The sequence below is a fragment of the Asticcacaulis sp. genome, from assembly GCF_051954415.1.
Taxonomy (GTDB): Bacteria; Pseudomonadota; Alphaproteobacteria; order Caulobacterales; family Caulobacteraceae; genus Asticcacaulis.
The window spans coordinates 1-57,671 of the sequence record NZ_JBQCHT010000002.1; the positions used below are offsets into that span (position 1 = coordinate 1).

A 57,671-nucleotide genomic window follows, 5' to 3' on the forward strand; every position below is an offset into this window, starting at 1 on the left:
CAGATCGTAAAACGCTCTAACTCTTTACTTAAACGCACTTTCCGAAAAGTGCGTTACGCTTTTCGGAAAGTGCTCTAAACCGCTGATCAAATAGCGCAGACGGCGCCGGTGCCCTTGAGGCCGCAATAGCCTTCCGGGTTCTTGGCGAGATAGCCCTGATGATAGCCCTCGGCGAAATAGAACGGCGCCTCCGGCTCAATCTCGGTGGTTATCAGGCCCTTTCCGAGCGCATTCAGTGACTTCTGAAACGCCGCCTTGCTGCTGACAGCGGTATCATACTGCGCCTCGGAGGTGGTGAAGATGGCCGAACGGTACTGGGTGCCGATATCATTGCCCTGACGATACCCTTGCGTCGGGTCATGGCTTTCCCAGAAGACCTTCAGCAATTGCTGGAAGGTGATCTTTTTCGGGTCGAAGACCACGAGCACGCCTTCGGTATGGCCCGTCTGGCCGGTGCAGACCTCCTTGTAGGTCGGGTTGGGCGTATAGCCGCCGATATAGCCGGCGGCGGTGACATAGACGCCTTCCTGCTGCCACAGCTTGCGCTCGACGCCCCAGAAACAGCCCATGGCGAAGACAACCGTTTCCATGCCGGCCGGATAAGGCCCCTTCAGCGGCGTATGCAGCACGAAATGGGTTTCTTCGGTCGGGATGGGCTCGCTGCGGCCCGGCAGGGCCTGGTTGGCGGAAATCATCTGGGATTTAAGGCCGAACATGGTGTTTTCCTTTATTATGGCTCAAGAGCCGCCGGGCTCGCCGCAAAGGCGGCGACGGGCGCTTGCCCTTGCCAAATCCCCTGACGAGGGGATTTGGAGACTTATATTACGCTTTGCCGCCAATATAGTTACAAAAAAAGCGGTGGTAAGAGGCAAACTAGGCTTGCTCATTCGCAAAGCATGGGTATAAAGGCCGCCTTCCGCGCACCACCGACCTGGTGCGACTTGATGGATGGACAGATGGCGGAGTGGTCGATCGCGCACGCTTGGAAAGCGTGTGTACGTGCAAGCGTACCGAGGGTTCGAATCCCTCTCTGTCCGCCACATCACTAACAATCAATTGAATTTATTAAGTTATTTTATGTGCGCAGAAATGCCCCATCAACGTACCCGCCATCCTCAAAGTTACGCTTGGAAACATATAGATACAAATAAGGCCGCGCCATTTATGACGGGGCTATGTGTCACTAGCGCAGCTAATATCCGGGCGATTGGGAAGCTCGCCTATAAAGCCGTCACCGCTGTCGTAAATATGATCCGGATCAAGGAAGTCGCGGAGTTGTGATTGCCAAATCTGTCGCGGCACCTCAAGATTTAGGTTGTGTCTCGGTTTACAATCGCCTTGAGGCTGTGTAGCATTTCTTGAAATATGGGGGAACAAATGCGTAAAACATGGATTGCGGGCAGCATCGCCGGTGCGGTCGTTATTCTATTCGGCGGGGCGTATTTTGGATCGCCTTACATGGCGGCCAAAAGCCTGGCGGACGCCGCAAAAGCCGGTGACAAGGACAAACTCGACGCAATGGTAGATTTCCCATCGGTACGAGATGGCCTGAAGTCTCAGTTCAATGCGGCTCTTACGGCGAATATGCAGAACGATCCAGACATGAAGGATAATCCGTTTGCTGGCCTGGGAATGATGATGATCCCGGCAATTACTGATCGCATGGTGGATTCGGTGGTGACACCGGACGGGATAGCAGCGATGGTTAAAGCGCGCAGGTCAGAAACAACCACCACCGCGCCCACGCCCGCCCCAACCTCTTCGTCAAAGGATGACGATACAGTTCGCACTTACAGCTATATCAACCTTGATCGCTTTCGAGCGTCGGCGGCGGCGAAATCAAATTCAAAGCAGCATGTTGACTTCGTGTTTGAACGCCGAAATCTTTTCACCTGGAAACTGGTGAAGATCGACATGTCGGAATTTCTAATAGGTGCAGATGCTGGTGCGTCTATCAACACGGATTAATGGAGGGGTAATTGGGCGAAGTACTACTGATTGCAGTTTTCATTGGCCTTATCCCGGCGGCGATAGCTAAGGGGAAGGGACACTCATTTCTCGCTTGGTGGATTTACGGCGCCGCCATTTGGATCATCGCTTTTCCACACTCACTATTCCTAAAGAAGGACATAAAGGCTCTTGATAACCGCGACTTGCAAGGTGGTGACATGAAGAAGTGCCCCGCCTGCGCGGAAATCATTCGAGCTGAAGCGATAAAGTGCCGTTACTGCGGAACCGAGTTTAAACCAGCAGAAAGTGCTGCTCCTCAAATAAGCCAGGAGGAGAAAGCGGCTTCCGAGGTGCCTGAGCAGTTTCGTGATTGATTGCCCGCGATGGCAAGCAACCCGCACCCGCCGGCATATGCACTTTCCGCCTAGCTTTTGCGCCGAGACAAGGAAGCGTCCCGCTTAGATAGCCACCGGAAGGGACACACAGCGTGGATCTCCGACAGACCCTTCGACGCGGCGGAAGATCTACGGTACCAGGCATTCAGGATAGAGGAGACCGGACGGTGAGCACTGAATGGACACACTATGATTTATCCTGCAAAGTTTGTGGAAACGCAGGTTCGGTGTCGATGTGGTCGGATGACTGGAATCGTTGGGGTGCGGACGTCACCGGTTTTCGAGGGTCGATTCGTATTACAGGGCCTCACTCCAGCATTTTGACTTGCAGGAAATGCGAAGCGACTAATCCGACAATCGTAATGCGACAAAGCGACTAAAAAGCAGCGCCGCCACCTGCGAGGGTGACGGCGCGTTAGATTTATCGCTTAGCTTCAGTCGCTTTGAGCCCGGCCGCCTCCAGAAGGTCATCCGTCACAACGCTCTAACCCTCAACCCAAATACCTGTTAAACCAGTTCGCCGCCTGATCCGCCGCGCTTTCCAGGCTTCCCGGTTCTTCAAACAGGTGCGTGGCGCCGGGCACGACCGACAGTTTCGACCGGGCATTCAGGCCGCGCAGGGCCTGCTCGTTCCACTCAAGCACCTGGGGATCATTACCACCGACGATCAGGAGCACCGGCGCCCTGACCTTATCGAGAAACGCCGCCGCCAGGTCAGGCCGGCCACCGCGTGAGACGACCGCACCGATCCGGTCAGGCAGGTGCGCGGCCGCAATCAATGCGGCGCCCCCGCCGGTGCTCGCCCCAAAATACCCCGGATGAAGCGCGGCAAGCGCCGGCTGCTCGCCCGCCCAGCGGGCAATGTCAACAAGCCGGTCGGCCAGCAGCGGTATATCAAACCGATACTGGCGGGTCTGCTGGTCGAACTCCTCCTCTTCGCTGGTCAGAAGATCGATCAGCAGGGTCGCCAGCCCCCGGTCGTTCAATGTTTTCGCCACGCGCCGGTTACGCACGCTCCTGCGGCTTGAGCCGCTGCCGTGGGAGAAGATGACCAGCCCCTTCGCGCCCTCCGGAACAGTCAGGTCTCCCGCGAGTTTCACATCGCCTGCTGGCACGACGACAGGGGTGGACAACGCTTCGGCCAAATGGCTATGCGACATCATGTGAACGTCCTCAAAACCGGCGGGCGGCGTCATGAGACATGGGACTGCCCTTTGATCTCCGCCGCCCGGGCCAGCAGGCGCATGACCTCGCTGTCCTGCGTCTGTCCGAAATCGGTGTAGAAGCGGCCAACACCATAAAAGGGCTCCGGCACGGCGACGCAAACCGCCTCGTCGGCCAGACGGCCCATCATGGCGAAGGCCGAATCGGACACCACGGGCGCGGCGGCGATAATCCAGGCCGCCCCTCGCCGGCGCGCCGCCCGAATAGCCGCTTCCATGGTGGCGCCGGTGGCACACCCATCATCGACCAGGATGACGGTCCGGTTATTCAGTTCCGACGCCGGCCGTCCCTGGCGGTAGACATGGCTGCGACGTTCAAGTTCGACCCGCTCGCGCGCCGCTACCGCGGCTATCGTATGATCACTGATGCTCAGGCTATGCACGATATCCTCATTAATGACCTCAACCCCGCCGTCGGCTATGGCGCCCATGGCCAGCTCCTCATGCCCCGGCACGCCCAGCTTGCGCACCAGCATGAGATCGAGCGGCAGGTGCAAAAGGCGCGCGACCTCAAACGCCACGGGCATGCCCCCCCGCGGCAAGGCCAGAACGAGCGCATCCGGCTTGTTTAATCTGGGTTTCAGCACGGCGGCCAACTGGCGCCCCGCCGCTTCACGATCGGGAAAACAAATCATGGTCCACACTCCTGGAACAGAGCTGTCAGAGTGTGCGGAAGAACGGACGGGGCGGCTTTGACCCCGATCAAATGAGACGGCAGACCTGTGGGGTAATGATAGGGCCTCTTCAGCGGCTGAAATGGGCACCTGTCATGACACGGAAGACGGAACACACAGCGCTTTCGACCACCTTCGACCGCCTTCTGCATCAGGAAATCAATCTCCTGATGGCCCCGGACGCCGAACCCGGTGAAACCTCGACCGTGCATACGGTAAGAGCAGGCACCAAGAAGATCCGCGCCTGCCTGCGCCTGGTCAGGGGATCACTCGACCGCCTCACGTTCGACAAGGCCAATACCCTCTTCAGGGATAGTGCAAAAAGCCTGCGCGCCTACCGCGATAATGAAGTGATATCCGAAGTTATCACCTATCTGAATGAAACCGGGGCGACCGAATTCGATGCCGGTGAAATGGACGGGCTGCGCGAAATCCTGGCGGCTTCCCCGCTCCCCACCGGTTGTGACGATGCCCTGGCAACGGTGCGCAACAATATACAGGCGAGACGGACAGCGCTTCACCTGGCCTCGCTGAAAATCAAAAAGTCCGACCTCACCAAAGCCATGCGGCGGACCTACAGGCGCAACCGCAACGCCTTCGCCAATGTCGTGCGAGACCCGTCAGGCATCAATCTGCACGAATGGCGCAAGCAGATAAAGGTGCTGGAATATCAGCTACATGACCTGAACACGATCTGGCCGAAGCCGATGGACGGCACCGAGGAGGATGCCCGGCACCTGGCCCAGATACTGGGCCATATTCAGGATCTTACCCTCCTCAGGAAACGGCTGAAGCAGATCCGGCCGATCCCGGAGGCCAGTCCGGCGGACCGCCTGCTCACTACGGCCAGGCGTCAGCGCCGCAAGCTGCGCAATGAGGCCATCCGGCTGGGACACGCGCTTTATGCCCGGTCGTCGGATGACTTCGCCGCTGACGTGAACCGCCACTGGAAAGCCTGGCGCCAGATGCCGCCTGAGCAACCGCTTATCCCGGCAGGCCGGGGCCGCACACGCAAGGCCCCGGCGCCTCATCTGCACTGATCCGCGCTCTTTGTTTGATGAAGTGTCCAGATACCGCATGAAATAATCAATATCCGCACAAATCATTCGCTATATATGCCGACAGTATAAATATTTCCCGGCAGAAACCGATTAATAAGCATTCTGTGTAATGATCATACGGACCTCCGGCGACAGGGAGGATATAAAAATATAAATAGTCGCCCAAAGTATGAGAGTGCAGTTTGCATAAGCGTTACAATAGTACATCAGGCGTTAAGCTTGCCAATGACACCGCCCCCACGCTTGTGGCGCATAATCTGCTGGAAGACGGCCCGCACGCTTCGGCCTCGGCCCGCCAGACACCCCGTCGTAGCTGGCTCCATTACAGCAATCTCAAGGTCGAGGCGGCGATATTCCTGCTGATTGCGTTGACCTTCGCCGCGGTCCTTGGCCAGAAGGCCATAACCAGCCGGCAGCTCGACCTTACATCGCGGGCTGGTCAGTATTATCCCTTTGTCTATGGCGACAAGGATGATGGCGGCAATTCCACCATCGAGCACGATACGACCAAACCGCTGACCTGGACCTGTGACCTGCGCGAGGGCGCGAAATTCGTCTATTGCGGCTACGGCCTGCAATTCGAAGCCCCCGGCAAGGGCAAGGGGATCGACTTTTCAAAGTACAAGAATGTCACGATCCGGCTGACCTACCACGGTGTCGGTGATCATCTGCGCCTGTTGCTGCAAAGCACGGCGCCGACGAGCCTTGGGAAGAAGGTCAAGCCTGGCGAGACCATGCCCTTCGTCGCCGAATTTCCCGTGACGCAAGGCGTAAACGAAATCCACCTGAACGCGGAGCAGTTCGCCGTCGAACAATGGTGGCTCACCAGTCACGGTGTCTCGGCGGACGAGGCCGGCACCAACATGGATGACATTGTGTCACTCGCCTTTTCGTCGGGAAGCCAGACACCGCACGGACGCTTTGACGTAAAGGTCTCCTCCCTGGAGTTTCACGGCGTCTCGCTGTCCACCGATCAGTGGTATCTCATCATTCTGGGGATCTGGCTGGTCCTGACCGGCGGCTTTCTCGTCTTCCGCTTCCTGGGGATGCGGCGGCTCTATGAAGCGCGCCAGCGCCAGCAGGCCGAGGAAAGCCGTGTACTGGCCGAGGCCCGCGCGGCTGCCGAGGCCGCCAGTTCGGCCAAGTCGCAGTTTCTCGCCAATATGAGCCATGAATTGCGCACGCCGCTCAATGCGATCCTGGGCTATGCCCAGTTGCTGAAGACCACGAAGGCAAGCGAGCGCGACCTGGCCGCCCTGCAGACGATCGAGCACAGCGGCGAGCATCTTTTGACGATGATCACCGACATTCTGGATATCGCCAAGGTGGAGGCCGGCCGGCTTGAACTGCTGCCGGGCGTCTTCGATATCCGTCAGTGCGTGCTCAGTGTGGCGCAGATGGTTCGCCTGCGGGCAGAAGAAAAGGGCCTGCTGTTCACGGTGAACATCGCCGACGACGTGCCCCGTCTGGTGGTGGCGGACCAGAAGCGCATCCGCCAGGTGCTGATCAATCTGTTGGGCAATGCCATCAAGTTCACCCCTTCGGGCGAAGTCCGCCTTGAGGTGTCCTGCGTCGCCTCCGCAACGGATGACACCGGGCTGCGCTTCTGCGTTACCGATACCGGTGTCGGCATCAGCCCGGACCAGCTCCAGCGGATTTTCCAGCCCTTCGAGCAGGCCGGCAATGCCATCGACAAAAGCGGCGGCACCGGGCTTGGGCTCAGCATCACCTATCATATCGTCCAGATGATGGGCGGCGATATCCGCGTGGAAAGCGGAATCGGCAGCGGCAGCCGCTTCATTGTCGAGGCCCCGTTTGGCCGCGCCGATGAGGAAATCGCCAGGCTTGAGGCCCCCGATACCGTGGCTGACATGCCAGATGACAACAAACCTCCGCAGGTGGAGACCGAAAACGCCACCCCACTGGTGGCGCCCTTCGGACCGCAACTGGACCACCTGCTTTTCCTGGCGCGCGCCGGAAACCTGCGCGCCATCCGCAAGGCCGTGCCGGAAATCATTGCGGCCGGAGCTGAGTATCGCGGCTTCGCTGAACGCCTCGATTCCCTGGCCGCCGCCTATCAATCCCCTGCCGTTTTGCGCCTGATCGAAGACGCCGCCAAAGAAAGAGATGCCGCATGACCCAGTTGTTACCGCAAGGTCAGGACGCATCCCCCGCCCTGCCCCAGATCCTGGTCGTGGATGATACTCCGGCCAATCTGGGCCTTCTGGTCGACCATCTGGAAGACCGCGGCTACGAGGTTCTGGTGGCCCTGGGCGGCGAGGAAGCGCTCGACCGGCTGCGCTATGCCCAGCCTGATCTTATCCTGCTTGATGTCATGATGCCGGGCATGGACGGTTTCGAGACCTGCCGCAGGCTCAAGGCCGATGCGCAGACCCGCGACATCCCGGTCATTTTCATGACCGCCCTGACCGATGTCGACAGCAAGGTATCGGCCTTTGCGGCCGGTGGCGTTGACTATGTCACCAAGCCGTTCCAGATCGAGGAACTGATCGCCCGCGTCCGGACGCACATCGCCCTTCGCAAGGCGCGCGTCGAGCTTCTGGAACAGAAGATGTCGCTTCAGGCGGAAGTTGAGGCGCGCCACCTTGTGGAAGCCTCCCTGCGCGACTCAGAACTGAGGCACCGCCGCCTCTTTGAAACCGCCGGCGACGGCATACTGGTCATCGATTGCGATGCCCGGACCGTCCATGATCTCAACGCGCAATGCGCCCACATCCTGGCCATGCCGCTTGACGAGGTGCGCGGCCGTTATCTCGATGACTTGCCCATTTTCGCGGCCGTCGGCGATGCCCGCACGATCGTCGATACGCTGCGGCAGAGCGGTGAAATGAAATGGGCCGAATGGACCTGGGAACGCCCGGACGGGACCACGGTCAGCGTCGAGGTGCTCTGCACCACCTATCGCGTCGGCCACAGGTTACTGGCTCAATGCACCCTGCGCGATGTCAAGGCGCGTAAAGAAGCCGAAGCACGTATACGCTACCTCGCCATGCATGACGCCCTGACGGGACTGCCCAACCGCACCCTGCTGATGGATCGGCTCAGCCAGGGCATTGCGCGGGCGCGCCGCGACCACTCGCAGGTCGGCTTGCTCCTGCTCGATCTCGACCATTTCAAACATATCAACGACAGCCTGGGGCATTTCGTCGGCGACGCCCTGCTCGAAGAGGTGTCAAAGCGGTTGCGCAGCGTCCTGCGCGACAGCGATACCCCGGCGCGGCTGGGCGGAGACGAATTCGTCGTCGCGGCCGGAGACCTGTCCGGCAGCGAGGATGCCGAGGTTCTGGCGCAGCGCATCCAGGCGGTGCTGGAGCCGGACTTCCAGGTCGGCAGCCACACGCTTCGTATCGGCACCAGTATCGGCATCAGCATGTACCCCGCCGACGGTGACAGCCCCTCCGCCCTCCTCCAGGCCGCGGATACCGCCATGTACCAGGCCAAGAAGAACGGCCGCGGCACCTACCGCCTGTTCACCAGCGACCTGACCATGGCGGCCGAACGCTGGCATACCCTGTCCAATGATCTCTATGGCGCCTGCGAACGCGGCGAATTCGCCCTTTATTACCAGCCGCAGGTATCGGTCAGCAATTCCACCATAACGGGCCTGGAGGCGCTTCTGCGCTGGCACCACCCGACCGAAGGGCTTATCCAGCCGGCCCTGTTCATCCCCTTGCTGGAAGAACACGGGCGCATGGTCGAGGTCGGCCGCTGGGTGCTGCGTACCGCCTGCCTGCAAAACGCCGCCTGGCAGGCCCAGGGCCTGCCCAGGGTCCGCGTTGCGGTCAACCTGTCCGCCCAGCAGTTCTATCGCGGGGATATCGTCCGGGCAGTCCGCGACGCCCTGGATGAATCGGGCCTGGCCCCGGAATGGCTTGAACTCGAACTGACCGAAAGCCTGACGCTTGATGATACCGAAGTGACCGTCAGGGTCATGGAAGAACTGAAGGCCATGGGCGTCAAGCTGTCACTGGATGATTTCGGCACCGGCTGGTCATCTCTGGGATATTTGCGGCGCTTTCCGCTCGACCGGATCAAGATCGACCGCTCTTTCGTGCGCGACATCGTGAATGATCACAGCACGGCCGCCATCGTCCACAGCATCCTGGGGCTGGCCCGCGACCTTAATCTCGATTGCGTGGCCGAGGGCGTGGAAACGACCGATCAGCTCGAACACCTGCGCCGTGCCCACTGCGCGGAAATCCAGGGCTATCTGTTCAGCCGTCCCGTTGAGGTTGCCCAGATAGAAGGCCTGTTGCGCCAGATGCAGGCGGATGGCGACGCCACCCTGCCACAGAAAAAATCAGGCACCCGCTGACGACGAACCCCATTTAACTGGTCCGGGATCGCCAATCGCCCGGCAGTGTCGGTCATCAAAATCTCTGCTTAAGGCAGGCTGCGTGCGCCAGCTTCGATCAGCCATGACTTAAATTGGTGTTATCCGCTATAAAGATGCCATTTGAAACAGCATCTTAGAGCCAAACAGCGCCATTCATTTTCACATTCGATAATGTTTTTATAGACAAATCCGCTCGATTTCTATTATTTGATATGACAACATGCAAATTGGTAAGCATTAATATGCACCGAAATGCCTGACGGATGCGCCTTTTTCGCCTCGCCCCACCTTGCCTGCCAGACACAAACCTGAGCCGAAACGTTCTAATATACTGTAATGACATATATATTTCGTCCGAATTATTATATTGGAATCGATGGTGGCGGAACGCGATGCCGGGCCAGGCTTCAGGACGACAACGGTCGCACCCTGGGCGAAGGCGAAAGCGGCCCGGCCAATATCCGCCTGGGCCTCAATATGGCCTGGGGAAACATCATGGCCGCCATTGACGCCGGTCTGACAGCGGCCGGCCTAACGCGCGATATTCTGCCCCGGACCTCCCTTGGTCTCGGACTGGCCGGCATAGTGACACCGGCAGATTGCGTGCGCACCACGGTGGCGGCGCCGGACACATTTGGCGATATCTGCGCCGCGGCGGACTGTCATGTGGCCTGCCTGGGTGCTTTTGGCGGCGAGGATGGGGCCATTCAGATCGCCGGAACAGGCAGTTCGGGTTATGCCATAGTCAATGGCCGGGGTTATCCGGTCGGGGGCTGGGGTTTTCTGTTGAGCGAAAAGGGATCAGCGGCGGCGCTTGGCCGTGACGCCCTTCGGGCTGCCCTCGAAGCGAACGACGGCCTGGCGCAGCGCACGCCCTTCACCGAGGCTCTGATCGCTCGTTTCGGCACATCGTCGGAGATCATAGACTGGTCGGAACACGCGCGCCCGGCTGATTATGGCGCGCTCTCGCCCTTCGTATTTGACTATGCGCGCCAGGGCGACGAGGTGGCCTTACGGCTGGTGCGCCAGTTGGCCGCCGATATCGACCATTATATCGCCCACCTCGTCAGTGTTGGCGCGCCGCGGATCTGTCTGGTGGGCGGGCTGGCGCCGCACATCTCGCCGTGGCTTTCCGACGCCACCCACGCGCGCCTCACCGCTCCAAGTATGGATGTGCTCGATGGCGCAATCCTGATGGCGCGGCAGAGCGATGGCGCCTCGATCCCCCTGCGCGCGGGCGGTGCCGCATGACCGGCCCGGTTCTGCTCGAAATATGCGTGGATACGGCCGATGGGCTGGACATCGCCGCGACCTGTGGCGCCGACCGCATCGAACTGTGCGCCAGCTTGGGGATTGGCGGCCTGACCCCGAGCCTCGGCATGATGCGGCTGGCCGCCGCAATCAAGTGTCCGACACGGGTCATGATCCGTCCGCGCCAGGGCGATTTCACCTACAGCCCGGCCGAACTGGCCATGATGCGTCACGATATCGATGCCGTGGCCGATATCGGTCTGGAAGGCGTGGTGCTGGGCGCCAATCTGGAAAACGGTGAACTGGACGCCGCCGCCCTGGCGGAACTGACGACCCATGCGAAAGCCGCCGGCCTCAAGGTTACACTGCACCGCAGCTTTGACCTGGTGCCCGACCCGCTGGCCGCCCTGGCGCTGGCGCGTTCGCTGGGCATCGATTCGATCCTGACCTCCGGCTGCGCCATGTCCGCCATCGAAGGCACGGATGTCATCGCCCAACTGGTCGAGGCCGTTCGCACTCAGCCCGGCAACCCTATCGAGATCATGGCCGGCGTCGGCGTCAGCTACCGGACGGTCGGTGAAATCCTGCGGCGGACCGGTGTGCCAGCGGTTCATGGCTCGTGCAGCCTCGTCGACACGCAGGCGACGGGGGATACCGTCCGCTTTGGCTTCGCCGTACCCGGCCATCGTCGCACGGATGTCACACTGGTCACGCAATTACGCCAGGCCCTGTCTCAGGACGCTGATAACGCGGTCGGGGCAAAGTAAGCCGGTTTCCGAGGAGCTGATAAGATGTCGTTTTTCTCTGTCATACCCGCGCTCACCGCGCATCACGGCCCGCTTTACATCCAGCTTGAACGCATCCTGCGCGACGCCATTATGGATGGCTCCCTCAGCCAGAGCGAGCCCCTGCCGACCGAGCGCGAACTGGCGGAGCGCTACGACATTTCCCGCATTACGGTGCGCAAGGCGCTCAATGATCTCCAGCGCGAGGGCCTGCTGATCCGCCGCCGCGGCGCCGGGACCTTCGTGGCGCCGCGCGAGGAACGCCATTTTTCCGGCCTGCCCGCCTTCAGCGAGGACATGCTGTCCGGTGGCCGCACCACCCGCAGCACCTGGATCGGGCGCGAAACCGATGTGGTCACGGCCGATGAATCCATGCAACTGGGCCTGGCGCCGGGGGCGCGTGTCCATCGCCTGAAACGCCTGCGCTATGCCGATGATATGCCGGTCGCCATCGAGATGTCTGCCATCCCGATCTATTGCCTGCTGGGCGATCTGACCGATGATGAAACCCTTTATACCGCGCTTCAAAAGGCCGGCAATCCGGTGGTGCGCGCCCTGCAGCGCCTGCGCGCCGTGGCGCTGGAGCCGGCGGAAGCCGAAAGCCTGGGGGTCGAGGCCGGCGCGCCGGGTCTTTATGTCGAGCGACGCGGCTTCCTGGGCGACGGCCGCACAGGCGAACTGACCCGCGCCTGGTATCGTGGCGATGTATCGGACCTGGTAGCGGAGGTGGTGGTCCCGCAGCTTTTACCTGCCTGAGTTTGCTTTGCGACGGTGACAACTCCCCGAACGCTCACGCCGTTATCGTGCGCGTCAGGATTGAATTGACGCGACAATACCAATACCATATATGAAAATGGCAATTACAAGCTTGTCATTACAAGTGCATGGACACGCGATATTCGGGGGAATGACGGACAGTATGGCTTCAGGAAACCAGGCCGCGGCGAAATCGGAAAGCCTTTATCTGCAACTGCAGAATGCTCTGAGAGAGTCGATCACCAGCCGCCGGCTGTCGCCCAACGACGCCATCCCGACCGAACGCGAACTGGCCGAGGAATTCAATGTGTCCCGCATCACCGTGCGCAAGGCGGTGGATGGCCTGGTCTACGAGGGTCTGTTGACCCGCCGCCAGGGCGCGGGCACCTTTGTGGCCACCCGTGTCGAAAAAAGCTACTCCAAGATGACCTCCTTCACGGAGGACATGATCTCGCGGGGACGCATCCCCAGCAGCAAATGGCTGTCCAAAACATCAGGCACCGTCAATCCGGAAGAAGCGCTTTCCCTGGGCCTGTCTCCCGGCACCCTGGTCTACCGCTTCAACCGGATGCGCTTCGCTGACGGCTCTTCCATGGGACTGGATTACGCCACCGTGCCGGCGGACTGCCTGCCCTCGCTAAATTCCGTCGAAGACTCCCTCTACTCGGCCCTCGAAGCCTACGGCACGCGTCCGGTTCGCGCCCTGCAACGCCTGCGCGCCGTGGCCTTCAATGCCGAGCAGGCCAAACTTCTGGACATCCCGACCGGCGCCCCCGGCCTGCTGATCGAACGGCGCGGTTTTCTGGCCGATGGCCGTCCCGCCGAATTTACCCAGTCCTATTATCGCGGCGACGCCTACGACCTGATGTCGGAACTCAGCCATAATCCCTGATATTGCCGATCCTGATATTTTTATCAGGAAAATAATTTTTACCATTGCCATTCAGACCTGCGGATATAGAGTTGTCATGACAAATATCTGACGAAGGCGGACGGTGGCCACCTTCTGACGGCATACAGAAGGAAGCGGCATGACTGCGATCGACCGGAGACAGCTTTTTATAGGTAGCGGCGCCACCCTGGCCTTCAGCCCCGTAGCTTTTAGTCCAGTGGCCGCCCATGCCATGCCAGGCCCCGCACCCTATGGCGCCACGCCCGCGCCGCGCCAGTTGGCCTGGCACAGGCGCCAGAGCTACGCCTTCGTCCACTTCACCATCAATACCTTTACCGACCGGGAATGGGGTTATGGCGACGAATCCGTTTCGCTGTTCAATCCCACCGATTTCAGCGCCGACCAGATCGTTGAAAGCGCCAGGGCCGGTGGGCTGAAGGCGATTATCCTGACCGCCAAGCACCATGACGGCTTCTGCCTGTGGCCAAGCCGCTATACCGAACATTCGGTCAAATACAGCCCCTATAAGGATGGCCATGGCGATATCGTCGGCGAAATGGCCGCGGCCGGCCGCCGTCATGGGTTGGAATTCGGCCTTTATCTCTCGCCCTGGGACCGCAATCACGCCGAATACGGCCGCCCGGCTTATGTCGAATATTACCATAACCAGCTTGAGGAGCTGACCACGCAATATGGCCCGCTGGTCGAGGTGTGGTTTGACGGCGCCAATGGCGGCGATGGCTATTACGGCGGGGCGCGCGAACGCCGCAAGATCGACGGCCACACCTATTATCAGTGGGACAAGGTCCGCGAAATCGTCCGCAAGAACCAGCCCAATGCCGTCATGTTTGCCGATTCCGACATGGATGTGCGCTGGGTCGGCAATGAGGAAGGCATAGCCGGCGATCCGTGCTGGCCGACCTGGGATTACACCACGCCCTACAGCCTGGCAAAGGCCAATGCCGGCGTGCGCGGCGGACCAATCTGGAACCCGGCCGAGGTCGATGTTTCGATCCGTCCCGGCTGGTTCTGGCACGCCGACGAGGCCCCCCGCACCCCGGCAAACCTGCTGAACCTGTGGTTCATGTCGGTCGGGCGTGGGGCCAACCTGCTCCTTAATTTGGCGCCGGACCGCCGCGGCCGCATTCCGGATGAGGATGTCGCTTCGCTGAAAGCTTGGAAAGCCATCCGCGACCGGGGTTTCGCCACCAACCTGGCCCATGGTGCGACGGTTACGGCGTCAAGTGACCGGGGCCGCGCTTATGCGCCGAAGAATGCCCTGTCGCAAACCGCCGCCTGGGCGGCCCGCTCCGGCGATCGTGCCGGGGCCTGGCTGCAACTCGATATGCCCGAGGCCACGACCTTCGACGTCATCCGCCTGGCGGAAGACATCACCAAAGGCGTGCGCGTCGATGACTTTGCCGTCGATATTCGCAATGCAGATGGCTGGACCGAGGTCGCCCGCCATACCGCCATCGGCTTCGAGCGCCTGATCCGCCTCGACCAGCCGGTGACGACAAAATCCGTGCGCCTGCGCATACTCAGCGCGACCGCCGCCCCCGTTATCCGCAATGTCGGCCTGTTCCGCCTGCCCGATATTCTGGAAGAACCCGGTATCCGGCGTGATGAAAAAGGCATGGTCACGCTCAGGAGTCCCGCCGAAGGTCTGGAGGTGCGCTACACGCTCGATGGCTCGGAACCGTCAGCCGCCTCCGCGCTTTATACAGCGCCATTTACCCTGTCAGACGGCGGCACGGTCAAGGCCCTGGCCCGCCGGGCCACGACCGGCGTTGTGAGTGCGGTCGTCACCCAGGCTTTCGATGTCTCTCCGGCGCGCTGGACGGTCGTTTCCACCAATGGCGAAAAGGCCGCCGACCTGCTCGCGGGGGGCAAATTCATCGGCCCCAGTAACCAGCCGCTGGAGATCGTGCTCGATCTGGCCCAGAGCTATAATCTGAACGGTTTCACACTCAAGCCGATCGGTCAGAACCTCAGCGTCGATGAGATCACCCGCATGGGGCCGCCCGCCGGCTACGAAGTCTGGCTGAGCGCCGACGGCCAGGACTGGGGCGAGCCCGTGGCCAGCGGGGAATTCTCCAATATCGCCGCCAGCCGTTGCGAACAGAAGATTCGTTTCGATACGCCTCATGCCGGGCGCTTCCTGCGCCTGCGCCTGCCGCGCGCCGTGCAGGATAAGCCCGTCATCGTCTTTGCCGGCCTCGGTATCATTACACGCTAATTTCAGAGTCAGATCATGTCCGCCTCCGCCTCCCGCCGTCAGTTCCTGACCCTGACCACCGCCGCTTCCGCCGCCGCCTTCATTCCGGCGGCATTGAGCTTTGCCGCGGACAATATCGCCCCGGCCTACCCGCTGACCGGCGGCGATGCCTGGGACGCCTTCAAGGCTTACGACCCGGCCACCCATCCAGACGCGCCCTTCTTCCGTTCGAGGGTGAAGCGCGCCGACCGCGTCAAGCCTTTTGCCGCCACTCAGGCGCATCCCGAACTCAAGCCGGAAGTGCCCGGCGGTACGCTGCTGGCGGCCTATCTGACGCTTTCCGGGCCGGATGAAGACCTCAACCGCACGCGTTATCAGATCGGCGCACGGAGCCGCGTCCATGTCGAGCGCGCCTGGCAGTACCAAGACGTTGTGGTGGCGTGGAACACGACCGGCCTTGTGCCCAATCCGGCGCTCAGCGATGCCGTCCACCGCAATGGCGCACGGATTCTTGGCACGATGTTCCAGCCCGACAAGCGCATGTTCGACGGCTCGGACCTGCCGCGCGAGGCCGTGGCGATCAAGCTGGTCGCTCTGGCCAAATATTTTGGCTTTGATGGCTATTTCGTCAATTTCGAAAGCTACACACCGGAAGATGCCCGCACCGTCCAGGACCTGATCGGGCTGATGCAGGTAGAGGCCGCCAAACAGGGCCTGAGCGATTTCCATATCCAGTATTATAACGGCTATACCGATGCCCGCGCCGTCTGGCCGGGCTCGCCGCATGTCGATGGCAGTCCGCGCGAGGCCGATGCGCCGCGCGCCAATTCGATGATGATCGATCAGGGCTGGAGCCATTACGGCCTGACGCGCGGCTGCTGTTCGGGCCTGCCGCTGGAGGCCCTGCCCCTGCCGGCCGATCTGGGCCAGTCTTACGATCCGATGCAGGTCTATTACGGCCTGCAACTCTATCCCGGCCCCGGCTATCTCGGCCTGATCGCCCCCACTGTCATTTCGCCCAACAGCGGCGAAAAGGCGCTCGGCGGCCTCCAGGTCTACAGCGCCGAGGATGGGTTGCGGAAAATGCGCCGCGCCCGTATCGATCAGCTTAAGGCCACCACCAGCCTGTCGGCTCAGGACCAGGCAGACCTGGCCGACCTGACCGATCCGAAGCGCACCCGCGCCTCGTGGTATCACCTCCATGACCGCTTCTGGTCTGGCCAGTCCGGCAATCCGGCGCGCAACAATTCGCCCACCGCTGAGCAGGCGGCCATCTATGGCCCGCCAGAGGTGAAGAAGGTCTATACGGACTACGAAGCCCCCGGCAAGCCGACCGACCAGTTGCGCCTGCCGATCACCTATGGCGTGGCCAACTTCATAACTGAGCGTTCGGTCATCGGCACCCTGCCCTTCGTCACCCGCTTCAATACCGGCGAAGGGGACCGCTTCTTCCGCGAGGGTGTCGAGGTATCGACGCAACCGTGGTTCAATCTCGGCATCCAGGACGTGCTGCCGACCTGGACCTGGTGGACGAAGCCGCTGCATGGCGCCTTCGACCGCGACCATGATGCCGCCGGCCTGCTGGCGGTGGATTACGATTTCGAAGACGCCTGGGATGGCGGCGCCTCGCTGACAGTTTCAGGCCCGCTCACGGCTGAGAATGCCACTGAGATACGCCTCTACAAAACCAAACTGCCTGTAACCGCTGACATGACGCTCGGCCTTGTCCTGAAAGGCGGCAAAGGTGGCCGGCTTTCGGTTGGTCTTGTGTTCGAGGATGCACCGGAGGCGACAGAATGGATAGCCGTCAAGGGTAGCTCTGCCGGCTGGCGACGCTGGAAGGCACCTTTGCGCGCCTATGCCGGCCGCACCCTGGCGGCCCTTTCACTCGGCATAGACGCTGACAAGGGCGCCAGTCCCTATGACCTGCATATCGGCGAATTGGCCCTGACCGGCCAGCCCGCGCCAGCCCCTGCCCAGCCTCAGGGCTTCCGGATCGAAAAAAGCCGGATTGCCGTGGACGGCCAATCCGTGGAACTGCGCCTGAACTGGACATTCGATCCGGCTGTCCGTCATTATGACCTGTTCGCCGAGACCGGCCGGACACCGACATGGCTGGGCCGGATCGCCGGCGATGCCTATTATGTGGAAAGCCTGACGCGCGACCGCGCCAGACGCACGCGCCTGAAACTCGTTCCCTGTGCCGGTGTCGGACGGCCTGGGAATGCCGCAACGCTCACCTATGACTGGGTGACCTGACAAACCTTATTCCGGGGAGAACCATATGGAAGGCGAAACGCCTGTAACCACCCGGCGGCGGCAGGTGGTGGTCGTCGGCGGCGGCACCGCCGGCTGGATGTCGGCCGCCCTGCTGGCGAAGATCACCCAAGGCAGGCTAGGCGATATCACCCTGGTGGAATCCGAGGAGATAGGCACCATCGGCGTGGGTGAAGCCACCATTCCGGCCATCAAGCGCTTCAATCGCCTGCTGGAAATCCATGAGCGCGACTTCGTTCGCCAGACCCAGGCCAGTTTCAAGCTGGGTATCGAATTCGTCAACTGGGGGCGGCTGGGCACGCGCTATTTTCACCCCTTCGGACAGATCGGCGATCCGATCGGGCGCACCGCCTTTCATCAGTTCCTCACCCGGCGGCGGCTCACCGGCGAGACCGAATCCTTCGAGGACTATTCACTGAACGCCGCCGCGGCGAAGCTGAACCATTTCGCCACGCCGCCGCGCGACGATTCCCTGCTCTCCACCCTGAGCTATGCCTATCATTTTGACGCCAGCCTCTATGCGGCTTTCCTGCGCCGTCATGCCGAGGCTAATGGCGTCAGGCGTGTCGAAGGCCGGATCAGGCATATTTCACAAAACGCTGAAACCGGCTTTGTCGAGACCCTGACCCTGGAAAGCGGCCAGACCGTCAGCGGCGACTTCTTTATCGACTGCTCGGGGCTTTCCGCCCTGCTGATCGAAAAGACGCTGAAGAGCGGTTTCGACGACTGGAGCGCCGTTCTGCCGTGCAACAGCGCCGCCTTCGTGCCCAGCGAAAAAAACGGTGACGTCACACCCTATACGCGCTCCACCGCCCATACGGCCGGCTGGCAGTGGCGTATTCCGCTCCAGCACCGCACCGGCAACGGTCATGTCTTCTGTTCGGATTTCACGACGAAAGAGGAAGCGGCGGAGACACTTCTGGCCCACCTCGACGGCAATGCCCTGGCCGATCCGAAGTTCCTGCGCTTCACCACCGGTCGCCGCAAACTGAGCTGGAACCGTAATGTCGTGGCCATCGGCCTCTCCAGCGGGTTTCTGGAGCCGCTGGAATCGACCAGCATCCACCTGATTCAGTCGGGCCTGGTGAAACTGCTCGATTTCTGGCCGGGAGAGACCTTCGACCCTCTGCTGGCCGAACAGTATAACCGCGCCATGGCCAACCAGTATGAATCGATCCGCGACTTCATTATCCTGCACTACAAGGCGACTGAGCGCAACGATTCCGAATTCTGGCGCTACTGCCGCGATATGCCGGTGCCGGAGAGCTTAAGCTACCGCATCGATCACTTCCGCTCGTCCTCGCGCATCGTCCTGACGCCGGGCGAGTTGTTCCAGCCGAATAGCTGGCTGGCGGTCATGCTGGGCCAGCATATCGAACCGCAGGGCTATGATCCATTGGCGGAGGTCATCGATGAGGACAGAATTGCCAGGCAGTTTTCACGGATGCGGACCGCTGTCGATCAGGCCGCGCATTCCATGCCGACACATCAGGCGTTCCTCGATATGCTGCGCTGATCAGCTAAAAACGCTTTTCGACGGAACGACCAGATCGGTCTTGTTGCCATCGCATTGCGCATAGACAAAACCCGGCTGGATGGCGCAGGCGCCAACCTCGCCTTTTGTATTCAGTGCCAGGAAGCCGACCTGAAGCGTCTTTGCCGCTTCCGGACGACGCTTGACGATCCGCATGACCGCCTCCTCGCACGCCTGTTGCGGCGAGCGGCCCTGACGCATCAGTTCGACCACCAGGAAACTGCCGGCATTGCGGATGACTTCTTCGCCAACGCCCGTAGAGGTAGCCCCGCCAACTTCGCCATCGACATAGAGCCCGGCGCCGATGATAGGGCTATCGCCCACCCGGCCACGCAGTTTCCACGCCATGCCGGAGGTGGTGCAGGCGCCGCAAAGCCGTCCCTGCGCATCCAGCGCCAACATACCGAGCGTATCGTGATTATGGACATCGCCCGGCACCTTGCTGCCCGGCGCATGGCCGTAGGTCGACATCTCGCTGTTGGCCACAGACTCATACTTCGCCGTCTTGAGCCAATCCTTCCAGGCGGCCTCGGATTCGGGCGTCAGCAGTTCCTGCGGTGTGAAGCCCTGTTCGATGGCGAATTGCAAAGCGCCGTCCCCTACCAGCAGGACGTGCGGCGTCTTTTCCATGACCAGACGCGCCACCGAGATCGGGTGATCGATATGTTCGAGCGCGGCCACAGCGCCGCAGCGCCATTGTTCGTCCATGATGCTGGCGTCGAGCGAGACGTGGCCATCGCGGTCCGGATAGCCGGCGCGGCCGACACTGTGGTTCTTCATGTCGGCTTCCGGCACGCGCGCCCCGGCCTCGACGGCATCGAGTGCATGGCCGCCGGTTTTCAGCACGTCCCATGCCGCTGAATTGGCAGCTACACCGAAATCCCAGGTCGAGACGACGATGGGCTTACCGGCTGAGGCTGCGCCCGCGCTCGTAGCGGCCAGTCCTGCCAGGGATGACAGGGCCAGGGTGGTTTTGAAGACATCACGACGATTTTGCATGGGAAACGCCTTAAACAAAGGAAGGGGGTCTGGCGGCCAGGGGCGCACCGAAGGCTTTATTGAGCTTTGAGCTCATTTCGAAGGTCAGCCGTCCGCCGCGGATAAGGTCAGCATGGCTGATCCAGCTTTTGTGCCATGGCTTGCCGTTCCAGCGCACGCTTTGGACGTAGATATTCTCGGCGCTGTTATCAGGCGCGTCAATGATCAGCTTGCGCCCCGGCCCGATGGCGATTTCGGCGCGCTTCACAAGCGGCGAGCCGAACACATAGACGGCGCTGACCGGATCAACCGCATATAGCCCCAGCGCGCTCATCAGATACCAGGCGCTCATGGCGCCGCAATCTTCATTGCCTTCCAAACCGTCGGGCTGGTCGCGGTACATCGACGTCATTAACTCGCGCACCCGCGCCTGCGTCTTCCATGGCGCGCCGGTATAGGCATAAAGGTAAGCGACGTGGTGGCTCGGCTCATTGCCGTGGGCATATTGTCCCACCAGGCCAGTAATATCGGCCAGGCTTTCCTGGGTCGGGTCCGGCGCCTCGCTGAACAGGGCATCGAGCTTCGCCTCGAAGGTTTTTTCGCCGCCAAACAGGGCGGCGTAGCTATAGATGTCGTGCTGGTTCAGGAAGGTGGCCTGCCAGCCGTTCGTCTCGGTATAGTCGCGCCATTTCGCCTGGTCATGACCTAGCGACTGTGGATTATAGGGCGTGACCCACTGGCCATTAGACTGTTTGCCGCGCACGAAGCCGATATAGGTATCGAAGACATTGCGATAATTCTGTGAGCGGCTTTTGAGGGTTTTTGCCGCGGCATTTTCGCCAATGACCGAAGCCAGTTTCGAGACGCACCAGTCGTCATAGGCAAATTCCAGCGTGCGCGAAACGGCCTCGTCGACCGTATCCGCCGGAATATAACCCATCTGGCGGTACAGCCCCAGGCCGTGGACATCATCGACAAAGGCGCGTTTGGCCAGCACCTCATAGCCCGCCTTGTAATCGATACCCTCGATGCCCTTGACCGCCGCTTCCGCAATGACGGCGGAGGCATGATAGCCGATCATGGTGTCGGTTTCGCGCCCCTGCAACGGCCAGATCGGGACGCCGTCCGGGCTTTGCTGACCCATGCGGATCAGCGAGCCGATCATACCGGGCACGCGTTCGCTCTGGCTCAGCGTAAAGAACGGATGGACCGAACGGTAGGTATCCCACAGGCTGTAGGTCGAATAGCTGGCCTCGCCGGTTGCCAGGGTGTGAATTGCGTTATCCATGCCGCGGTAACGGCCATCGACATCCTGGAAGATCGTCGGTGCCAGCAGGGTATGGTAGTGGGCCGTGTAGAAGATGCGCTTATCCGCCTCACTGGTCATATCGACGCGGACACGGCCGAGTTCCGCTTCCCAGGCGGCGCAGGCAGAGGCGCGCACGCGATCGAAGTCGAAATCCGGCAGTTCGGCGTCGAGATTTCTCAGGGCGCCGTCGATATCGACCGACGAAATCCCGACCTTGACCAGCAGCGGCGCTTCGCCGGCATCCGGGAAATGCAGGGCGGCCTTCAAATTTTTGCCGGTCAGTTCCGTGCCCGCCGCGGGCTGGTTGTCGTTGAAAAGATCAGCCTTCGCGAATGGCCGCGACAGCTTGAGTGCGAAGAATATCCATCGCCCTTTCGCCCATTGAAGCACCTGCCGGCCGCCGACCACCGTGTCATTGCCAATCAGCTTCAGCGACACATTGTCGAGCACCAGATCCTTGTCACCCCACCATTTGATCGCGCCGTGTGCCAGATCGATCAGGATATGGCCGCCCTCACCTTGCGGGAAGATATAGCGGTGAAGCCCTGCACGCGTTGTCGCCGTCAGTTCGGCGCGCACTCGGCTGTCGGTCAGGTTGACGCTGTAATAGCCGGGCGTGGCCATCTCAGTCGCCCGGTCATAGCGCGAGCGGTAGCCGGCATCGGGATTATCGAGCGGCCCCGGCTGGAGTTTGATCTCGCCGGTGGCTGGCACCAGCAGGATATCGAGCATGTCCGGACAGCCGGTGCCGCTTAAGTGGGTGTGCGAAAAACCCATGATCGAGCCATCAAGCTGGTGGTAGCCGGAACACGAATCCCAGCCCAGATTGCTGGTATCCGGCGAAAGCTGCACCATGCCGAAGGGCACGGTCGCGCCCGGAAAGGTATGGCCATGTCCGCCCGTGCCGATAAACGGATCAACATGGTCGCACAGCGAGTCCGTAGCGGCGAAACCGGTTTGAGGCAGCAGGCCAAGCGCGGCGGACCCGGCGATCAACTGGCGGCGCGAGATCATGAGCAAATTTCCGAAAAGCAAGAAACCCCACCACCATTGGCTTCGCCAATGGTCCCCCTCCCCGGCCTAGCCGGGGAGGTATATATATTTTGTACCTCCCCATCTCTGATGGGGAGGGTGACCGCACGAGCGAAGCGAGATGTGGTGGTGGGGGTTCTTGCTTTTTCAGTCATCATCATTTCAAGTCATCAGGTGCGGCTTCTCCGCCATCAGGGTCAGGATCAGTTCGCCAAACAGGCTGTTGGCCCAGGCAAACCACGAGCGCGTGTAGATCGCGGTATCATCCTTGCCAACTGACTCGTTCATGAAACCACGCGGCGCTGCTGCCGCCTTCAGTTCGCCAAGGCAGGCGTGGATTTCAGTATCGTCCGTACTGGTCAGGGCCTGGATCATCAACGAAATCGGCCAGACCGTGTTGAGGCCGGAATGCGGAGAGCCGACACCGCGCAGCACCCTGCCCTCGTAATAATAAGGATTGCGACCACTCAAAACCGCCGCACGGGTGCGCAGGTAGAGCGGATCATCCTTAGCGCAGAAACCTAGAAACGGCAGGCTCAGCAGGCTCGGCACATTGGCGTCATCCATGAAAAGCGCATTGCCATAGCCATCGACCTCATAGGCCCAGATGTCATTGCCGCTCGTATCTTTCATCTTGCCGTACTGGTGCATCGCGGCCTCAACCTCTGAGGCCAAAGCCAGGCACTCCGCTTTGAAATCCGCGTCCAGACCCGTCTTCTCGGTCATATCGGCCAGTTGCCGCAAGCTAACCACCGCAAAAGCATTGCCGGGGATAAAGTACGGATAGGTGCAGGCGTCATCCGATGGCCGGAAGCCGGAATGGATCATGCCGGTGACCTTGGTGGGCCAGCCATAGCCATGCGCCAGGGTCTCGGTCGGTTCGGAGGCCGTGCGATTGAACTTGTAAGGCCCGTCGCCGTCTTTCCGCTGCTGGTCGCGGAAGGTCTGGACGATGGTGCGCATGGCGTCGCGCCAGGTGTCGTCAAACGGCGTCACATCACCGGTCGCCGCCAGGTAGCCGTGCGCCAGACGGATCGGATAGCACAGGCTGTCGATCTCCCATTTGCGCTCGGCCACGCCCGGCTTCATGTCGGTCTGGTCGGTCTGCGACCAAGACAGGTCGGTCATCGCCTTGGGGTCGTGCATATAGGCGTTGGCGTAAGGGTCGATCAGAATGCAGCGCGCCTGCCGCCGGATGAGTCCCCGGAAGAGGGTCTTCAGGCCTGCGTCCTTCGCTGCCAGCGGCAGATAGGGCGAGACCTGCGCCGAGGAGTCGCGCAGCCACAGCGCCTTGATATCGCCGGTGATGACAAAGGTATCCGGCTGGCCATCCACGGCCCCCGTCTCTACCGTGGTATCGAGCGTATTGGGGTAGCAGTTGGCGAACAAAGGCGCCAGTTCCGGGTCTTTCAGGGCTTTTGTCGTCTTCTTGATGACCGCCTCTACCGCCGGACTGGTGAACTTGCGCTGCCCCACAGGCAGACGCGTGCCCGACACCACTTCCGGAGACATCGCGGGAATGTCCGCAAAAACGCGCGATGCCGCAAGCGCGACCAGCGTCGTCATCCCCATCAACACTTGCCGACGCTCCATGCTACACCTCCACCAGACCGGGGCGATCCCAGATCTGGTTCTTGCCGCCAGAAAGCGTGCGCTCGGCGCCTTCATGCAGGTCGAGCACAATGACTTCGTTCGTGCCGACCTTCAACCAGGGCGCCGGCACGAACAGGGCGTGCTGCGGGCCGACCGACCAGTGACGGCCAAGATTATGGCCATTGACCCAGACATAGCCCTTCCCCCAGCCGCGCATATCGAGGAAGGTGTAGCCTGCTTCGGTGATCTCGAAAGTGCCGCGATAGAAGGCCGGACCGTCGATATGCGTTTTACCGAACGTCAGACCGCTCAGGTCTTCCAGTGTCAGGCTGTAGTGATCCCAGCCGGAGAGCGTCTTGTCGCCGAGCTTCACAGCGCCGACCAGGCCCTTCTGATCCTTGCCAATCTGGTCGCCGTAATTAATGCGTCCCATGGTATCCACCAGCACGTCGATGGCCGCGCCTTTTTGGGCGGCGATCTCCAGCGCCGTTTCGTGATAGCGGCGATCGAGCGTACCTACCGGTACGCCGCCCACCGATACCTGCGCATAGTCGCGCACGTCACCGAACGACAGCTGTCCCGAAAGCGCGGTCGCGGCCTTGTGGCGATAGAGGACAAGCCCGTGCGGCTGGCCCAGTTGTTCGAGCGTCTTCGGTGCGGCCGCGGAGGCCGGCTTGCCAAGAAGTTGGCTCAAGGAAGCGCTTTCCGTCAGGCGAAAACGCTTGATCTCGATCGCCTTCTCCGGTTCCGGCAGGGGCGCAAAGCGATCGGCCGGCAGGTAGTTCTGGAACAGGGTCTTGGCTGCCTCAAACTTCGGCGTCGGACGTCCGGCCTCGTCGAGCATGGCGTCATAGTCATAGCTCGAAATATCCGGCTGGTAGGTCCTGGTATTCTTGTCGAAATTGGCGCCGGCATCGAAACCGAACGAAGTGCCGCCATGAACCATGTAGAAGCTTAAGGATATTTTCTGGTCGAGCATCCATTTCAGGCTCTCGATCAGCGGCGGGATCGGCATGGAAGAATGCATTTCGCCGAAATGGTCGAACCAGCCGCCCCACAGCTCGGTACACATGCGCGGGCCGGATTTTTTAAACTGTCCATAGCGGGCAAATTCCTTTTCGGCCTTGTCATAGGTGCCGAAATTGATGCCGTTGAACAGTTCCGGAATGGCGCCGTTCTCGATCACCGCGGCGCCATCAACCGTATAGAGCGCACCCGCAAATCCGGCCGCACGCACCTGATCCTTCACCGCGCGCATATAGGTTAGGTCATTGCCATAGGAGCCGTATTCGTTTTCAACCTGGGTCATCAGGATCGGCCCGCCCTTGTCGATTTCGAGGTGGGCGATCTCCTGACCCAGTCGCTTCAGCCATTCGCCGGACGGCCCCATATAGCGCGGATCGAGCGAGCGCGGCTTTATCGTGGGGTCATTAAGGAACCAGGCCGGATAGCCGCCACTGTCCCACTCGCCGCAGACATAGGGACCGGGACGCAGCAGCACCCACAGCTCCTCTTCCTGCGCCATCCTGATCCAGGCGACGATATCGAGATTGCCGGTAAAATCATATTGCCCCGGACGCTTTTCGTGGGCGTTCCAGAACATGTAGGTACAGAGCGTATTCAGCCCCAGCGATTTCAGTTTCTTCAGCCGGTCACGCCAGAGTTCACGCGGAATGCGTGGATAGTGCATTTCACCCGCCATGATATGAAAGGGCTGGCCATCGAGCAGGAAGTCATCGCCCTTGATGGTGAAACGCGCATCGGCGGCCATTGCGGCGCCGGCGGGCACAAGCCCTGCGGTGGCGATACCGGCGGCGGTCAGGGCGGTCAGGAATTCTCTGCGCGAGGTCTTTTGGGGGTTAGTCATTTCACTCACTCTATTTCGGCAGTTTATAATTACCCGTCAGGGTCAGATTGTGGCTTACGCCGGCGGTCGTTGGCTGGCCGCCACCAACAAACAGGCCGTAGTTACCGGGGACTTGCGCGCGATTACCAGCGCGATCGACTGTACTCAGATCACGCGGTGTCAGATCGAAGGTCACGTCAGCGTTTTCACCCGGTTTCAGATGCACGCGCTTGAAACCGACCAGGCTGTATTTCAGGCCCTGCGCATTGGCCGGCGGCGTCAGATAGACCTGCGCCACCTCGTCGCCCTCGACCGTCCCGCTATTGGTGACAGTCGCCGTTACCGTCACGCCCTTGCCGGCCGCGATCGTCGGGCTGGACAGGCGGATATTGCTATAGCCAAAGGTGGTATAGCTCAGGCCATAGCCGAAGCCATACAGCGGCTCGCCCTTGAAATAGCGATAGGTGCGGCCTTCCATGCGGTAATCAATAAAGGGCGGCAAGTCCTGCACCGACTTGTAGAAAGTCACCGGCAGTCGGCCTGACGGATTGTTCTGCCCCAACAAGGTTTCCGCAATGGCCGTGCCGCCGGATTCGCCGGGATACCATCCTTGCAGCACGGCATCGGCATTGTCCTTGGCCCAATTCAACGCCACGGCGCCGCCGGAAAGATTGACCACAATCAGCGGCTTGCCGGTGGCTTTCAACGCCTTGAGCAAGGCTTCCTGCCGCGCTGGCAGAGCCAGGTTTGTGCGGTCGCCGCGATCGAAGCCCTCGACCAGGATTTGCAGTTCCTCGCCTTCGATATCCGGCGACAGGCCGACAAAGGCGACGATGGCATCGGCGGATTGCGCGGCCTTGACCGCTTCGGCGATCTGAGCTTCCGCCGGGGCCTGCCATTGCAGACGCACGCCCCAGTCCTGGCCGACATGGCGGAATTCCAGTTTGACCGGATGCGGCTTGGCGTTATCGAAATGCAGACTGGCCTCCAGCGACTTGCCATCGCCGGTATCGGTGATCACCGGCTTGCCGTCGACATAGAGTGTGATGGCGTCGTGCTGGTTGCTGCATTCCCAGCAGCGCTCGGTGTAGATTTTGAGCTGATAGTCACCGGCGGCGGGCGGGGTCAGATAGCCCGTCCAGCGCACGCCATAGGCACGGTTTTCGAACCCGTTGACCGGCACGGCATTATAAAGGTCGAGATTGACCGTCCGATCGGTGCGCGTCAGTACCGGCTGACCGGTAAAGTCCGGATTGTCGAAATATTCGCCGGTGAGGCCCGCTTCCTTGCCCGTGCTGAGCGCGGTTTCCGGGATCGGGATGGCCACGCCCTCGGCGATATTGCTGCCTTGCGCGTAGGATACCCTATCAGCACCCAGTGCCGTTCGCAGGCCCCTCAACGGCGTTACCGGATCGATGGCCGTGCCGTGATAATTGGCCTGAAGGATTTCCAGCGTATCGGCATTCGGGCCGATGACTGCCACTTTCGCCGTCGATTTGAGCGGCAGGACGCCGTCGTTTTTCAGCAGGACGATCGATTCCCGCGCCGCTTTCAGCGCCAGCGCCGCCGCTTCAGGGGTATGGATCGCAGCCGGCGAAATCGTGCTGTAGGGGCTGGGGGCCCCGTCGAGGCCGAGCTTCGTGCGCGCATCCCACAGGCGGGTCACGGCCGTGTCGATCTCGGCGGTCGTCACCAGCTTCTTGTCCACCGCCGTCTTCAAATGACTGAAATAGGTGCCACAGTTGAGATCAGTGCCGGCCTTCAGGGCCGTGGCGGCGTTTTCCTCCGGCGTATTGCGATAAAAGTGGAAGGCATACATGTCCTCGACCGCATCGCAGTCGGTCACCACATAGCCTTTGAAGCCCCAGTCCTTGCGCAATCGGATATTCAGCAGGTCGTCCGAGGCACAGGCCGGCACGCCATGGATCGAATTATAGGCGCACATCACCGAGCCGGGTTTGGCCACCGTTACCACCTGGCGGAAGGCCGGCAGGTAGGTGGCCTCGCGGTCATAGGGCGAGGCATCGACATCGAAACCATGGCGGCCGGCTTCCGGGCCGGAATGGACGGCGAAGTGCTTGACCGACGCGATGGTCTTCGGGTGCGCCGGATCGGGGCCTTCCAGTCCCTGCACGAAGGCGGTGGCCAGATGGCCGGTCAGGTACGGGTCTTCGCCATAGGTCTCCTGGCCCCGGCCCCAGCGTGGATCACGGAAGATATTGATATTGGGCGACCAGATGGTCAGGCCCTGATAGCGACCGTGGTCCTTGTCCGCGCCTACGCCATTGAACTTGGCGCGCGCCTCAGTCGAGACTGTATCGCCGACACTGTGCAAGAGGTCGGTATCCCATGTCGCCGCCAGACCGATGGCCTGCGGAAATACGGTCGCCTCGCCGATACGCGCGATGCCGTGCAGCCCTTCATTCCACCAGTTATAGCCGGTGACGCCGAGGCGCGGAATGGCGGGGCCAGCGGCTTGTAGCTGGCTGACTTTTTCGTCGAGAGTCATTTGAGAGACGACTGACGGCGTGGCCGCGCTCACTGGTGCTGCCAGGAACAGGCCCAGAAGTAAGCAAGACACCCCACCACCATTCGCTACGCTCATGGTCCCCCTCCCCAACAAGTTGGGGAGGTACGAGATATTTATACCTCCCCGGCTACGCCGGGGAGGGGGACCGCGTCGCTCTTGCGGCGTGGTGGTGGGGGTTCTGACTTTCTTATCCATCATCCTACCCCTTAAATGGCGTGGCGGAACCGAAATAGGACCGCACCTTAAGCGCCTTTTTCAACTGGGCCAAAGACACATTGGTCGTGATATGTAAGGTCACGCGCTCACCACCCGCCATATCGAAGCTGTTGTCCGACAGGTCTGCTTTCAGGCCGCCGACATCGATCCACACGCCCCGCGCCGCCGCGGACGCCGAAACCGTCAGGTCGTAACCGCCATTTGCCGCGACAATTGTGGTTTTCAGCTTCGGATCGGTCCAGGCGATATCCTTGGTGGCACCGGCATAGTTGAACATCTTCGCCACAACCGCGTCGCCATCGAGCAGTTCCAGTTCGACCTGGATGGTTTTCGGGTCGTTACCGGCAAGCAGGTCCGCATCACTGAAGGTGCCGATCGATGGGCTCGACAGCCGCGCCACTGTCAAGGCGCCGGTCTTTTCGCTTAGCATCTTGCCGCCGAGATCGCGCACGCGCAGGCGCCAAGTCAGGGCCTTTTCCGTGGTCAGATCGGAGAGCACATGCGCTTCCATGGCGCCATCCTTGTGGATCAGACTGACCGACAGCGGGGCATAGAAGCGCTTGGCCCGGAACTGCAGCGCCTTCCAGCGGCCATAATAATCGACACTGGCCCAGGAGGCGCCCGGCCAGACATCATTGAGCTGCCAGTACATCGAGCCCATGGTCTGCGGCCGGGCAGCGCGCAGATGTGTCGCCGCCAGTTCGATGCCATCGGCCTGCATTAGCTGGCTGAGATAGACGAAATCATCAAACGTCTTCGGCTCGCCGTAATTATTGTGGATATAGAGCAGCAACCGCTTGTTGCCATTACCCTTGTCATACTTCTGGTGGCCGCGCATGACCGGGCTTTCCGGCGCCATGTCCTTCGGCCCGGCAAAGCTCTGGATCGTCGCCATGTCCGGAAAGGATTGCAGGCCGTATTCGCTCATGAAGCGCGGCGTGACATTGAGATATTCCTCGACAGGCTTGCCGCCCCAGACCTTCCAGTAATGCCGGTCGCCATCATTATCCTGGTCGGCCGCGCCGTCATAATCGGTGGAAGGAGATGAGGCCCAATAGGGCGTGCCGGGTGCATTCTGATCAACGGCGCCGCGCAGCACCTGGTCGAACATACGCACCATGCCGATGACGATCTTGTCGCGTTCTTCCGGCGAGACGCCCGTCTTTAGCGCATCCGTGCCGGCACCCCAGTTTTCCCAATCAGTCTGGACCTCGTTATTACCGGCCCAAAGCACGATCGACGGGTGGTTGCGCAGACGCTTCACCTGCTCCACCGCCTCGATGCGGGTGCTTTCGCGGAAATCGCGGTCATAGGGGATGATTGCCCCGCCGAACATGAAGTCCTGCCAGATCATCAGGCCCAGTTCGTCGGCCTTGTCGTAGACGTGGTCATCCTGATAGGTGCCGCCCCCCCAGATGCGCAGGATGTTCATATTGGCATCGACCGCCGATTGCAGCATCCGGTCCTGTTCGGCAGCCGTTACGCGCGTCGGGAACATGTCGAACGGGATCATGTTGGCGCCCTTGGCGAAGATAGGCACGCCATTGACGACGATCTCGAAACTCTTGCCCCACTGGTCCTTTTCGCGGCGGATTTCCGTGGTGCGCAGGCCCACTTTTCGCGTCCATTCGCCGATGATATCGCCGCCCTGCGTCACCGTCGCCTTGATCGTGTATAGGTTGGGCTTGCCATAGCCCGCCGGCCACCAGCGCTGCGGATTCTTTATCTGCACCGGCAGGCTGACAGGGTTATTGCCGGCATAGAGACTGATATCCTGCGTTGTCGTCTGGGTCGTGCCGTCCGGCGCGGTAATATCGACACGCACCTGCGCGGGCGTCACAGCACTCGACTGGATATCGACCACCGCATTGACCGCCGCCACCTGGTCATCGAGATGGACCTGCTCAACGTGGAAATCGGCCACGCGCGCCGCGTCCCAGGCCTCGATCTTCACCGGCTTCCAGATACCGAGCGTCACCACGCGCGGCCCCCAGTCCCAGCCGTACTGATAGCCGGCCTTGCGCACATAGGTCGAAGAATTCCGGCCCAGCGGCTCATCACCCCACAGCGAGTCATAGGCGCCCGGCATGACATAGGGCATGTCAGCGACCAGCGGCTTCATCTTCTTGAGCGGCGATTTCAGATCGACCTCAATAACATTGACGCCGGGCTTCAACAGGCTTTTGACGTCTACGCGCCAGGTGCGGAACATATTATCGGCATTCAGGATCGCCGTGCCATTGACGCGCACCTCGGCAAATGTATCCAGCCCCTCGAACACCATCTCGACATGATCGCGCGCAAGCGTCTCAGTCAAAACCGTAACCTCGGTGCGGTATTGCCAATCGGACAGGCCGACCCACTGCACCTTGCCTTCGTTATCCGCCAGATACGGATCAGGCAGCTTCTTCAGCGCCATCAGATCGGTCTGGGTCGTGCCGGGAACTGTTGCCTTCAACCAGCCGGCGGCTTCCGGATGGGCAGCGGCATCTTCGGGCGATAGCCGGAAGGTCCAGTTCTGGTCAAGCATCTGCGCCGTCGGCGCGGCAGCAAAGGCGCCCCCGGCTAGACAATACAATGCCGTGGTAACGGCCAGGCCGCGGAGGGTCTTTGTCAGCATGGTTTCACTCACTCAAAGTTTCTGTTTATTTGGCGCCCCCCGGCGTTCGGAAAGCGGCAGGTCAGGTCTCGATGCGCCACACATAGGCCAGTTGCTCCGGCGCGCCGACCGGCAAGCTTAAGCTCAGCCCATCAGCGCTCTGGCGGAAGGTCACCGGTGCGTCCGTACCCAATAGCGAAACCTTTTTCACCGGATAGTCGCTGCGCACTGAGGTGATCGTCACCTCCCCCGCCGGTCGCGCCATCTCGATAGCGTGCAGCACGCCGTCCTTGACGGTGAAGCGGAAATCCTGCGCCGTATAGGGCTGGGCCTTTGTCTCAGCGAATGTGCCGGAGGCCGTTTCAGTCGGGCCTTCGCCGAAGACGATCCACGGCCGTGTGCCATAAATGGCCTCGCCATTGACCTTCAGCCACGCGCCCATCTGCATCAGGCTGTCGCGCGCCGCATCCGGGATGCGGCCATCGGCGTGAGGCCCGACATTGAGCAGCAGGTTGCCATTCTTCGACACCACGTCAGCCAGCAAATGAACCAGTTGCGCCGGCGACTTGTAGGTATCGTTTTCGATATAGCCCCAGGCCTTGTCGCTGATCGAGGTGCAGGTCTGCCAGACATCGCTGCGGATACCCGGCGCCTGGCCGCGCTCGATATCGAGCACACCGGCACCATCGGCGAATTCACCCAGCTTGTAATTGACGATGGCCGAGCCGCCTTCCCTCGCCGCCTTGTTGTAGTACCAGGCGAGGAATTTCGGCAGGGTGTTGCGGAAGGCGGGCTGACCGATCCACCAGTCGAAATAGACCAGATCCGGATCGTAAGCAGAGACCAGCTCGGCCTGGCGCGCCAGCCAGTCATCGAGCCAGGCCTCTGAGACATGGGTATAGTCGCCGAACAGATCCTGGTCGTCCTTGCCGGACATGCGGTCCTGCGCAGGTCCGTAAAGCCCGGCATTGACCGGATCGGAGACATCCGACGGGAACTGGCGGCCACCATCGAAGAACCAGTCGTGTTCGGCCCGGTGCGACGACAGGGCAAAATGCAGGCCCTTGTCCTTTAAGGCTTTTTTGATTTCCCCGAGCAGGTCGCGCTTCGGCCCCATCTTGACCGCCGTATAGTCCGATAGGTGGCTATCATACATCGAGAAGCCGTCATGGTGTTCGGCCACCGGCACGACATAGCGCGCGCCGGCATCAGCAAAGAGCAGCGCCCAGTTGGCCGGATCAAAGGCTGACGCGGTGAATTGCGGGATGAAGTCCTTGTAGCCGAACTGCGTATGCGGCCCATAGGTCTTGATGTGATGTTCGTATTCCGGGCTGCCCTGGATATACATGTTGCGCGAATACCATTCGCCGACAAAGGCCGGAATGGAATAGAGCCCCCAATGGATGAAGATGCCGAACTTGGCGTCGGCATACCATTGCGGCGCCTTGTAATTCTGAAGAGACGCCCAATCGGCGTGGAACGGCCCGTCACTGTCGCCTTTATCAACGGCGGCCAGCCAGCGTTTGCGTTCGGGGGCATATTTCTGCGTGGCCTTCAGCCACTGCGCGTCACGCTCATCAGGCGTGGTATTGTCATTGGAGGCCGCAAAAACAGGCCCCGAAAGGCCCAGCGCGACACCAAGCCCAGCTCCTCCCAGTAACAAACCACGGCGCGACATCGAAGGGTGTTTGGCGGTCATGGCGGTCTCCGGCAGGCAAATCGGGTCAATAAACGCTGCGACGCATTCGAAGCCAGGGACAGTGCCCCGTCTTCGAATGCAGCGCAATGTTCCGGACAGGCCGGACGCCTTCTTGATCCGATGACACACACAAATCGGAACAGCCGGACAGGGACACTTTCGCCGTTCAGGGAGGGAATCGGCGCAGCCTGCCGGGCTGGCAAGGCGGTTCGGGAAAAGGCCGAACCGGAACAAGGAACTCCCTCCGGTCTTCGGAAAGCAGGACCGGAGGGAGGAAGTCGTTACTGCATCTTGTAGGTCACGCCGAAGGTAATGCGCGTGCCGTACTTGGCCCAGCCCAACGGCAGGCCGCCATTGGTATAGGGATGTTGCAGATCGTCGATGATATTCTGCGCCGCGACGTTGAACGAGAGATTGTCGTTTACGTTATAGGACGCAGACGCATCGAGCTGGCCCCAGCCGTCGACATAGGTCGGGGGCGTCAGGTCGCTGCCGATCGAGGTGTTGTACTTACTGCGGTAGGTATAGGAGATACGCGCCTGGATCGGGCCCCTTTCATAATAGGGCGAGACCGTATAGCTCCAGCGCGACAGATACGGCATCGGCAATTTGCCACCGCCCGTGTTGTACTGATCGGTGTAGCCGCCATACTGCTGATCCAGGAAGGTCACGTTGGCCTGAATGCCGAAGCCATACCACAGGTCGCCCTGGTAACCGACCGAAATGCCCGGAATCTTGGCATTGCTGCCGTTGAATGGCGCATAGATCAGCATGTTCTCAACGCGGTTACATTCACGGCCGACCGTTCCCTGGCAGTAATCCAGCGCTGTACTCGGCAACGTCACGTCAACGAAGGTATACTTCTTGACGATATAGGATTCGACGTCCTTGTAGGTCAGGTCGACATTGAACAGGCTGTTCGGCGCGAAGTACCATTCATAGGACGCGCTGTAGTTGGTGGCGCGGTAAGGCTGAAGGTCCGGATTACCGCCAACGCCGCCAAACTTTTGCAGGCTCGGATCGATCTGGCTGTAACGGTCAAGGCTGTATTCGACCTGGCCGGACATATCGGCGAAGGTCGGACGCGACATGACCTTGCCTGCCGAGAAGCGGATCATCATGTCGTCGGTCAGGTCGTAGGCAGCGTTGAACGACGGCAGGATATCATCATAGCTCTTGTCGAGCGTGATCATTTCCTCGTCCCACGGATAGTAGTCCATGGTCGAACGATAGGTCTGGCGGTTTTCGGTCTTGGCGTAACGAACACCGAAGTCGCCATGCCACTTGCCGGATCGGAAATTGGCCTGGACGTAGGCCGCGTCAGTCTTTTCCGAGGTATCCCAGAAATTGCCGGCATCACGGTAATCGCCGGCGGCATTACCAGGGCTCTTGTTGGCGATCGAGTAGTCGATAACTGCCTGCTGCGTCATCGAAACATATGACAGCAGGTCACCACCAGCGCCAAGACCATCGACCAGGGCCGGATCACTCAGCGCGGTTTCGAAATCAGCCATGGTGCCGGTGACATCAAATACCGTATTGAAGAAGTGCGGCTTGTTGATGTTTTCGTGCTTCTGATAGCGGTAGCCAAAAAGGATCTCGTTGACCGGGCCCCACTCGACTTCGCGCTTGAAATCGAACTTGGCGTAGTCGATCTGGTCCGTGGTCACAGCGGTCTTCACGAAACCGGCCTGATCGCCCTTCTTGCGAGTGGCGAAAAGCGTCGGGTCAGAGGCCGGCTTGTCGAGGTTAAGCGTGATGCCGTCCGGGCTCATGGCCCAGCTACCGGAATCCGTGCCGTAGAAGCTCAGGTAATATTCCGGATCGGAGCCGCCGGTCGCCTTGGTAGTGCCGATATCGGACTGCACCGTCCACATACCCGGCGTCCACTTGCCCTGCAGGTTATAGCTGGACGTGTTGAGCATGGAGCGCTTGTAGTATTCGTCCATGCGCACGGCGAAGTTGCCTTCGCCGCCGGTAACGCCCGCCTCGTTGGTCGTCACCGAACTCATCTTAGTCTGATAGAGGTTATTGCCGTTTGCATCTACCAGAACGTGGCCGTCCGCATCACGCGTGTAATAGGGGTTTGTTTCATTCCAGTTGACGCTCAAATCCGTCTCGAAGGTCTGCTGATAGCTGGAATAATCGCTGTTGATACGCGTACCCGTCAGGTTGAATTCCAGGTCGTCGCTCGGCTTGAACTGCAAGGCCAGTTGATAGGTCTTGCGCTCACGGTTTTCCAGACCGGAAGACAGGGAGATATAGGTAGGCACCAGCATGTCGGCATTAAGGGCCGGACCACTGGTCACAGTCGGTAGAGAGGCCGGATCGCTGAAGCTGCCATCATCTTCACAACCGCCCCAGTGCGCGGCATTACATACCGACTGGTAGGACGCACCGATCTGACCACTGCCCAGGACCGATTTGTTGTAATCGTAGCTGAACAGCAGGCCGAAGCGACCGCTGTCGTCCTTGGTGCTGTAGAAGACCGAGTAACGCGGATCCTTTTCCTTGTTACGCTCGTTGATATTGTAGTTGTAATTGACGGTGAAGGTGTTCTTCGGCAACGACAGAGGGCGGCGCGAATTGACGATGACCGAACCACCGATACCGCCTTCTTCCAGACGAGCTTCGGTGGTCTTGTAGACTTCGACATTGCCGATCAGTTCCGGCGCCAGGTTGGAAAAGTTGAAGCTGCGGCCATTGTCATGATCATTGGCGCCGGCATCGGCCGTGGCCAGCGGATTACCGTTCAGCGACACGTTGATCAGGCGCGAATCGATACCATTGATGGCGATCTTTTCGCCTTCGCCGCCGCCGGAACGGTCAACCGTGATGCCCGGCAGGCGCGACAGCGATTCCGCCACGTTCACGTCCGGGAACTTGCTGACATCTTCAGCGGTGATGACGTCGATGTGCGCCGAGGCGCGACGCTTGACGTTGAGCGATTTCTGCAGGGATTTGCGGACGCCGACGACAATGACTTCCTGAGCGGTGTCGTTATCCGCGGTCGCGGCGGGGGCCGTGGTGTCCTGCGCATAAGCGCCCCCCGCAATCATCACGCCCGTGAGGGCGGTCGTGATCAATGCATAAGATTTTAGTTTCATTCCCTATTTCTCCAACTGTCCAACGTGCGGAAGCGCTTCAAGACGTATGCAAACTACTCGTTTGAGCCATCGCCAATACCTTTTGAGTACCAAAATTCCCCGGTAAATAGCCACTGGTGAAATAATTCTTACATATAAAATCAGAAATACGTCAAATCCTAGTTTTGTAGATATGTCATATTTCGTGAAGGAAAGAGACCAAAGTCTAACGTTGTCATATCCTTTCCGGCGACACCACTTATTGAAATTTGATATACAAATTCAATCCTCTAGGCAAAACCATGCGAAAAATAACTGAAAAACAGCCCCACACCTGCACGCGCTGACAAAATATGATAATAAGAAAGAATGTTGCTTTTGCAGCACATATTACGCTTCAGGGCCGCCACAATTGCCCCGGTCCAAACCAAGCCGACAGGCATTGCAGCATTACACACCCATTTTTGAAAAAGGTCATGACACATTTGGTTGACCGGTTGACACGGCCGTATTCACGCGAAATTGGTAATAGAACGGCGCACTTCCAATCGCCGCCCTGTGGAGGCCGACCTTGAACGCTTTTACCGAGGCCGTGAAAACAGCCCATGCCGCAATCCGGCAAGGCCAGCCGGCGCAGGCCCTTGAAGCCGCGCGCATAGCCGTCACGACAAATCCCGGCTCAACCGAAGCCTGGTGGCTGCTCGGCACCGCCGCCATGGGGCTGGACGATATGCCAACCGCAGAATCCGCTTTCGCCAGGGCGGCAGAGGCCGCTCCGCCGGGCTCAAAGCTAAGCGGCCAGATGCTGGCCCTGCGCGGCAAGCCCCTGATCAGTGACGGCCGGATGGCCGACGCCGTGGAAAGCGCACGCCAGGCCGTGGCCACGGGTCTTTCCGATGTGCCGAGCCTGGTCAAGCTCAGCTATACTTTCACCCATGCCGGCCTGCCTGAAGAGGCGCTTTCCTGCATCCGCCCGGCAACGGAACTGGCCCCGGACCATGCGGAAGCCTGGTACAGTCTGGGCAGTGTTTACCGAGCGCTGGGCCGGATCGATGATTCGGAAGCCGCCTTCAAACGGGCCATAGAGCTCTCCCCCACCCCGCCGGTCGCCGCCTATTTCAACCTGGCCTATCTGCGGCGCTGGACAGAGGCGGAAAACCATATCTCCTTGCTGGAATCACTGTCCTGCCGAACAAGCCTGGAAGCCTGCCGGGTGGCCTATACCCTGTTCAAGGAATATGACGACCTCCGCCAGCCGGAAAAAGCTTGGGACTGCTTGCAGGTAGGCGCAGGTCTGGCCGGTAAGATAGAGCCCTGGTCATCCGCCGAGGAGGCCGAAACCATCGCCGCCTGGAAGGCTCATTTTCCGCCCGACCGCTTCCAGACAAGGGATGATCGCCCCCGCAGCGGGCCGAAGCGTATCTTTATCGTCGGCCTGCCGCGATCCGGAACCACACTTATTGAGCGCGTCCTGGCCGCGCACAGCCAGGTCCAGGCGATCGGCGAACTCAAAACCTTCGGAATCGCCACGCATAAGCTGGCAGGCATCGAAAATGTGCGCCGGCTGGCCCCGGAAGTCATTGCCGCCGCCGCCCGTCTCGACCCGCTCGATATCGCCGATTACTGCACACGCGAATCGGCCTTCCTGAATGACGGCAGCGCCTATGTGATCGACAAGCTGCCGGCCAATCATGACTATGTCGGCCTGATCCGCCTCGCCTTCCCCGACTCCCTCATCATCGCCCTCGACCGGAACCCGATGGATGCCCTGTTCGGCTGCTACAAGGTCCTGTTCACCGGCGCCTATGGCTGGTCCTATTCCCAGGATAACCTGGCGGACCATTACGCGCATTTCCGTGACTTGATGAGCTACTGGAAGCAGGTTTTGGGAGACGGCCTGATCGAGGTATCGCTCGAAGCCGTAATCCGGAACCCGGAGCCTGAAATCCGGCGGCTGCTGGATGCCTGCGGCCTGCCATTTGAAGAGGGCTGCCTGAAACCCCATGAGGCCAAGGGCGGCGTCTCGACGGCCAGCGCCGTGCAGGTGCGCTCACCGATCAATTCTCAGGGCGTCGACGCCTGGAAACGGTACGAGACGCAACTGGCGCCCCTGTACAACCGCCTGCGCCAGTTCGGCTATGTGGATTAGGGGCGCCCGATGATCGTTTGCGACACATTCGTTTTCCTGCACCTGCACAAGTCGGGCGGCACCTTCGTCAATGCCATGATGATGAAGTGCATTTCGTCGGCGAGGCGCATCGGCTACCACCTGCCCTATGCCGAACTGCCTGAAACGTACCGGAGCCTGCCCGTGCTGGGCACGGTGCGCAATCCTTGGTCATATTATGTGTCCTGGTATCATTTCCAGCAATCACAGGCCCGCCCCAATCCCCTGTTTCGGATATGCAGCGAGGAGCGGAGGCTCGATTTTTCCGGCACCATCCGCAATCTTCTGACGCTGGAAAGCGATAACGACCGTATCGACCGGCTTGTCACCGCTTTTCCCGATCATTTCGTCAATCATGGCCTGAACCTGACAAAAAGCTGCGTGGAAAAAATCCGCGACTCCGGTGTTGGATTTTATAGCTTCCTGCATGACCGGCTCTATGCCGGCGCGGCATCACCACGCGTCCTGCCTATGGAAACCCTGCGCGCCGACCTCCATAGCGTGCCTCTGGGCCTTACACCAGCCGAGACCATGCTGACCCGCCAGTTCATCCTGTCCGTACCCGATCTGAATGTCAGTGACCACAAGCCGCATCAGGATTATTATTCAGCGGAACTAAAGGCCCTGGTTGGGGTCATGGATGGCGCCCTCATCGACAGGTACGGTTACGTTTTCTGAATGGCATCAAGACACCGACGACAAATGTCATGACATATATGGACAATGGTATGCACTTGAGCCTAGTTTAGACGCCTGCCGCCTCAGCCTTCAACAGCGACCCATGAATTTCGAACGCGACGCCCAAAAACTGGGGACTTTTGATATCTCCGGATTGAGAACCATCGTCCGGTCCTTCACTGACGACGCCTGGAATGAAGACGCCAGCCGCCAGGCGGCTTTCAATGCCCATGTCGCCACGCAGACACTCAAGCTGATCGCCGACAGCGATTTTCGCCACACGAATCCGACCCATCACCCCCTTTATGCCCGGCTGGAGCCGCAGATCCGTCCGCTGATGGACCATATCCGGAGCCATTTTCTGCAAACCCTGCGTCAGCGCCGGGTAGCCGAACAGAACGGCCCCGGTTATTTCGTGCGCGCCCTGCTGACCCGCCTCCCCGCCGGCGCGGAAATAAAACCGCACGTCGATGACGGCGAGTCCCTCAAGCGCTGCCACCGTATCCACGTTCCCCTCATCTCAAACCCGGATGCCCTGTTCATTGTCGGAAATCTCAGGTTCCACATGCCCGAAGGCGAGATGTGGGAGATCAACAACAGACGCACTCACGCCGTTCGCAATGCGGGAACGGAAGCCCGTGTTCACCTGATCATGGACTATGTCCAGCCCGGTGAAACGGTTTTCGATCTCGACGGCCCTCTCATAGCTTAAGGTAATTTCATGACTCAGTCGTTCGCCATTCGCCAGATCTATCTCAAGGACATGTCCTACCAGGCGCCCACCGGGGCCGCCATTTTCATGCGTGAATGGGCGCCGGAAGTGAAGGTGGACATGAAGGTCACGCATGAGGCCATTGCCGGCGGGCTCACCGAAGTCGTCCTGGCGATCTCCGTCGTAGCGATGAGCGCCGGCAGCACAGCCTACATGATCGAAGTGATGCAGGCCGGCGTTTTCCAGATGACCGGCTTTACCCCTGACCAGATCGACAAGATCATCTATGCGAAGTGTCCGGCCATTCTGCTGCCTTACGCACGAGAAACCATAGACGCCGTATTGATGAAGGGACGCATTCCGGCCCTGATCCTCGATCCCATTGATTTTGATGCCAACTGGCAGTCGCTGAAGGCGTCTCGCTAGGCTTGCGCCCCACCTCGCCATTTCAGACATCAGGATTCTTCATGTCCCTTACCCGCTCACTGTTCCTGTCCGGCGCGCTGGCACTTGCCGGCGCGGCCATGACCTTTGGCGCGATAGCGAACGCGGCGCCCCTGAGCTCCGCACCCGCCATTTTTCCGGCGCCGGTATCGCTCAAACTGACCGGTACAGACATTTCGCTCGGCAAGAGCGTCGTACTGGTGCGGGCGGGCTATGTCGACGCTGAAACCGAGACACTGGTGCGCCAGGTGATGAATGAGGCCGGCGTGGAAACGATCCGGACGGCGACAAAACTACCCACCCGGTTCGACACAACCTATGTGGTCATAGGCACCACTGATGCGACCGCGATCAGGTCCGCCCTGGCGCGCACCGGCGGTGCGCTTCCGACCGATACGGAAGGCTATGCGCTGGCCAGCCATACGGACGCAGACGGCGCGCTGATCGTGCTGGCGGGCAAGGATGGGGACGGGCTTTATCACGCCGCGCAGACCCTGCGGCAGATTGCAACGGCCGGCCACATTCCGGCCCTGACCATAGCCGATAATCCCGCCATGCCAGTCCGCGGCACGATCGAAGGCTTCTACGGCAAGCCCTGGTCTATGGCCGAACGCGCCGAACATATCGACTTCCTGGCCGGAATGAAGGCCAATACCTACATCTACAGCCCCAAGGATGATGCCTTTGCGCGGGCAAAGTGGCGCGACGCCTATCCGGCGGAAACACTCAAGGCACTGGGCGAAGTGGTGGGGGATGCGAACCGCCACCATGTCAACTTTGTCTACGCCATCTCGCCCGGCCCTTCGATCTGCTACAGCGATCCGGCCGATCTGGAAGCGATCCGGCAAAAGTTTGCGGCCCTGCGCGGCATTGGCGTCCGAAGCTTCTACATTGCCCTCGACGATATCGAATACACCAAATGGAACTGCGCGGCCGACGAAGCCGCCTATGGCCCTTCGGGCGAGGTCGCGGCGGCGCACGCCCAGGCCACCCTGCTGAATGCAGTACAGGCCGACCTGGCAGCGGCCGGTCACGGGTCGCTGATCATGGTGCCGACCGAATATTACAACGCCACGGTTTCGCCCTACAAAACCGAGTTGGCCAAGGATCTCGACCCGCGTGTCGTGATCCAGTGGACCGGCACCGACACGGTGCCGTCGTCTATTTCGGTCGCCGATGCGCGCAACGCCACCAAGGCTTTTGGCCGCAAGACCCTGTTGTGGGACAATTACCCGGTCAATGATTACAACGAATCCGCGGGTCGCCTGCTGCTCGCACCTTATGACCGGCGCGAAGCCGGACTTTCGACCGAACTGGCCGGAATCGTCTCCAATCCGATGAACCAGGAAGTGGCGAGCCGCCCCGCCGTCATGGGGCTAATCGCCTTCGCCTGGAATGATACGGGTTATGACGCCGAGCGCACCTGGCGGGCGGCGGCACGCTATCTGGCCGGCGGTGATCCGCAGGTGACAGAGGCCCTGCTGACCTTTTTCGACACCCAGCACCTAGCGCCCACCTTCGGCAACCAGCCCTGGCAATCTCAGGCGCCGCAGCTTCGCGCCCTGACCAACCGCGTCCGCGATGCCCTGGCCTCAGGTAATGCCACCGAGCGCACGGCGGCGCTGGAGGCCTTGGGCCAGGCGGCGGACGATCTGGCCGCCGCACCCGACCGAATCCGCGCCGGCGTGATCGTGCCTGGTTTTGTAACCGAGGCGCAGCCCTGGCTTGATGCGACCGCCCTGTGGGGCCGCGCCCTGCGCCTGACCGTGGACGGCCTGCGCGCCGAAGATGCGACCGCGGCGTCACGGCTGTTCGGCGAAGCCGCGCGGCTGGCGGACGATGCCGGCAAAATCCGGACCATTCCCGGCGCCACCCGCCCCGAAGGGCCGATCAAGATTGCCGATGGTGTGCTTGATCGCTTCATCGCCGAAGCCCCAGGGCTGATCTACCTGCCTGCGCCGCCTCCCTCGTAAGCGGCAGCGTCTCTGCGTGTAAGACGCTTGTTCGTCACCGCCACCGGCGGCCATTGGGCTGGTGTTTTTTAGGCTTGCTCGCGCCGATTATGACAATTTAGAAAGAGTCGTTTACTTCCCGATGATTGGAGGACGTTCCGGGAATGCTAACGCACAGAGCTTGTGCGGACTGATTAAGCCGCTCCCGCCAACCTACTGACTTCATTTAGTTCTGTAAAAGCCGCCAGTTTGTGCTGACGGGCATCCCCAGGGAAAACTCTCTTATTCTCAATGACAGCCAGCAGGTTAGTCGAACTGGATGAGGACCACCTGTAAATGTTGGTAAAGCCATCCGATAGCGGCGTGAATTGTCACGCTGAATAGCCAGTTTACAAATCTACATTTGTCTGACAAATTGCCTTTAGCAGACAATTTAATGATCTGTAACGGGAGAGACTCATGAAACATCTTATCGGCTGGCTGGCCTTGGTGGCCGCCTGTCTGGCAACACCTGCATTTGCACAAACACCAGCGGGGCAACTTTCCGTCGGCTCGAAATTCATCGACGGCGCCTGCCTGGAAGGTCGCGCCTCCGACGATACGCTCGTCGTCAATAAGTGCAGCGCCCAGCCGGAACAGGGGCTGCGCATCGATGACGAAACCGGCCTGATCCACCACGGCGACACGCAATGTCTGGTGGCTGTGCAGAAAGGCCAGCCCCTGGCGCTGAAACCCTGCGCCGATGTGCCCGAGCAGAAATGGACGTTTGAAGCGGACGGCACACTGAAAAGCGATTCCGGCCTGTGCGCCGATATCCTTAATTTCCGCAAGGATCCAGGCACTTCCGTTATCGCTTGGGATTGTACCGCCACCGACAACCAGAAGTTTTTCGCTACCAATGTAAGGCTCTCTGCCTCCCAGATGGCCGCGGCAAAGGCCCAAAAAGCGGCGCCGCAAGCCGCTGCACCGGTCGCCAGCGGCCAGCCGGTCATCGCCAGCTATTTCGTTTCCGGACGCTGCTTCGCTATCTCCGGCACCAAGTCCGAACTGGAATATGACAATTGCGACCGCAAGCCGAACCAGTCCTTCCACTTCAAGGGCGGTGTCAGCGGTGAAATCGTCCAGGATGGCCAATGCCTGACCTCGGTCATGCGCGGCGAGCCCTTGGCGCTAAAGCCCTGCGCGGGCAAGCCGGAACAGGACTGGGTATTCGGCGAAGACGGCGCCCTGCGCAACCGCGCCGATCTCTGCGCCGACGTCTTTCGCTTTGATGTTCGCGTCCACACTTCTGTCATCGCCTGGGCCTGCACGGGCACCGATAACCAGAAATGGTATCCGGCCGTGGCCGTGGCCGCCGGAACCTATGCGCCCGGCACCGCCATTACCGACGCCGTGAAGACAGATAACACCATCACAACTGTTTCCACACAAGGGGGCTGGTCGGTGCAGAACATGACCGCATCCGGCGGCAAGACGCTTTCCGCCGAGGGCGACAAGATCACCGGTGGTCAGAATGACACGGTACTGGTGGGAGGCGCAGGCGCGCAATTGTCGAAATTCGGCGGCCTGGCCGGCGCCAATGTCAAGGGGGCCAATGTCTCGATCCTGCCGAAGGACTGGGGATTCTTCTCCGGCGATACGGCCGGTCAAATCAACCAGTAAGACCCTGGCCGGAATGGAAAGTGCCCGCCGCTTTCCATTCCGGCGCAGCTATTTGGTAGCCATGCTTATCTGCGTATCGTGCAGGGCCAGGCGCACCAGAGATTCCATGCACCAGCGGGCGTCGCTGGCGTCACCGCGCCGGATCGCTTCATAAACGGCGCGATGATCGGGCACCGGATCGCGCTCCAGCGCCTTGACCCGCTGCTTGTAGCGGGTGGACCAGGCCACGGCGGCGCTGATCGAGGCGCTTAAGGAGGCCAGCGCCTCGTTGCCTGTGGCCTGCATCAAAGCATCATGAAAATCGAGATCCGCCTGCCGCCCGGCTTCGCTGGCCAGGGTTTCGGAGGCCATGATATCCAGCGCCTCATCCATGGCCCTGAGTTGGGCGTCATTACGGCGCTGCGCTGCCAGGGAGGCCGCCGCCGGCTCGGTGATCAGGCGCAGTTCGAACAGGCCCAAAATAAAGCTTTCGCTCGGCTCGGCCTCGAACATCCAGCGCAGCACCTGCGGGTCGAGCAGGTTCCAGCGCTCGCGCTCAGTGACACGGGTGCCGGTCTTGGGGCGACTTTCCACCATCCCCTTGGCGGCCAGGATGCGGATGGCCTCACGGTACGCCGAACGCGACATTTCAAGAGACGTACTGGCATCGACCTCGTTCGGCAGGGTATCGCCCGAGCGATACACCCCGCTCAGTATCTCGACGCCCAGCCGGTGCGCCATTGCGCCATGCAGGCGGCCCTGCGGTACCTGGTGACGGAATTCGGTATCGAGCGGCCCGGTTTCCAGGTCGCGGTTGTCATCGTCAAATTCATCAAAATTGTCCATGCTTACACCACAGTCGGCCAGCCATCGGCATCACTTGTTTCCGGCCATTTCAATGCCTGGATCCTCAAGGCCGGCTTGCCATTATTCTGTGCGTCATAGGCATGATAGACGATGAAAAACGCATCGTTTTCCTCGAAGACCGATGCCCCGCCCGGCCCCTTGTAGCGATCGCCGGCGCTGGCCCTGAGCAGCACTTTCCCGCCGCCGTCCGTCAGCTTTTTGCCGGTGTCATCGACATAGGGGCCGTCGATGGCCTTCGCGCGCCCCACGCAGGTATAGTAGCTGCTGTCCACACCGCGACAGCAGAAATCATAGGCCGCCACCAGATAATACCAGCCGCCGCGCCGGAAAATGAACGGCGCCTCGATCGCTCCGGGCGGACTGCGCCCGGCGATCCGCCTGACTTTCGCACCTTTTTTCGGCTTTCCGGTTTCAGGATCGAGTTCGACCAGTTGCAGGCCCGACCAGAAGCTGCCGAAGCTGAGCCAGTGCCGCCCCTCGGCATCGACGACATGATCGGGATCGATGGCATTGTAGCGGTCGCCCTCGCGTGAACGGATCACCAGGCCCTCGTCCTTCCAGGCAAAATCCGGGTGCGTGGTATCGAGGGTCGGCGTTGTCAGCAGGCCGATGACCGAGTGATTTTTGCCAAACAGCGAGGCGCAGTAATAGAGCAGGTAGCGCCCGTTCACATAGCTGATATCCGGCGCCCAGGCCCCGCGCGTGTCGGGTATTTCGTCAATCACCCATGCCGGAAAACGCGGCATGACCGTGCCCTTGTAGGTCCAGTTCAGCATGTCAGGCGAGGTACGCCAGTGGATCAGCCCCCCCTCATGTCCTTCCCGCATCTGGCTGGTGCAGAAGACGTGGTAAAGCCCATCGCCCCTGATCAGGCAGGGATCATGCACCGGCGTCAGGTCGCCCGCCAAATCACCAGCGGCAGTTTCGGCCCTGGCCATCAGCCCCGGCAGTCCGGTCACCGCCATTGCCGTCATCAGTCCGCGCCGGTTCCACATGTCAGGTTCTCCCGGATAAAAGAAGGGCGCCGACGCCTTGCAGCGACAGCGCCCCTGAGGTCAGGTTAGAGAAGGTACGCGGTACTGTCAGTACTTCCAGCGGAAGCCGATGGCGATCGTCCGGCCGAGTATGCTGGACCCGAAATTATCGGTATCCTGGCCGCCGGCGCCGCCAAAGTAGTAATAGGACTGGCTCAGCTCGTCCGTGATATTGGTGGCGTCCAGGCTGACCGACATCTTGTCGGTGATGTCGTAATTGATCTGGAAGTCCAGGCTCTTTTCCGGACGCTTCCAGACACCCAGCGGGTTGGCGAAGATGCTGGCCTCATTGTGGTCGAGGAAGTTCTTGCGCCAGACATAGGACAGACGGGCGCCGACCGGACCGCGCTCATAGGCGAGCGTGGCGTTATAGGACAGCGGCGACACGCCGAAGAACTGGGTGTTGAGCGACTTGGTGATATGATCGGCATCCGTCCCTTCGACCGGCACGTTCTGCTTGGAGTCGAGATAGGTGATGCTGGTCTGGACACCGAAACCATCCAGGATACCCGGCAGATTTTCCGGGAAGTAGGTCAGGCCCAGTTCCATCCCTTCCAGAACGCCATCGGACGCATTGACCGGGGCGCTGACGCGGAAAGTGGTGGCATTGAGGGCCGGATCGGCATCCGGCACATTGACCGTGTAGAAGAAGGGCACGACCAGGCCGTCGATCTGGCGGCGAAACAGGGTGCCGTAGATGGCGCTGCCGCGCGAGAAGTACCATTCAGCCGTCAGGTCGGTGTTCTTGGCGTGGGTCGGACGCAGGTTCGGATTGCCGCCCGAGCCGCCGCCGATACCGACATTGGTGATGTCACCCGCCAGGTTCAGGATCGGGTTCAGAGCGGTGAAGTCCGGACGACGCAGGGTTTCGCCATAGTTGAAGCGCAGAGTGAACTCATCGGTCGCATCATAACGCAGGGTCATGCTGGGCAGAACCTTGGCAATCGACTTGGTGTCGTGGCCGACATCGCCGGTCGCCTTGTCAAAGAAGGTCATGTCCGTGGTCACATCGACATACCGCAGGCCGAATTCGCTGCGCAGGCGGCGACCGAAGACCTGGTTTTCGAGATCGACCTGGGCGTATGCCGAACCGGTCTTCTCCTCGACCTGGAAGGTGCGGAAGAGCGACAGTTGATCCGTGGTCAGGAAGTTGGCGTCGACCGAATGGTAGAGGTCGCGGATATCGTCGATATGGTCGGCAATATAGTAGCCATTGGCCACCACCCACTCATGCGGCACATCGGCACGGCTGAAGAAGTCGCTGTTATAATAGGAGAAGCCGGCATCCATAGCGCTGAGCGGGCGCCCCAGGAACGAGCTTTGCGTGCGGTTGGCTTCGTTGGCCTTGCGATCATCCCAGCGGACGCCGAAGCTGAACTTTTTGACCGGACCCCAGTTGTCGGGCGTATAGTCGCCGTCGAGCTGGCCGGTCAGGGCCTCGCCGAAGTTGCGATTGCCGTTATCGTAAAACTGGGCCACGTTCCAGGCGGTGGGATCGGTCAGGGCAGCCATGTCGGCGAAGTTAAATTCGGTAATGCCGTCGCCGCGATTGAAATCGACATTGATCTGGCTGTGGACGCGATCGGTCCGCTGCGCCATGAAGGCCGACTTGAACACGCTCTTCTGATAGGACAGGTCGCCGACCAGTTGCAGGTTTTCGCCGACATTCCACTTGCCATTCAGAGCGTAGACGTAGGAGTCAGTCGAGGCTACCGTCATATCGCCGCTGTTGAAGCCATAGACATTATCCACGGTACGGGTCTTGAGGATATTGGTGCCCGGATAGGTCGTGACCGCGCCCGGATTGCCCCACCAGTCAACGAATGAGAAGAACAGATTGTTGAAGGTCGAGTTGCGGTAACCGTCATAGAAGAATTCGGCGGTATAGACCGCATCGGCATTCGGCTGCCACTGGAAGGCGGCGACGGCCGACGGACGCTCGCGGTCACCCTGCAGTTCGTTCTGGAAGATGGCGTCGCGCGACAGATAATACGGGTACGCCTGACCATTGATGTTCAGGGTAGAGCCCGCTGCACTCGGCAGACCCGGATAGAGGCCCGGTGTCCAGATCGGATTTTCTGAAGCGCGTCCGTCAGTATTAAAAATACGCTCCAGCGGCACCCAGCCGGCCGGAATATTTGTTTCGGTCAGGAAGGGCACCAGGGCGCCGGCCGTAACACTCTGGTCGGCATATTTCGTGCGGGCATAGGACAGGTTCACAAGGGCGCCGACTTCACCCGCGCCGGTTTGCCAGCGGTTGGAGGCCAGGATGCTGATGTTCGGGTTAAACTCCTTGGCGGGCTCGATATAGATGCCGCGCGCCGCCACCGAGATTTCCGGTCCCTTGAAATCGAACGGGCGCAGAGTGGCAACATCGACCTGCCCGGCCAGGCCGGTTTCGAGCTGATCGGCGGCGCGGGTCTTGTAGACATCGATCTGGCGAACCAGGTTCGCCGGAATATCCTGAAGCGCGAACTGGCGACCCGAAGCGGTAAAGACGTTGCGGCCATTCCAGGTGGTGGCGATATCCGGCAGGCCGCGGATCGAGATGGCGGTGGCTTCGCCGCCCGTGCGGCCGGTCACCTGAACGCCCGTGACGCGCTGCAGGGCATCGACCACGTTGTTATCCGGCAGCTTGCCGATATCTTCGGCGACGATCGAATCGACCACCTGGGTGGCACGGCGCTTGACGGCCAGGCTCTTGGTGATGGAGGCGCGCACCCCCTTGACGATGACGACGGTATCATCAACCGGTGCGGCGGCAGGTGCCGCCGGTGCGGCGTCCTGTGCGAAGACGGTCGTGGCAAAGCCAAGTGCCAGGACCGACGAGGCCAGGGTCAGGCCAAATTTATGGATGGATTTTTGGCCGCAATGGGCCACTGACGAACGGTCAGTCATGTCGATCTCCCTGTATGGTTCCGGTTCATTTTCGTGAACTCTGTCCCGCTATATTGTCCGACAATAAATTATCTGTCAATACAGGTTTGTCGTAATGGGCGTTATTTTGTCTGATTTATATACCACATGTCGCAAAATCGCCACACGCCCACAACGCATTGATATTACTGGTTAAAAATAAATCTTATTGTTTTACAAATAAAATATATCGCTCTCTTATTTTCAAAACCAGGCATTTATCACATGATTACAATGACTTTTTACCAGCCGTTTTCGTAGGACAAATATTTAGCCTTCCTAACGAAACCGGCCGGTCCGGTCAGCGCGCCGGCTTGAGGGCGAAGACATTCCACGACTGCGGCTTGAGAACCACCGTCAGAGCCGATCCCGAAAGCCTGGCAGACTCGTTTACGGAAGGCCGGATCGCTTCGTCATTTTTCGTATTGACCTGTTTCAGATTGGCATGATGCAACTCGGTCGAGGCGGTCATCACGAGCCCCTCCCCCAGGCCGCGCAGATCGACGGACAAGTCCATCGCCTCTTCCGTTGAGCGGTTCAGTGCAAAGATCGACACATCGCCGGTCTGCGGATTGTGAATCGCAGTCGCCAGCAGGTGCGGGATGTCGCCATGCGCCCTGGATTCAAAGGTTGTGGTGTTGACCTTCAGGCGCAGCACCTCACCATGGCCCAGGCGGGTGCAGTCGGCGATCGGGTGGAAGATGGTCTGGCGCCAGGCGGCACCGCCGGTTTCGGTGAAGATCGGCCCGATGACATTGACCAGTTGCGCCAGGCAGCCGGCCTTTACGCGGTCGGCATTGTTCATCATGACGATCAGCGCGCCGCCGACGACCAGCGCGTCTTCAAAATTGTAGATCTCTTCCAGCAGCGGCGGCGCTTCGGGCCAGCCGGGCTTCTTCACGTCCGTCGGCGTGTGCGCCTTATACCAGACGTTCCATTCGTCGAGCGACAGCATGATGCGCTTCTTCGAGCGGCGTTTGGCAGCCACGGCATCGGCGACGGCGGCGACTTCCTTGATAAAGTAATCGAGGCTCTCGATCTCGGCGAAGAACTCTTTGATGTCGTTCGCGTCGTTGCGCATATAGTGGTGCAGCGAGATATAATCGACCTGATCGAAACAGGTATCGAGCACCTCATATTCCCACGCCGCATAGGTCGGCATGGCGCGTTGTGAGGAGCCGCAGGCCGCCAGTTCGATGCTGGGATCCACCCACTTCATCACCTTGCCGGTTTCCTGGGCGATGCGGCCATATTCGGTCGCCGTCTTGGCGCAGGTCTGCCATGGGCCATCCATTTCATTGCCCAGGCACCAGAACTTGATGTCGTGCGGTCGCTCGAAGCCATGCGACTTGCGCAGCTCCGAATAATAGGTGCCGCCGGGATGATTGCAGTATTCGAGAAAATGACGCGCCTCGTCCGGGCCGCGCGTGCCGAGGTTGACGGCGAACATCGGCTCGACCTCCGCCTTGCGGCACCAGGTGATGAATTCGTTGGTGCCAAACTGGTTGGTCTCGGTCGTGAACCAGGCAAGATCGAGCTTCACCGGGCGCTGATCCTTCGGCCCGACGCCATCTTCCCAGTCATAGCCGCTGAGAAAGTTACCGCCCGGATAACGCACGATGGTGACGCCCAGTTCCCTGGTCAGGGCCAGCACGTCGCCGCGGAAGCCATGCTCATCGGCGGTCGGGTGGCCGGGCTCGTAAATGCCGCCATAGACGCAGCGGCCCATGTGCTCGACAAAGGTGCCGAAGACGCGGCGGTCGAGCGGGGCGATGACGAAATCGCGGTCGGCGATGATGGAGGCTTTGAGGGTCATGATATTGCTCAGAGGAGATGGAAAAGCAGGTCGTTGACGCGGTGTTCGGCGGCTTGCAGCGCCTGTTCCGTCGTCTTGTGTCCGGTGATGGCTGAGGCCATTTCGTCGCCGATGATATCCTGGATGGCGAACTGGCGCTCGACGCCCACCGGCAGGGTTTCGCCAACACTGGCCAGTTCAATGATGTCCTTGCGGTATGGCAGGGCGAGATATTGCGCGCTCGTCGCCACCGGCATCTGGCTCGGCAGGTGCCCTGTGCGCGACCAGTCATAATCATGCTGTTGCAGGAACTTCATCAGGCGAAAAACCGCCTCAGTCTGCGCTGGGGTGCGCTGGCGCTTCGGCATCACCCAGGCGTGGCCATCGACATAGGCGACCTGTTGCGAGCCATATAGCATCGGATAGGGCTTGACCGTATAGGCGTGATAGAGCGGCCGGCCCTCGGTATTGGCCTCCGCATTGAAAGCGCCGATCATCCAGGTGCCGACCTGATAGACGCCCCCCTGCCCGTTCAGAAAGGCCGAGGTCGCCGCCGGATAGTCCTGGTCGTGCGTCATCAGGTTTTCAGAATACATCTGACGGAACAGGTCGACGATGCGGCGCGCTTGCGGCGTATCGAGCCTGATGTGCTTGTGATCCGGGAAGAAGACCGCCTTCTGGTCGAGCAGATAGGTATAGAGGTTGCGTGTATAGGAGGCGCGCTCATTGTCCGTCGCCTGGATCAGGTATGGCAGGCCGGTTTTCGCCTTGAACTGGCGGGCCTGCCGGATCAGTTCATCCGGCGAATGTGGCAGGATCGGTTGCCCGTCCTCCATCAGCCCCGCCCTGGCAAACAGGCCGGTATTGATGTGCCAAAGCTGGGTCCAGTTATCGAACGGCATCCCGTAGGCATGATCCTTGATGATCACGCCGGCTTTCGCAGAAGGGGTGAAATCGGCCGGGTTGATGCCATGCGCCGCAAAACCCTCATCCAGCGGCACAATCATGCCGCGCGACTGATAATCCGGCATGGCCGACATGTGCATGGTGACGATATCGGGCGGATCGCCGGCGGCGTATTCCGCCGATAACTGGTCGTAGCCCGGCCAGGCCGCGACATTGACCGACAATTTGATATCCGGATTTTCCTTTTCGAACGCATCGAGCAGGCCGGTGACGATCTCGCATTCGCCATCGGGGTTGCGCAGCGGCGCCTGTCCTTTCGGCACATTGGCGCGGCATTCGCCGAAAATGCGCTGGACAGTGATATGGGTGGTGGTGTCCTTCGGCTGGCAACCCACAAGCGCGAGCACCAAAAGTAAGCAAGATGCCCCACCACCACGCGCCAAGAGGCGCGCGGTCCCCCTCCCCAGTAAACTGGCGAGGTTCAATAGAGGATGCTGTTTTCTTGTACCTCCCCAACTTGTTGGGGAGGGGGACCGCGCCGAAGGCGTGGTGGTGGGGGTTCTTACTTTTAAAAACCTCATCTCACCGCCGCTCCCGATACCGCCTTCACGATATACTTCTGGAAGAGGATATAGACGATCAGGATCGGCACCGAAGCAAAGACCGCCTGGGTCATCAGATAGCCGAGGCCGCTGGTCTGGGCGAAATTGATCTGTGACGAGGCCAGTCCCACAGTCAGCGTAAACATATCGGCGCGCGTGGCCGAGATCAGCGGCCACCAGTAATCGTTCCAGCTCGACAGGAAGGTGAAGATGCCGAGCGTCGCCTGCGCCGGCACGGTCAGAGGCAGCAGCACCTGCCAGAACACCTTGAACTTCGAGGCATTGTCGAGCAGGGCCGCCTCGTCCAGTTCCTTCGGGATAGCGCGGAAATACTGGGTCATCAGGAAGACGCCAAAAGGCGCCGCCAGTCCCGGCAGGATCAGGCCGGGGAAACTGTTATGCAGGTGCAGGGCGCTAAACATCTGGTGACGGGTGATGATCACCGCCTGCTCCGGAATGGCCAGGCCGAACAACACGAACAGAAACAGCTTATCACGGCCGGGGAAATCGAGCCGCGCAAAGCCGTAGCCCGCCAGCGAGGACAGGATAAGCACGCCGAGCGTCGTCAGGCCCGACACGATCACCGAATTGAGCAGCCAGTGCAAAACCTGACTATTCTGCATGATCGCCGTATAGTTTTCGCCGGTATAGGGTGCATGGAAAGCATTTGCGGTCGAGCGCAACAGGTCGCCGTTCGATTTCAGCGACAGCATCACTGTCCAGATCAGCGGCACCAGCATGATCAGGCCGAGCCCGATCAGAGCGACCAGCACGCCGACGTCACGGACGCTTTTAATCTGGGCTGGAGTCATTTCGCCCTCTTTCGCGTAACGAAATACTGTGCCACCGTGGCCATCAGGATAATGGCAAACAGGATTTGCGAAGCCGCCGCGGCATAGCCGATATCCCAGCGGCGGAAGCCGACCTCGAAGATGAACAGCACGATCGGTCGCGAGGCGCCATTGGGGCCGCCCTGTGTGATCAGTTGCGGCTGGCCGAAAAGCTGGAATTGCAGCACCACCTGGAAGATGGCAACCAGAACGACCGTGCGGTAAAGCGACGGCAGGGTGATGAAGACAAGCGTACGCCACCACGAGCTGTTATCCAGTTCGGCGGCTTCGTAGATATCGCGCGGCACCTGCTGGAGCGCCGACAGATAAAGCATCATCGGCAGGCCCAGGCACCACCACACGGTGATCATGGCCATCGAGATCATGACCAGGTTCGGATCGCTGAGGAACGGGATCGCCGGCAATCCGAAAAAGGCACGGATATTGGTGATGAAGCCGCCATCAGCCATCAGTATCATGCGCCAGATCAGGGTGACGATGGTGACCGACAGCACCGACGACGAAAAGAAGACACCGCGGAAGAAGGCCGCCACCCGCGTGGTGCGATTGAGCAGCAGCGCCAGAACCAGCGGAATGACGGTCAGCGGCGGGACGGTCAGCAGGACGAAGTAAAACGTGTTGACCACCGCCTGCAGGAAGACATCATCGCGCAGCAGACGGCTGAAATTCTCCAGCCCGACAAATTCACGGCCACCGAAAAGGTCGGCCTTGAACAGGCTGAGGAACATGCCCGACAGCAGCGGATAGATCAGCAAGCTGAGATAGACGAACAGGAACGGCGCCACGAACAGCGCGTTCGACCAATCAGCCTTTTTGCGGGCGACCGCGGTCATTCCACACCGTCCGCGTGATAGCCCACGCCCTGTGCGCTAAAGAGATGCGCGGCCGTGGCATTCAGTTTCAGGCCAACGGCATCGCCCATGCGGACACGCGACAGGCCGGAATCTTCGGCCGTCACCGCTGTGCCATCTTCCAGTTTCGCATAGACCAGGGTGCGTTCACCCAGGCGCTCGACGAACTCGACAATCGCGTTGAGGTCACTCTGGTCCGGAACACCGATGCGGATGGCTTCCGGTCGCAGGCCCACCCGCCAGTGATCTGAAGTCGGCAGGCTGTCCATGCGAATGCCGGTGCGGATACCTGTGTGGCCACCCAAGGTGACCGCCGCAAAACCGGCCTCGTTGGCGATCTCCGTTTTCATGATATTCATCGGCGGCGAGCCCACAAAGCCAGCCACGAACACATTGGCCGGCCGGCTGTAGATCTCCATCGGCGTGCCGACCTGCTGGATGATCTTGTCCTTCATTACCACGATCCGGTCAGCCAGGGTCATGGCCTCGACCTGATCGTGGGTCACGAGGATCATGGTGGCCTTCAAACGCCGTCGCAGTTGCGCCAGTTCCAGCCGCGTCCGCATTCGCAGGGCGGCATCCAGGTTCGACAGCGGCTCATCGAACAGGAATAACGCAGGTTTTTTCACAATGGCACGGCCAATGGCGACGCGTTGCTTCTGGCCGCCGGACAGTTCACCCGGCTTGCGGCCAAGATAGGGCTCCAGTTCCAGGATACGCGCCGCCTCATCGACACGGCGGCTGATTTCATCCTTCCTGATGCCGATATTCTTCAGACCGAACGCCATGTTGTCGGCGATGGTCATGTGCGGATAGAGGGCGTAGTTCTGGAACACCATGGCGACGCCACGCGCGCCCGGCGGCAGGTTATCCACCCGGCGCTCGCCGATATGGATTTCCCCGCCATCGACCTCTTCCAGCCCCGCGATCATGCGCAGCAAGGTCGATTTTCCACAGCCCGATGGCCCCAGGAAGGCGATAAACTCGTTCTCCGCGATGGATAAGGAAATATCGTCCAGAACAGACACCTGGCCATAGGCCTTGCTGACATTCCTGATCTCTATGCCGCTCACGCGCCTGCTCCCTGTATCTTGCCCGGCGGCGCCTTGTTGTGCGCTTTTACTCAGACAAAAAACATGTATCACCGCTGAAAACGAGCAGCAAGCGCAATTTACTGGTGCTGTTAATTTTCATTTTTTGCTGTTTTTTATGTGAAAAACTCACATGTGAACGAAAAGAGCGGATCCGAGCATATCCCGCATCCGCTCTTTTTGTCAGAGTATTTGAGAGTGGTCAGGTGTCCGCCAGTAGGCCAATCATGACAGGTAAACCAAAATCGGGCACGCCTTCCGCCGTGTAATGGATCGGCTGGACGCGCGTATGGCGGTTGGGATCGAACAGCAGATCGCCCTGGATGTCGCGGGGCGGGGGCCCATGTCGCCTTCGGGCCAAAACCCGGCAGGTGCTGTTCGTTTTGAAGGCCCTCTTAGCGACTGAAATTTGCGCGTTTTCTGCGCGTTTCGGGCGGCATCGACACCCAAAAATATATATTTTAGGTAGCGAAATCCTTCAAAATCAATTCTGAGTGGGCAAATCTGCGTGTCTTAACGCTAAAATCTGCGTGTCTTAATGCTAACGCACAGAGATGGCGACCCCTGAGGGACTCGAACCCCCGACCTCTGCTTTAGGAAAGCCTTGCTCTATCCGGCTGAGCTAAGGGGCCACGCCTCGCCTCTTTACACGTCCTCTTCAACGGGATGCAAGGGCCGGATATTTTTCGCGCCGATTTATCCACTGCGCGCCGCATATGGTTAAACTGATTTGCGGACACCATATGTGGTAGAGAACAGAACAGGTATCGGCCGGCGTCAGTGATTCGGACACGGTTTGTTTCCGCGCCGTTCAGCAATCCGGTAACACCTCGTTCAGATTTGCGATTAGCGCTTTCCAAATGACGGTCGCACGCCTATTTATGCACCGTGTCAGAGATCGCCCCCCACCAGCCCCGCCCCCTCATCCACGCCGTCAGCGACGCCAAGCTGATGGCCGTGCTCGGTCCCACCAATACCGGAAAGACCCACTACGCCATCGAGCGCATGTGCGGCTACGCTTCCGGTATGATGGGCCTGCCCCTGCGCCTGCTGGCGCGTGAAATCTACGAGCGCGTGGTGGCGACCAAGGGGCCGAACGCGGTGGCCCTGATTACCGGCGAGGAAAAGATCATTCCGCGCCTGCCGTCCTATTTCATCTGCACGGTCGAGGCCATGCCGCTGGAGCGTCAGGTCGACTTCCTGTGCGTCGATGAAATCCAGCTTTGCGGCGATACTGAGCGCGGTTATGTCTTCACCGATCGCCTGCTGCACGCCCGCGGCCGCTTCGAGACGCTGTTTCTCGGCGCCAAGACCTTCGCGCCGCTGTTTCACCGGCTTTTTCCCGGCGCCGAGATCATGATGCGCGAGCGTCTGTCTTCGCTGACCTATTCCGGCCCAAAGAAGCTGACCCGCCTGCCCAAGCGCACCGCTATCGTTGCCTTCTCGACCGAGAAGGTCTACGCCATCGCCGAGCTAATCCGCCGCCAGCGCGGCGGCGCGGCAGTCGTCATGGGCAGCCTCAGCCCCAAGACGCGCAACGCTCAGGTTGAACTGTTCCAGAAGGGTGAGGTCGATTTCCTGGTTGCGACCGATGCCATCGGTATGGGCCTGAACATGGACATCCAGCATGTCGCCTTTTCGGGCCTCTCGAAATTTGATGGCAAACATACGCGCCACCTGACCGCGCAGGAGATCGGCCAAATTGCCGGTCGTGCCGGCCGCCATATGAATGACGGCACCTTTGGTGTCACCGGTGAGTGCCACGAACTGGATGAGGATCTGGTCCACGCTGTGGAAAACCATATCTTCACGCCGCTCGATGCCGCCCAGTGGCGGAACCACAAGCTCGACTTCTCGACGCTCGACGCCCTGCTGAAAAGCCTGACCGAGCCTTCGCACGTCATCGGCCTGCACCTGGCCAAGGAGGCGCTCGACGAAAAATCGCTGCGCGCCTTAAGTCAGGACGAAGACATCGCCGCCAAGATCAAGAACCCGGTGTCCCTGCGCATCCTGTGGGAAGCCTGCCAGTTGCCGGATTTCCGCAAGATCGGTTTCGACGAGCACCTGAAGCTGGTATCGCACCTGTTCTGGTCGCGCCTCAGCCCCGGTGGCTTTATCGCTGAAGACTGGTTCGAGGGCGCCTTGCGCGATCTCGATCATATGGATGGTGATATCGATACCCTGTCCTCGCGCCTTTCCGGCGTGCGCACCCTCTCCTATATCGCCAATCGCGGCGCCTGGCTGGCGCGCACCGAGCACTGGCGCGATACCACGCGCGATCTCGAAGAACGTCTGTCCGACAAGCTGCACGAAGCCTTGATGCAGCGCTTTATCGATGCCCGGACCAGCGCGCTTCTGAAGGCGCTCGACGCCGAGGAAGCGCCGCGTCCGGAAGTCACGCCCGAAGGCCAGGTAATCATCGAAGGCCATGTGGTCGGCGAGGTCAAGGGCCTGAGCTTCCGCCCCTCCGGCAGCGAGAGCCTGGTCGCCGACAAGGCCCTGCGCCAGGCGGCCAACCGCGCCATAAAGCCTCTGCTGCTCGATCGCCTGCGCGATCTGGCGCAAAGCGCCTCAAAAACCTTCCAGATCCGCAACCACGATGTGCTGTGGCAAAAGGAACCCGTGGCCCGTATTGAGCCTTCGGACTGGTTCAATCCGCGCCTAAAGCTGATCGACGCGCCGGACCATCCGGTGCTGTCCGAACGCGCGCTCAAGCGTCTGACCGATTATGTGCGGCAGGCCGCGCAATCGGGTCTGAAAAGCCTCTACAAGATGAAGCAGGTGGCTGATGACGAGAGCATGTCGGCCAATGTCCGCGCCATCGCCTTCCGGCTCTATGAAAACGGCGGCGTCATGGCGCGTGACGAGGCGCTCAAGCTATCGCCGGAAGACAAGGCCGCGCT

The 57,671-nt window shown here is 60.3% G+C and carries 38 protein-coding genes and 2 tRNA genes (1 of these 40 running past the window's edge); 20 read left to right on the plus strand and 20 right to left on the minus strand.

Going from position 1 to position 57,671, the window contains the following annotated elements; all coding sequences use genetic code 11:
* Positions 1-86: 86 nt before the first annotated feature.
* On the minus strand, positions 87-716 hold the full coding sequence (gene msrA / locus ACTHND_RS00095) for a peptide-methionine (S)-S-oxide reductase MsrA (RefSeq protein ID WP_440175149.1): 630 nt from the start codon (positions 714-716) through the stop codon (positions 87-89).
* Positions 717-950: 234 nt separating this feature from the next.
* Here msrA and ACTHND_RS00100 point away from each other — a divergent pair.
* From ACTHND_RS00100 to ACTHND_RS00110, 3 genes are all read left to right on the plus strand, one after another.
* Positions 951-1,040, plus strand: a tRNA-Ser gene (locus tag ACTHND_RS00100).
* A gap of 337 nt (positions 1,041-1,377) precedes the next feature.
* Positions 1,378-1,968, plus strand: coding sequence for a DUF2939 domain-containing protein (locus ACTHND_RS00105; RefSeq protein WP_440175151.1), 591 nt, complete (start codon positions 1,378-1,380; stop codon positions 1,966-1,968).
* Positions 1,969-1,979: 11 nt separating this feature from the next.
* On the plus strand, positions 1,980-2,324 hold the full coding sequence (locus tag ACTHND_RS00110) for a zinc ribbon domain-containing protein (protein WP_440175152.1): 345 nt from the start codon (positions 1,980-1,982) through the stop codon (positions 2,322-2,324).
* A 512-nt stretch (positions 2,325-2,836) separates the two neighbouring features.
* Here the strand turns inward: ACTHND_RS00110 and ACTHND_RS00115 are convergent.
* Both ACTHND_RS00115 and ACTHND_RS00120 read right to left on the minus strand, forming a co-directional pair.
* Positions 2,837-3,508, minus strand: a complete 672-nt coding sequence (locus tag ACTHND_RS00115) for a dienelactone hydrolase family protein (protein ID WP_440175153.1) — start codon at positions 3,506-3,508, stop codon at positions 2,837-2,839.
* 29 nt (positions 3,509-3,537) lie between these two features.
* Positions 3,538-4,203: a phosphoribosyltransferase gene (locus ACTHND_RS00120; RefSeq protein ID WP_440175155.1), complete on the minus strand. Its 666-nt coding sequence runs from the start codon at positions 4,201-4,203 to the stop codon at positions 3,538-3,540.
* Between the two features lie 134 nt (positions 4,204-4,337).
* On the opposite strand from ACTHND_RS00120, the gene ACTHND_RS00125 reads away from it, so the two are divergent.
* From ACTHND_RS00125 to ACTHND_RS00170, 10 genes are all read left to right on the plus strand, one after another.
* Complete coding sequence (locus tag ACTHND_RS00125; protein WP_440175156.1) at positions 4,338-5,282, plus strand: CHAD domain-containing protein; 945 nt, start codon at positions 4,338-4,340, stop codon at positions 5,280-5,282.
* A 203-nt stretch (positions 5,283-5,485) separates the two neighbouring features.
* On the plus strand, positions 5,486-7,441 hold the full coding sequence (locus ACTHND_RS00130) for a sensor histidine kinase (RefSeq protein ID WP_440175157.1): 1,956 nt from the start codon (positions 5,486-5,488) through the stop codon (positions 7,439-7,441).
* Positions 7,438-9,639, plus strand: a complete 2,202-nt coding sequence (locus ACTHND_RS00135; protein ID WP_440175158.1) for an EAL domain-containing response regulator — start codon at positions 7,438-7,440, stop codon at positions 9,637-9,639. Before ACTHND_RS00130 ends, ACTHND_RS00135 begins: the two co-directional genes overlap by 4 nt.
* A 357-nt stretch (positions 9,640-9,996) precedes the next feature.
* Entirely contained in the window at positions 9,997-10,911 is a 915-nt protein-coding gene (locus ACTHND_RS00140; protein ID WP_440175160.1) for a BadF/BadG/BcrA/BcrD ATPase family protein, read from the plus strand.
* Positions 10,908-11,678 (plus strand): copper homeostasis protein CutC, encoded by a 771-nt coding sequence (locus tag ACTHND_RS00145; protein WP_440175161.1) that lies wholly within the window; start codon positions 10,908-10,910, stop codon positions 11,676-11,678. The genes ACTHND_RS00140 and ACTHND_RS00145 overlap by 4 nt, the downstream gene beginning before the upstream one ends.
* A gap of 24 nt (positions 11,679-11,702) precedes the next feature.
* Positions 11,703-12,452: a GntR family transcriptional regulator gene (locus tag ACTHND_RS00150; protein ID WP_440175162.1), complete on the plus strand. Its 750-nt coding sequence runs from the start codon at positions 11,703-11,705 to the stop codon at positions 12,450-12,452.
* 163 nt (positions 12,453-12,615) lie between these two features.
* Positions 12,616-13,344 carry a GntR family transcriptional regulator gene (locus tag ACTHND_RS00155; RefSeq protein WP_440175163.1) on the plus strand — a complete coding sequence of 243 codons (729 nt, stop codon included), beginning with the start codon at positions 12,616-12,618 and terminating at the stop codon, positions 13,342-13,344.
* Between the two features lie 139 nt (positions 13,345-13,483).
* Positions 13,484-15,583, plus strand: a complete 2,100-nt coding sequence (locus ACTHND_RS00160; RefSeq protein ID WP_440175165.1) for an alpha-L-fucosidase — start codon at positions 13,484-13,486, stop codon at positions 15,581-15,583.
* Positions 15,584-15,598: 15 nt separating this feature from the next.
* Positions 15,599-17,821, plus strand: a complete 2,223-nt coding sequence (locus ACTHND_RS00165; RefSeq protein ID WP_440175167.1) for an endo-beta-N-acetylglucosaminidase — start codon at positions 15,599-15,601, stop codon at positions 17,819-17,821.
* Positions 17,822-17,846: 25 nt separating this feature from the next.
* On the plus strand, positions 17,847-19,355 hold the full coding sequence (locus ACTHND_RS00170; protein ID WP_440175168.1) for a tryptophan halogenase family protein: 1,509 nt from the start codon (positions 17,847-17,849) through the stop codon (positions 19,353-19,355).
* Here ACTHND_RS00170 and ACTHND_RS00175 read toward each other — a convergent pair whose 3' ends face one another.
* The 8 genes from ACTHND_RS00175 to ACTHND_RS00210 all read right to left on the minus strand — a co-directional run bounded on the left by ACTHND_RS00175 (position 19,356) and on the right by ACTHND_RS00210 (position 36,282).
* Complete coding sequence (locus ACTHND_RS00175; protein ID WP_440175169.1) at positions 19,356-20,372, minus strand: N(4)-(beta-N-acetylglucosaminyl)-L-asparaginase; 1,017 nt, start codon at positions 20,370-20,372, stop codon at positions 19,356-19,358. It lies immediately after the preceding gene.
* Positions 20,373-20,382: 10 nt separating this feature from the next.
* Positions 20,383-22,674 (minus strand): GH92 family glycosyl hydrolase, encoded by a 2,292-nt coding sequence (locus tag ACTHND_RS00180; RefSeq protein ID WP_440175171.1) that lies wholly within the window; start codon positions 22,672-22,674, stop codon positions 20,383-20,385.
* A gap of 180 nt (positions 22,675-22,854) precedes the next feature.
* Positions 22,855-24,285, minus strand: coding sequence for a glycoside hydrolase family 125 protein (locus ACTHND_RS00185; protein ID WP_440175172.1), 1,431 nt, complete (start codon positions 24,283-24,285; stop codon positions 22,855-22,857).
* Position 24,286: 1 nt separating this feature from the next.
* Positions 24,287-26,152, minus strand: coding sequence for a glycoside hydrolase family 35 protein (locus ACTHND_RS00190; protein WP_440175174.1), 1,866 nt, complete (start codon positions 26,150-26,152; stop codon positions 24,287-24,289).
* 10 nt (positions 26,153-26,162) lie between these two features.
* Complete coding sequence (locus ACTHND_RS00195; RefSeq protein WP_440175175.1) at positions 26,163-28,736, minus strand: glycoside hydrolase family 3 C-terminal domain-containing protein; 2,574 nt, start codon at positions 28,734-28,736, stop codon at positions 26,163-26,165.
* 124 nt (positions 28,737-28,860) lie between these two features.
* Positions 28,861-31,497: a beta-mannosidase gene (locus ACTHND_RS00200; RefSeq protein ID WP_440175176.1), complete on the minus strand. Its 2,637-nt coding sequence runs from the start codon at positions 31,495-31,497 to the stop codon at positions 28,861-28,863.
* Between the two features lie 61 nt (positions 31,498-31,558).
* Positions 31,559-33,175 (minus strand): alpha-L-fucosidase, encoded by a 1,617-nt coding sequence (locus ACTHND_RS00205; protein WP_440175178.1) that lies wholly within the window; start codon positions 33,173-33,175, stop codon positions 31,559-31,561.
* A gap of 281 nt (positions 33,176-33,456) precedes the next feature.
* A complete protein-coding gene (locus ACTHND_RS00210) occupies positions 33,457-36,282 on the minus strand; it encodes a TonB-dependent receptor (protein WP_440175180.1) in 2,826 nt (941 codons plus the stop codon).
* A gap of 550 nt (positions 36,283-36,832) precedes the next feature.
* Here ACTHND_RS00210 and ACTHND_RS00215 point away from each other — a divergent pair.
* From ACTHND_RS00215 to ACTHND_RS00240, 6 genes are all read left to right on the plus strand, one after another.
* The gene (locus ACTHND_RS00215) at positions 36,833-38,410 is read left to right on the plus strand and encodes a sulfotransferase (protein WP_440175181.1); all 1,578 of its coding nucleotides are present in this window, start codon (positions 36,833-36,835) and stop codon (positions 38,408-38,410) included.
* Between the two features lie 9 nt (positions 38,411-38,419).
* Positions 38,420-39,106: a hypothetical protein gene (locus tag ACTHND_RS00220; RefSeq protein ID WP_440175183.1), complete on the plus strand. Its 687-nt coding sequence runs from the start codon at positions 38,420-38,422 to the stop codon at positions 39,104-39,106.
* Positions 39,107-39,209: 103 nt separating this feature from the next.
* Positions 39,210-39,818, plus strand: coding sequence for an aspartyl/asparaginyl beta-hydroxylase domain-containing protein (locus ACTHND_RS00225; protein WP_440175185.1), 609 nt, complete (start codon positions 39,210-39,212; stop codon positions 39,816-39,818).
* A 9-nt stretch (positions 39,819-39,827) separates the two neighbouring features.
* Positions 39,828-40,244, plus strand: a complete 417-nt coding sequence (gene secB, locus ACTHND_RS00230) for a protein-export chaperone SecB (RefSeq protein WP_440175187.1) — start codon at positions 39,828-39,830, stop codon at positions 40,242-40,244.
* Positions 40,245-40,285: 41 nt separating this feature from the next.
* A complete protein-coding gene (locus tag ACTHND_RS00235) occupies positions 40,286-42,235 on the plus strand; it encodes a beta-N-acetylhexosaminidase family protein (protein ID WP_440175188.1) in 1,950 nt (649 codons plus the stop codon).
* A gap of 438 nt (positions 42,236-42,673) precedes the next feature.
* Positions 42,674-43,876 carry a ricin-type beta-trefoil lectin domain protein gene (locus ACTHND_RS00240; protein ID WP_440175189.1) on the plus strand — a complete coding sequence of 401 codons (1,203 nt, stop codon included), beginning with the start codon at positions 42,674-42,676 and terminating at the stop codon, positions 43,874-43,876.
* Between the two features lie 48 nt (positions 43,877-43,924).
* Here the strand turns inward: ACTHND_RS00240 and ACTHND_RS00245 are convergent, their stop codons facing one another.
* The 9 genes from ACTHND_RS00245 to ACTHND_RS00285 form a co-directional block, all read right to left on the minus strand.
* Positions 43,925-44,701 (minus strand): FadR/GntR family transcriptional regulator, encoded by a 777-nt coding sequence (locus ACTHND_RS00245; protein ID WP_440175190.1) that lies wholly within the window; start codon positions 44,699-44,701, stop codon positions 43,925-43,927.
* 2 nt (positions 44,702-44,703) lie between these two features.
* Positions 44,704-45,717: an arabinan endo-1,5-alpha-L-arabinosidase gene (locus tag ACTHND_RS00250; protein WP_440175191.1), complete on the minus strand. Its 1,014-nt coding sequence runs from the start codon at positions 45,715-45,717 to the stop codon at positions 44,704-44,706.
* An 87-nt stretch (positions 45,718-45,804) separates the two neighbouring features.
* Positions 45,805-48,654: a TonB-dependent receptor gene (locus ACTHND_RS00255; RefSeq protein WP_440175192.1), complete on the minus strand. Its 2,850-nt coding sequence runs from the start codon at positions 48,652-48,654 to the stop codon at positions 45,805-45,807.
* A 319-nt stretch (positions 48,655-48,973) separates the two neighbouring features.
* Positions 48,974-50,488 (minus strand): arabinosylfuranosidase ArfA, encoded by a 1,515-nt coding sequence (gene arfA, locus ACTHND_RS00260; RefSeq protein WP_440175194.1) that lies wholly within the window; start codon positions 50,486-50,488, stop codon positions 48,974-48,976.
* 8 nt (positions 50,489-50,496) lie between these two features.
* Positions 50,497-51,780, minus strand: coding sequence for an extracellular solute-binding protein (locus tag ACTHND_RS00265; RefSeq protein WP_440175195.1), 1,284 nt, complete (start codon positions 51,778-51,780; stop codon positions 50,497-50,499).
* A 170-nt stretch (positions 51,781-51,950) separates the two neighbouring features.
* Entirely contained in the window at positions 51,951-52,787 is an 837-nt protein-coding gene (locus ACTHND_RS00270; RefSeq protein ID WP_440175196.1) for a carbohydrate ABC transporter permease, read from the minus strand.
* Positions 52,784-53,659 (minus strand): carbohydrate ABC transporter permease, encoded by an 876-nt coding sequence (locus ACTHND_RS00275; RefSeq protein WP_440175197.1) that lies wholly within the window; start codon positions 53,657-53,659, stop codon positions 52,784-52,786. Before ACTHND_RS00275 ends, ACTHND_RS00270 begins: the two co-directional genes overlap by 4 nt.
* Positions 53,656-54,750 (minus strand): ABC transporter ATP-binding protein, encoded by a 1,095-nt coding sequence (locus tag ACTHND_RS00280; protein WP_440175199.1) that lies wholly within the window; start codon positions 54,748-54,750, stop codon positions 53,656-53,658. The genes ACTHND_RS00275 and ACTHND_RS00280 overlap by 4 nt, the downstream gene beginning before the upstream one ends.
* Before the next feature lie 573 nt (positions 54,751-55,323).
* Positions 55,324-55,400: transfer RNA gene (locus ACTHND_RS00285), tRNA-Arg, on the minus strand.
* Between the two features lie 256 nt (positions 55,401-55,656).
* On the opposite strand from ACTHND_RS00285, the gene ACTHND_RS00290 reads away from it, so the two are divergent.
* Positions 55,657-57,671, plus strand: partial view of a helicase-related protein gene (locus ACTHND_RS00290; RefSeq protein ID WP_440175200.1) — the 5' portion only. 853 nt of this gene lie beyond the right edge of the window; the window shows 2,015 of its 2,868 coding nt (coding positions 1-2,015); its start codon is at positions 55,657-55,659; its stop codon lies off the right edge, out of view.

Coding starts and splice junctions, on each gene's coding strand:
- msrA (WP_440175149.1), bottom strand. CDS start 716: ATGTTCGGCCTTAAATCCCAGATGATTTCCGCCAACCAGGCCCTGCCG.
- ACTHND_RS00105 (WP_440175151.1), top strand. CDS start 1,378: ATGCGTAAAACATGGATTGCGGGCAGCATCGCCGGTGCGGTCGTTATT.
- ACTHND_RS00115 (WP_440175153.1), bottom strand. CDS start 3,508: ATGATGTCGCATAGCCATTTGGCCGAAGCGTTGTCCACCCCTGTCGTC.
- ACTHND_RS00120 (WP_440175155.1), bottom strand. CDS start 4,203: ATGATTTGTTTTCCCGATCGTGAAGCGGCGGGGCGCCAGTTGGCCGCC.
- ACTHND_RS00125 (WP_440175156.1), top strand. CDS start 4,338: ATGACACGGAAGACGGAACACACAGCGCTTTCGACCACCTTCGACCGC.
- ACTHND_RS00135 (WP_440175158.1), top strand. CDS start 7,438: ATGACCCAGTTGTTACCGCAAGGTCAGGACGCATCCCCCGCCCTGCCC.
- ACTHND_RS00140 (WP_440175160.1), top strand. CDS start 9,997: ATGACATATATATTTCGTCCGAATTATTATATTGGAATCGATGGTGGC.
- ACTHND_RS00145 (WP_440175161.1), top strand. CDS start 10,908: ATGACCGGCCCGGTTCTGCTCGAAATATGCGTGGATACGGCCGATGGG.
- ACTHND_RS00150 (WP_440175162.1), top strand. CDS start 11,703: ATGTCGTTTTTCTCTGTCATACCCGCGCTCACCGCGCATCACGGCCCG.
- ACTHND_RS00155 (WP_440175163.1), top strand. CDS start 12,616: ATGGCTTCAGGAAACCAGGCCGCGGCGAAATCGGAAAGCCTTTATCTG.
- ACTHND_RS00160 (WP_440175165.1), top strand. CDS start 13,484: ATGACTGCGATCGACCGGAGACAGCTTTTTATAGGTAGCGGCGCCACC.
- ACTHND_RS00165 (WP_440175167.1), top strand. CDS start 15,599: ATGTCCGCCTCCGCCTCCCGCCGTCAGTTCCTGACCCTGACCACCGCC.
- ACTHND_RS00170 (WP_440175168.1), top strand. CDS start 17,847: ATGGAAGGCGAAACGCCTGTAACCACCCGGCGGCGGCAGGTGGTGGTC.
- ACTHND_RS00175 (WP_440175169.1), bottom strand. CDS start 20,372: ATGCAAAATCGTCGTGATGTCTTCAAAACCACCCTGGCCCTGTCATCC.
- ACTHND_RS00180 (WP_440175171.1), bottom strand. CDS start 22,674: ATGATCTCGCGCCGCCAGTTGATCGCCGGGTCCGCCGCGCTTGGCCTG.
- ACTHND_RS00185 (WP_440175172.1), bottom strand. CDS start 24,285: ATGGAGCGTCGGCAAGTGTTGATGGGGATGACGACGCTGGTCGCGCTT.
- ACTHND_RS00190 (WP_440175174.1), bottom strand. CDS start 26,152: ATGACTAACCCCCAAAAGACCTCGCGCAGAGAATTCCTGACCGCCCTG.
- ACTHND_RS00195 (WP_440175175.1), bottom strand. CDS start 28,736: ATGAGCGTAGCGAATGGTGGTGGGGTGTCTTGCTTACTTCTGGGCCTG.
- ACTHND_RS00200 (WP_440175176.1), bottom strand. CDS start 31,497: ATGCTGACAAAGACCCTCCGCGGCCTGGCCGTTACCACGGCATTGTAT.
- ACTHND_RS00205 (WP_440175178.1), bottom strand. CDS start 33,175: ATGACCGCCAAACACCCTTCGATGTCGCGCCGTGGTTTGTTACTGGGA.
- ACTHND_RS00210 (WP_440175180.1), bottom strand. CDS start 36,282: ATGAAACTAAAATCTTATGCATTGATCACGACCGCCCTCACGGGCGTG.
- ACTHND_RS00220 (WP_440175183.1), top strand. CDS start 38,420: ATGATCGTTTGCGACACATTCGTTTTCCTGCACCTGCACAAGTCGGGC.
- ACTHND_RS00225 (WP_440175185.1), top strand. CDS start 39,210: ATGAATTTCGAACGCGACGCCCAAAAACTGGGGACTTTTGATATCTCC.
- secB (WP_440175187.1), top strand. CDS start 39,828: ATGACTCAGTCGTTCGCCATTCGCCAGATCTATCTCAAGGACATGTCC.
- ACTHND_RS00235 (WP_440175188.1), top strand. CDS start 40,286: ATGTCCCTTACCCGCTCACTGTTCCTGTCCGGCGCGCTGGCACTTGCC.
- ACTHND_RS00240 (WP_440175189.1), top strand. CDS start 42,674: ATGAAACATCTTATCGGCTGGCTGGCCTTGGTGGCCGCCTGTCTGGCA.
- ACTHND_RS00245 (WP_440175190.1), bottom strand. CDS start 44,701: ATGGACAATTTTGATGAATTTGACGATGACAACCGCGACCTGGAAACC.
- ACTHND_RS00250 (WP_440175191.1), bottom strand. CDS start 45,717: ATGTGGAACCGGCGCGGACTGATGACGGCAATGGCGGTGACCGGACTG.
- ACTHND_RS00255 (WP_440175192.1), bottom strand. CDS start 48,654: ATGACTGACCGTTCGTCAGTGGCCCATTGCGGCCAAAAATCCATCCAT.
- arfA (WP_440175194.1), bottom strand. CDS start 50,488: ATGACCCTCAAAGCCTCCATCATCGCCGACCGCGATTTCGTCATCGCC.
- ACTHND_RS00270 (WP_440175196.1), bottom strand. CDS start 52,787: ATGACTCCAGCCCAGATTAAAAGCGTCCGTGACGTCGGCGTGCTGGTC.
- ACTHND_RS00275 (WP_440175197.1), bottom strand. CDS start 53,659: ATGACCGCGGTCGCCCGCAAAAAGGCTGATTGGTCGAACGCGCTGTTC.